Source organism: Arthrobacter gengyunqii (assembly GCF_023022985.1).
Classification (GTDB): Bacteria; Actinomycetota; Actinomycetes; order Actinomycetales; family Micrococcaceae; genus Arthrobacter_B; species Arthrobacter_B gengyunqii.
Genome location: NZ_CP095461.1, coordinates 2,736,012 through 2,793,682 on the forward strand (window position 1 = coordinate 2,736,012; position 57,671 = coordinate 2,793,682).

General features: G+C 64.6%; 48 protein-coding genes and 1 pseudogene (2 of these 49 cut by a window edge). 20 read left to right on the forward strand and 29 right to left on the reverse strand.

All coding sequences use genetic code 11. The features are described from left to right. Together MUG94_RS12510 and MUG94_RS12515 are read left to right on the forward strand one after the other, a co-directional pair. Nucleotides 1-1,257, forward strand: partial view of a GH25 family lysozyme gene (locus MUG94_RS12510; protein WP_227906374.1) — the 3' portion only. 744 nt of this gene lie to the left of the window's left edge; only the last 1,257 of its 2,001 coding nucleotides appear in the window; its start codon lies beyond the left edge, outside the window; the stop codon is at nt 1,255-1,257. Nucleotides 1,258-1,912: 655 nt separating this feature from the next. Beyond that, nucleotides 1,913-2,797 (forward strand): glycosyltransferase family 2 protein, encoded by an 885-nt coding sequence (locus MUG94_RS12515; protein WP_227906378.1) that lies wholly within the window; start codon nt 1,913-1,915, stop codon nt 2,795-2,797. Nucleotides 2,798-2,819: 22 nt separating this feature from the next. On the opposite strand, the gene MUG94_RS12520 is transcribed toward MUG94_RS12515, so the two are convergent. From MUG94_RS12520 to MUG94_RS12530, 3 genes are read right to left on the reverse strand one after another with little or no spacing between them, the layout of a single operon-like run. Next, nucleotides 2,820-3,842 (reverse strand): D-alanyl-D-alanine carboxypeptidase family protein, encoded by a 1,023-nt coding sequence (locus MUG94_RS12520; RefSeq protein WP_227906380.1) that lies wholly within the window; start codon nt 3,840-3,842, stop codon nt 2,820-2,822. A 7-nt stretch (nt 3,843-3,849) separates the two neighbouring features. Continuing rightward, the gene (locus MUG94_RS12525; RefSeq protein WP_227906382.1) at nt 3,850-4,293 is read right to left on the reverse strand and encodes a DUF2304 domain-containing protein; all 444 of its coding nucleotides are present in this window, start codon (nt 4,291-4,293) and stop codon (nt 3,850-3,852) included. Then, nucleotides 4,290-5,060: a glycosyltransferase family 2 protein gene (locus MUG94_RS12530; RefSeq protein WP_227906384.1), complete on the reverse strand. Its 771-nt coding sequence runs from the start codon at nt 5,058-5,060 to the stop codon at nt 4,290-4,292. Before MUG94_RS12530 ends, MUG94_RS12525 begins: the two co-directional genes overlap by 4 nt. A 256-nt stretch (nt 5,061-5,316) precedes the next feature. Between MUG94_RS12530 and MUG94_RS12535 the strand changes: the two genes are divergently transcribed. Continuing rightward, nucleotides 5,317-7,320, forward strand: a complete 2,004-nt coding sequence (locus MUG94_RS12535) for a DUF6541 family protein (RefSeq protein ID WP_227906385.1) — start codon at nt 5,317-5,319, stop codon at nt 7,318-7,320. A gap of 93 nt (nt 7,321-7,413) precedes the next feature. On the opposite strand, the gene MUG94_RS12540 is transcribed toward MUG94_RS12535, so the two are convergent. The 4 genes from MUG94_RS12540 to MUG94_RS12555 form a co-directional block, all read right to left on the reverse strand. After that, a complete protein-coding gene (locus MUG94_RS12540; protein ID WP_227906386.1) occupies nt 7,414-8,319 on the reverse strand; it encodes a glycosyltransferase family 2 protein in 906 nt (301 codons plus the stop codon). Then, nucleotides 8,316-9,743, reverse strand: a complete 1,428-nt coding sequence (locus tag MUG94_RS12545; RefSeq protein ID WP_227906387.1) for a sugar nucleotide-binding protein — start codon at nt 9,741-9,743, stop codon at nt 8,316-8,318. Before MUG94_RS12545 ends, MUG94_RS12540 begins: the two co-directional genes overlap by 4 nt. 4 nt (nt 9,744-9,747) lie before the next feature. Continuing rightward, nucleotides 9,748-10,746, reverse strand: coding sequence for a dTDP-glucose 4,6-dehydratase (rfbB, locus tag MUG94_RS12550; RefSeq protein WP_227906389.1), 999 nt, complete (start codon nt 10,744-10,746; stop codon nt 9,748-9,750). Nucleotides 10,747-10,812: 66 nt separating this feature from the next. After that, nucleotides 10,813-12,099, reverse strand: a complete 1,287-nt coding sequence (locus MUG94_RS12555; protein WP_227906391.1) for a polysaccharide biosynthesis protein — start codon at nt 12,097-12,099, stop codon at nt 10,813-10,815. A gap of 282 nt (nt 12,100-12,381) precedes the next feature. Here MUG94_RS12555 and rfbA point away from each other — a divergent pair, with 282 nt between their 5' ends. Continuing rightward, on the forward strand, nt 12,382-13,254 hold the full coding sequence (rfbA, locus tag MUG94_RS12560) for a glucose-1-phosphate thymidylyltransferase RfbA (RefSeq protein WP_227906393.1): 873 nt from the start codon (nt 12,382-12,384) through the stop codon (nt 13,252-13,254). 70 nt (nt 13,255-13,324) lie between these two features. On the opposite strand, the gene MUG94_RS12565 is transcribed toward rfbA, so the two are convergent. From MUG94_RS12565 to MUG94_RS12590, 6 genes and pseudogenes are all read right to left on the reverse strand, one after another. After that, a complete protein-coding gene (locus tag MUG94_RS12565) occupies nt 13,325-14,056 on the reverse strand; it encodes an ABC transporter ATP-binding protein (RefSeq protein ID WP_227906394.1) in 732 nt (243 codons plus the stop codon). Nucleotides 14,057-14,059: 3 nt separating this feature from the next. After that, on the reverse strand, nt 14,060-14,932 hold the full coding sequence (locus tag MUG94_RS12570; protein ID WP_231704801.1) for an ABC transporter permease: 873 nt from the start codon (nt 14,930-14,932) through the stop codon (nt 14,060-14,062). A 2-nt stretch (nt 14,933-14,934) separates the two neighbouring features. Next, nucleotides 14,935-16,851, reverse strand: coding sequence for a glycosyltransferase (locus MUG94_RS12575; RefSeq protein WP_227906568.1), 1,917 nt, complete (start codon nt 16,849-16,851; stop codon nt 14,935-14,937). 92 nt (nt 16,852-16,943) lie between these two features. Further along, nucleotides 16,944-18,143 (reverse strand): annotated as a pseudogene (gene glf, locus MUG94_RS12580) (UDP-galactopyranose mutase); the annotation flags it as partial. A 94-nt stretch (nt 18,144-18,237) separates the two neighbouring features. After that, complete coding sequence (locus tag MUG94_RS12585) at nt 18,238-20,286, reverse strand: acyltransferase family protein (protein WP_227906398.1); 2,049 nt, start codon at nt 20,284-20,286, stop codon at nt 18,238-18,240. A gap of 177 nt (nt 20,287-20,463) precedes the next feature. Then, entirely contained in the window at nt 20,464-20,901 is a 438-nt protein-coding gene (locus tag MUG94_RS12590; RefSeq protein ID WP_227892101.1) for a hypothetical protein, read from the reverse strand. Between the two features lie 248 nt (nt 20,902-21,149). Here MUG94_RS12590 and MUG94_RS12595 point away from each other — a divergent pair, with 248 nt between their 5' ends. After that, the gene (locus MUG94_RS12595; protein WP_104052537.1) at nt 21,150-21,398 is read left to right on the forward strand and encodes a WhiB family transcriptional regulator; all 249 of its coding nucleotides are present in this window, start codon (nt 21,150-21,152) and stop codon (nt 21,396-21,398) included. A gap of 122 nt (nt 21,399-21,520) precedes the next feature. Here the strand turns inward: MUG94_RS12595 and MUG94_RS12600 are convergent, their stop codons facing one another. The 4 genes from MUG94_RS12600 to MUG94_RS12615 form a co-directional block, all read right to left on the reverse strand. Continuing rightward, nucleotides 21,521-23,002 carry a sensor histidine kinase gene (locus MUG94_RS12600; protein ID WP_227892105.1) on the reverse strand — a complete coding sequence of 494 codons (1,482 nt, stop codon included), beginning with the start codon at nt 23,000-23,002 and terminating at the stop codon, nt 21,521-21,523. 21 nt (nt 23,003-23,023) lie between these two features. Beyond that, entirely contained in the window at nt 23,024-27,871 is a 4,848-nt protein-coding gene (locus MUG94_RS12605) for an NAD-glutamate dehydrogenase (protein ID WP_227906399.1), read from the reverse strand. Nucleotides 27,872-27,956: 85 nt separating this feature from the next. Then, a complete protein-coding gene (locus MUG94_RS12610; protein WP_227906401.1) occupies nt 27,957-29,336 on the reverse strand; it encodes a CpaE/TadZ family protein in 1,380 nt (459 codons plus the stop codon). Further along, the gene (locus tag MUG94_RS12615) at nt 29,333-29,980 is read right to left on the reverse strand and encodes a CpaB family protein (RefSeq protein WP_227906403.1); all 648 of its coding nucleotides are present in this window, start codon (nt 29,978-29,980) and stop codon (nt 29,333-29,335) included. Before MUG94_RS12615 ends, MUG94_RS12610 begins: the two co-directional genes overlap by 4 nt. Before the next feature lie 209 nt (nt 29,981-30,189). Between MUG94_RS12615 and MUG94_RS12620 the strand changes: the two genes are divergently transcribed. Beyond that, nucleotides 30,190-30,420, forward strand: coding sequence for a helix-turn-helix domain-containing protein (locus tag MUG94_RS12620; protein WP_227906404.1), 231 nt, complete (start codon nt 30,190-30,192; stop codon nt 30,418-30,420). A 21-nt stretch (nt 30,421-30,441) separates the two neighbouring features. Here the strand turns inward: MUG94_RS12620 and MUG94_RS12625 are convergent, their stop codons facing one another. Then, nucleotides 30,442-30,993 (reverse strand): hypothetical protein, encoded by a 552-nt coding sequence (locus MUG94_RS12625; RefSeq protein WP_227906407.1) that lies wholly within the window; start codon nt 30,991-30,993, stop codon nt 30,442-30,444. Between the two features lie 198 nt (nt 30,994-31,191). On the opposite strand from MUG94_RS12625, the gene MUG94_RS12630 reads away from it, so the two are divergent. Next, a complete protein-coding gene (locus MUG94_RS12630) occupies nt 31,192-32,049 on the forward strand; it encodes a LysM peptidoglycan-binding domain-containing protein (RefSeq protein ID WP_227906409.1) in 858 nt (285 codons plus the stop codon). Nucleotides 32,050-32,136: 87 nt separating this feature from the next. After that, on the forward strand, nt 32,137-32,742 hold the full coding sequence (locus MUG94_RS12635) for an Rv3235 family protein (protein WP_247098816.1): 606 nt from the start codon (nt 32,137-32,139) through the stop codon (nt 32,740-32,742). Between the two features lie 24 nt (nt 32,743-32,766). Here the strand turns inward: MUG94_RS12635 and secA are convergent, their stop codons facing one another. The 7 genes from secA to mtrA form a co-directional block, all read right to left on the reverse strand. Beyond that, nucleotides 32,767-35,517, reverse strand: a complete 2,751-nt coding sequence (gene secA / locus MUG94_RS12640) for a preprotein translocase subunit SecA (RefSeq protein WP_227906411.1) — start codon at nt 35,515-35,517, stop codon at nt 32,767-32,769. Between the two features lie 91 nt (nt 35,518-35,608). Beyond that, a complete protein-coding gene (locus tag MUG94_RS12645) occupies nt 35,609-36,817 on the reverse strand; it encodes a winged helix-turn-helix domain-containing protein (RefSeq protein ID WP_227906413.1) in 1,209 nt (402 codons plus the stop codon). Nucleotides 36,818-36,957: 140 nt separating this feature from the next. Beyond that, nucleotides 36,958-37,689, reverse strand: coding sequence for a ribosome hibernation-promoting factor, HPF/YfiA family (gene hpf / locus MUG94_RS12650; RefSeq protein ID WP_227892116.1), 732 nt, complete (start codon nt 37,687-37,689; stop codon nt 36,958-36,960). Between the two features lie 160 nt (nt 37,690-37,849). Beyond that, nucleotides 37,850-38,782: a ComF family protein gene (locus MUG94_RS12655; protein WP_227906414.1), complete on the reverse strand. Its 933-nt coding sequence runs from the start codon at nt 38,780-38,782 to the stop codon at nt 37,850-37,852. A 93-nt stretch (nt 38,783-38,875) separates the two neighbouring features. Continuing rightward, entirely contained in the window at nt 38,876-40,636 is a 1,761-nt protein-coding gene (locus MUG94_RS12660) for an LpqB family beta-propeller domain-containing protein (RefSeq protein WP_227906416.1), read from the reverse strand. Then, on the reverse strand, nt 40,626-42,287 hold the full coding sequence (mtrB, locus tag MUG94_RS12665) for an MtrAB system histidine kinase MtrB (protein WP_227892376.1): 1,662 nt from the start codon (nt 42,285-42,287) through the stop codon (nt 40,626-40,628). The genes MUG94_RS12660 and mtrB overlap by 11 nt, the downstream gene beginning before the upstream one ends. 46 nt (nt 42,288-42,333) lie before the next feature. Further along, entirely contained in the window at nt 42,334-43,011 is a 678-nt protein-coding gene (gene mtrA / locus MUG94_RS12670) for an MtrAB system response regulator MtrA (protein WP_227892119.1), read from the reverse strand. Between the two features lie 263 nt (nt 43,012-43,274). Here mtrA and MUG94_RS12675 point away from each other — a divergent pair, with 263 nt between their 5' ends. The 6 genes from MUG94_RS12675 to MUG94_RS12700 all read left to right on the forward strand — a co-directional run bounded on the left by MUG94_RS12675 (nt 43,275) and on the right by MUG94_RS12700 (nt 49,603). After that, a complete protein-coding gene (locus MUG94_RS12675) occupies nt 43,275-44,573 on the forward strand; it encodes a DUF7847 domain-containing protein (RefSeq protein WP_227906419.1) in 1,299 nt (432 codons plus the stop codon). Beyond that, complete coding sequence (locus MUG94_RS12680) at nt 44,570-45,256, forward strand: DUF4129 domain-containing protein (protein ID WP_227906423.1); 687 nt, start codon at nt 44,570-44,572, stop codon at nt 45,254-45,256. The genes MUG94_RS12675 and MUG94_RS12680 overlap by 4 nt, the downstream gene beginning before the upstream one ends. After that, a complete protein-coding gene (locus MUG94_RS12685; protein WP_227906424.1) occupies nt 45,253-46,503 on the forward strand; it encodes a DUF4350 domain-containing protein in 1,251 nt (416 codons plus the stop codon). The genes MUG94_RS12680 and MUG94_RS12685 overlap by 4 nt, the downstream gene beginning before the upstream one ends. 125 nt (nt 46,504-46,628) lie before the next feature. Continuing rightward, a complete protein-coding gene (locus MUG94_RS12690; protein WP_227906569.1) occupies nt 46,629-47,588 on the forward strand; it encodes an AAA family ATPase in 960 nt (319 codons plus the stop codon). 14 nt (nt 47,589-47,602) lie between these two features. Beyond that, nucleotides 47,603-48,895, forward strand: a complete 1,293-nt coding sequence (locus tag MUG94_RS12695) for a DUF58 domain-containing protein (protein ID WP_227906425.1) — start codon at nt 47,603-47,605, stop codon at nt 48,893-48,895. A gap of 3 nt (nt 48,896-48,898) precedes the next feature. Next, nucleotides 48,899-49,603 (forward strand): DUF4166 domain-containing protein, encoded by a 705-nt coding sequence (locus MUG94_RS12700; RefSeq protein ID WP_227906426.1) that lies wholly within the window; start codon nt 48,899-48,901, stop codon nt 49,601-49,603. 21 nt (nt 49,604-49,624) lie between these two features. Here the strand turns inward: MUG94_RS12700 and MUG94_RS12705 are convergent, their stop codons facing one another. The 4 genes from MUG94_RS12705 to MUG94_RS12720 are packed head-to-tail and all read right to left on the reverse strand — an operon-like array spanning nt 49,625 to nt 53,560. Then, entirely contained in the window at nt 49,625-50,734 is a 1,110-nt protein-coding gene (locus MUG94_RS12705; protein WP_227906427.1) for a uroporphyrinogen decarboxylase/cobalamine-independent methonine synthase family protein, read from the reverse strand. Then, nucleotides 50,718-51,098 (reverse strand): chorismate mutase, encoded by a 381-nt coding sequence (locus MUG94_RS12710; protein ID WP_227892128.1) that lies wholly within the window; start codon nt 51,096-51,098, stop codon nt 50,718-50,720. Before MUG94_RS12710 ends, MUG94_RS12705 begins: the two co-directional genes overlap by 17 nt. Nucleotides 51,099-51,158: 60 nt before the next feature. Then, entirely contained in the window at nt 51,159-52,313 is a 1,155-nt protein-coding gene (gene mnmA / locus MUG94_RS12715) for a tRNA 2-thiouridine(34) synthase MnmA (RefSeq protein ID WP_227892129.1), read from the reverse strand. Beyond that, a complete protein-coding gene (locus MUG94_RS12720; RefSeq protein WP_227906428.1) occupies nt 52,310-53,560 on the reverse strand; it encodes a cysteine desulfurase family protein in 1,251 nt (416 codons plus the stop codon). Before MUG94_RS12720 ends, mnmA begins: the two co-directional genes overlap by 4 nt. A 144-nt stretch (nt 53,561-53,704) precedes the next feature. On the opposite strand from MUG94_RS12720, the gene MUG94_RS12725 reads away from it, so the two are divergent. The 6 genes from MUG94_RS12725 to MUG94_RS12750 form a co-directional block, all read left to right on the forward strand. Then, nucleotides 53,705-54,361, forward strand: coding sequence for a nucleoside/nucleotide kinase family protein (locus MUG94_RS12725; protein ID WP_227906429.1), 657 nt, complete (start codon nt 53,705-53,707; stop codon nt 54,359-54,361). Between the two features lie 152 nt (nt 54,362-54,513). Next, on the forward strand, nt 54,514-55,488 hold the full coding sequence (locus tag MUG94_RS12730; protein WP_227892132.1) for a J domain-containing protein: 975 nt from the start codon (nt 54,514-54,516) through the stop codon (nt 55,486-55,488). Between the two features lie 22 nt (nt 55,489-55,510). Further along, nucleotides 55,511-55,978 (forward strand): tRNA (cytidine(34)-2'-O)-methyltransferase, encoded by a 468-nt coding sequence (locus MUG94_RS12735; RefSeq protein ID WP_227892133.1) that lies wholly within the window; start codon nt 55,511-55,513, stop codon nt 55,976-55,978. Nucleotides 55,979-55,986: 8 nt separating this feature from the next. After that, entirely contained in the window at nt 55,987-56,787 is an 801-nt protein-coding gene (locus MUG94_RS12740) for a class I SAM-dependent methyltransferase (protein WP_227906430.1), read from the forward strand. 135 nt (nt 56,788-56,922) lie between these two features. Beyond that, nucleotides 56,923-57,573 (forward strand): ECF RNA polymerase sigma factor SigK, encoded by a 651-nt coding sequence (gene sigK, locus MUG94_RS12745; protein ID WP_227892135.1) that lies wholly within the window; start codon nt 56,923-56,925, stop codon nt 57,571-57,573. Next, nucleotides 57,566-57,671, forward strand: partial view of an anti-sigma factor gene (locus tag MUG94_RS12750; RefSeq protein ID WP_227892136.1) — the beginning only. The gene runs 689 nt beyond the window's last position; 106 of the gene's 795 nt are visible here — the first part of the coding sequence; its start codon is at nt 57,566-57,568; its stop codon lies off the right edge, out of view. Before sigK ends, MUG94_RS12750 begins: the two co-directional genes overlap by 8 nt.

Sequence of the window (57,671 nt, forward strand, 5' to 3'; positions counted from 1 at the left end):
CAGGGCGCGCGCTTCGCCTACGTCAAGGCCACTGAGGCCACCTCCTACAAGAACCCGCTGTTCTCCAGCCAGTACAACGGCGCCTCCTCCGTCGGCATGCTGCGGGGCGCCTACCACTTCGCCATCCCCAATGTTTCCAGCGGTGCAACCCAGGCCAATTACTTCGTAAACAACGGCGGCGGATGGTCCGCTGACGGCAACACGCTCCCCCCGCTGCTGGACATCGAATACAACCCCTACCCCTCCCTCGGGAACACCTGCTACAACATGACCGCCGGCCAGATGGTGTCCTGGATCAGGGACTTCTCGCAGACAGTCGCAGCCCGCACGGGGCGCCTGCCGATGATCTACACCACCACCGACTGGTGGCGCACCTGCACGGGCAACTCCAGTGCCTTCGCCGGGCAGCCCCTGCACATCGCTGCCTACAACGCCACCGGCCCCGGCGCCCTGCCCAACGGCTGGTCCCGGTACACGCTGTGGCAGTACAGCAGCACGGGGCCGTTCGAAGGTGATTCAAACGTCTACCAGGGCTCGGTCGCCCAGCTGCGCAGCTTCGCGCGCCAGTCCTCGGTGGGACGTCCGGGACAGCTGTACTACCGCAGCAGCCCGGTGAAGAGCCTTGAATACGGAAACGCCAGCGACCAGTACCTCACTTGCGACTGGAACGGGGACGGCATTGCCACTCCAGCAGCCTTCCGCAACGGCACCTGGTACATCCGCGAGACCCTGACCGGAGCGGCAGCCGTGCGGGAGGCGCGGTACGGCGATCCCGGAGACCAGCCGATCTGCGGTGACTGGGACGGAAACGGCCGGGACACGATCGGTGTCTTCCGCAACGGGATGGTCTACCTGAAGAACTCCAATACCAGCGGCGCAGCGGACGGCGTCTTCGCGTTCGGCGACGTCGGCGACACCGCCATTGTTGGAGACTGGGACGGCGACGGCTACGACACCCTCGGAGTTGCCCGCTCGGAGGGGTCGGCTCAGCGCTTCTATCTCACCAACAGCAACATCCGCCCCGGTGTTGCCGGAGCCTTCCTGTTCGGCAACGCTGGAGACATCCCGGTCTCCGGGGACTGGAACAGTGACCGGTTCAGCACCGTGGGCGTGAAACGCGGCAGCTACTGGTACCTCGCCAACAGCAATATCCGGCCCACGGCCAGCACCAGCTTTCAGTTCGGCAACCCCGGGGACCGCCCGCTGACCGGGCGGTGGGACCGGGGCGCCGGAACCAGCGTTGGCGTAGCGCGTTAAACAGCAGCGGACCCTCCTTCGGGTCTGTCCGCTGTTGTTACGGGATGCTGTTGTTACGGGATACAGGTTGGAAAGCTCAGGCAGTCTCCAGGCGGCGCCAGTGGCGGGGAGTCTCGTTGTCCTCGTGCAGCCGGCGGAACAGCACCGGCTCGCCCAGGTGCGTCATTTCACCGGCCAGGTTGCCGGGGGCTAGAGATCGTGCGACGGCCTTGTAGTGCTTGGTACAGTATCCGCGCACTATTGAGGACGCCGATATTGGATTACGTGGCTGACTGCGGCAAGGCGGTGAAGGCGCAGACCTCCCGCAAAGCTCCTAGTTGCGCTTATGCTTTGACGTTATGCAGACGGATCAGTTCCCGAACCTCATCCTCCACAATTGCAATGGCGTCCACCAGTTCTCCCCGAGCTAAGCACGGAAAGGACGATTGTTGCCATCCTGGCCGTAAGACTGATGCAGCCTGTTTGCGGCCACGGGGGTCTGATTGGGAGGCTGCCCCCCCGCCCAGATACGAGAGTGTTTTCGGAACTGTGGATAAGCAGGTAGTTCGTACCCGCGACCCGTTCCGGAGGCCGGAGCGTTGTCCACCTAGAAGCCCGCTTCTAGCCTTGAAACAGCCCGAGCGGACCCTGACGCCGGGAAGGAGGCATCACTGACATGCCTGCCATCGATATTCTGTTGCCCTATTACGGCGACGTAGGGCTCATGAAGGAAGCGGTGGGCAGCGTGTTTGCGCAGACCCGCGAGGACTGGCTCCTGACAGTTCTGGACGACGCCTACCCGGACCCGGAGCCGCAGCGCTGGTTCGCGTCGCTGGAGGATCCGCGCGTCACCTATCTGCGCAACGAAACCAATCTCGGCGCCAATGGAAACTACCGGAAGGCCCTGGAAATGGCCCAGGCCCCCGTGGTTGTCATCATGGGGGCCGACGACGTTATGCTGCCGTCTTATCTGGAGCACGTTATAGCTCTCCTGGACGAGCATCCGGAAGCCTCAGTGGTACAGCCGGGCGTGGAGATCATCAACGGAACGGGACATCGGGCGAAGACTCTTGCCGACTCGGTGAAGTCCTTGACCGCCCCCTCCGGTCCGTACCCGGCAGTGGTTGGCGGTGAGCAAATGGCTGCCAGCCTCCTAAGAGCCGGCTGGCACTATTTCCCTGCCCTGGCCTGGCGCCGGGAAGCCATTGCCCACTTTGGTTTCCGCCCCGAGTTTGACGTTGTTCAGGACCTGGCATTGCTGATGGACATCGCCGCCGCCGGCGGATCCATAGTGGTGGACGGCCCGGTTTCCTTCCAGTACCGACGCCATGCATCGTCGGATTCTTCCGTGCGGGCAGCAGACGGGCGACGCTTCGACGAAGAGCGCCGGTACTTTCGGGAACAAACCAACCGATTCCGGGACCTGGGCTGGCCTCGTGCGGAACGGGCGGCCCGCTTTCACTGGACTTCAAGACTGAACGCCCTGACGGTGCTTCTGGCGTCCCTGCGGCATCCCTCCGTGCGCACGGCACAGAACATGGCCCGTCACATCGTGGGATGACGAAGGCGGCTTGAAGGTGGCACTACCGGGGCGGGTAGCCGGGAGCTGCAGGAAGGCGGAAGTATTCCTCGAGCGTGCTGATACCTGATGAGTGAACGGCGCTGGCCAAGTCGACACCCACGAAACGCAGGTGCCATGGCTCATAGGCATAGCCGGTCACGGCAGAGGCTCCGGCAGGGTACCGGACGATAAACCCAAACCGATGGGCATTTTCTGCCGCCCACGCCCCGGCTTGGGTGTCTGCAAAGCAGGCCTGCAAAGAGCAGGCGCCGTCCGCGGCGGCAATGTCCACGGCCAGTCCGGTCTGGTGCTCGCTGTGGCCCGGCCGGGCGGAGATGGTATCCGCCTGGTCCTCCCCGTACTGCGAGGTGTAGCCGCTGTACAGCTCGAACTGTGTCTCGAAGGGACGGTAACCGCTGATTGCCCGGACCGTCACTCCGTCAGCGGCCGCTGCCTGTTGCAGGTGTCTCAGTGCTTCCGCCGGTTCAGCGCGCAGAAGTTGTCCGTCCACGCTCGTGAGATCCTCCGGAGCATAATCTTCCGGCGCCAGCGGGCGTTCTTTATTGACGACGACGGCGGTGTTCTCCGGGTTGTCGATATCCAGGTCCACTGTGGCCGGCTCGGCCGGATGCCACAAAATGGTGCCGCGCTGGAAGTTTTGTGAACAGGTGCCGTCACTGCAGGCGGGGCCGGCGACCGGATAGCCCAGCGGACCATTCTCGTAGGAGTACTTGGACCAGGCCTCGCGGATGGCTCCCCACGAGGGCTGCGCCCCCGTGCCCGGGGACCATACAATGCCGCCGTGTTCATAGTTGCGGTAACAACCGCCGTCACGCAGGCCGCAGGTCTCTGCCCCCGTAGGTTTGCCGAGCCCGCTGTTCGCTCCGCCCAACCGCTCATATGCCTGGTCGATGGCTGTTTCTGCCCGGCCGGCGGCTGTTTGTGATGCCGGTGAAGCGACGGCGGCAGGGGCTCCGCCCAGAATCAGGGCCAGGGCACAGACCGCTGCGGACAGGACCGAGAACCTCGGTCCGGGGGCAGTCACTGGTGCCTTAGCCGTGGCGCGGTCCCTGCAGCCCGTCACCGTGATGAGGCGCCGGTGAACTTCCGTCCGCATTCCCATCCTGGTCAGAAGGCAGAGACAGTGCTTCGACGCGGGCGGTGAGCTTGTCCAAAGCGGCTCGAAGGATGGCTGCCTCTTCGGCCAACGCCCTCGTTTCGTCCTCGACAACCGAAATCTCCAGAGACAGGTGCAGGCACACGCCCAGGACCAGGAAGATCGCCAATGTAAAGAGGAGGTTGGCCGGAATGGCGAACCCGGCCAGATCGGATGCCCAGCCCAGGAGTTGCGGAAAGCCTGCCAGGACGATGATCAGCAGGCCGACAATGACCCAAAGGACAGCGTATTTTTCTTTGAGCTTGCGCTGGCGCAGAAGCAGGACCACCCAGCAGACCACCGCGAGGGCGAGGAGGAATGGTAAGAGGGTGGTGGTCATTTCGCTGCGCTCCGGTCGGTTCCGACGCTGGTTTTCTTGCGTGATATGGCAATCAGCAGGGCGAAGCCGCTGCGTGCCAGGTAGATGGCCGCCTTGGCCGGGTTGTGACTGGGCTGGCCGCCCTGGCGGGGCCGCATTTCCACCGGCACCTGGGTAACGGTCAGTCCGGACCGGACGGCGACAACCAATGAATCAATCGTGTCCCCCAAGTACTCGGCCGGATAATGCTCACAGTACTGTTCGATGGCGCGCGCGTTGCCTGCGCGGAATCCGGACGTGACGTCGGTGAGGCGGGTTTTGGCGATCTTGGAGATGGACCACCCGAGAAATGACATGGCCCATTTCCGCGGGCCGCGCACTTCGTAGCTGCCCTTGTCCGCAAACCGCGCGCCGATGGAGATGTCCGCGTGCTGCAGCCCGTCTACAACGTTGATCAGGTCCTTGGGATCATGCTGGCCGTCTGCATCGACCTGGATGACCCGTTCGTAACCGTGTCTCTTGGCATATTTGAAGCCGGCCCGCATGGCTCCGCCCACGCCGAGGTTGAACGGCAGGCGCAGCACGGTGGCACCGGCAGCTTCTGCTATGTCGGCTGTGCCGTCGGAGGACCCGTCATCGACGACGAGGACGTCGGCGTTGGGGACGGCTCCCAGGACTTCCGTCACTGTGTTGCCGACGGACTCCGACTCGTTCCACGCCGGCATGATGACCAGAATACGGTCTTCAACGATAGGGAGCCCGAGCCCGCCCAAGGCTGTCTCGTGCATATTGTGCCCGCTCAGTGGTTCCAACTCCTACGTAGTGCTGAAAGTGTGGCGCTTCCCCGCTGTGTTCCGGGAAAATATCGGCGTCCTTACTAAAGTATCTCAGGCCCGCTGCATCGTGCAGATCGGGCATCACCGGAATGTGTTGCATCGATCGAACCGGAACCTGCTGCTCAACTGCCTGGAGGCGGGCAACCGGTGCCGCTGACCCGTAATACCGGGATTCACCGCGCCAAAGGCTAGAATTGGTCGCGGCCCTATGGCCCACCGTCAACGCCCCGGAGGCTCCTACATGGACTGGCTTAGCGCCGCACCCGCCCTGATGATCGCCCTGCTCATCCTGATTATCCCCGGATTCGCTGTCGGGCTGGTGCTTCGCATCCGGACCTTCGACGCGATTGCGCTGGCGCCACTGATTACGGTTACCCTCATCAGCCTCTCGGCCATTGTAGCGTCCATTATTGGACTTCCCTGGAACATCGGCGTCGTTGCTGCAGCCACCGTTGTGGCCCTGCTGATCGCCTTCGTTTTCCGGCTGGCAGAAGGCCGGTTGCGGCCGGCGCCGCGCACCCGGCAGGAAACTCCGTTTTCCCGTGAACTGCTGTATGCCGGCGCTGCCCTGATAGCCTTCCTGCTCATTGGCTGGCAGGTTGCCCGCGTCATCGGCGTGCCGGAAAACTTCTCCCAGACCTTTGACAACAATTTCCATTTGAACGCAGTGCGCTACGTGCTGGAAACTGCCGACGCGTCCTCGCTCACCCTAAATTCCATGACTTCCGGTGATCAGCCTGCAACGTTCTACCCCGCTGCCTGGCACGGGCTGACTGCGCTGGTGATCCAGCTGTCAGGTGCACAGCTCACTGTGGGAGTCAGCGCCGTGAGCATTGCCATAGCCGCTGCCGTCTGGCCACTCAGCCTCCTCTTCGCAGTCCGTCAGCTCGCCCGGCTGGTCCCCGCTGCCGTCCTGGGCGCCGGTATCCTTGCCGGCAGCTTCGCCGCGTTCCCCCTTCTGCTGCTGGACTTCGGCGTCCTTTATCCCAACCTCCTGTCATTGGCGATGGTCCCGGCGGGTCTTGCCCTGGGTGCCATCGTGCTGAAGCAGGCCCCGGCAGCAGTGCTGGATGCGCCGCGCGCCTGGCTGCTGGCTGCGCTGACCCTGCCCGGCATTGCGGTGTCCCACCCCAACGGCATCATGACGCTGATCGCCCTGGCATTGCCGGTCCTTGTCTCAGCCTACGTTTTCCATCTCCGGGATCTGGCCACGTCCAAGGCCACACCAGCCCGCTACGTCCTTCCGACGGTTCTGTTTGCCGCCGCCTGGGGCATCGTTATCGTGTTGTGGAACGTCGTCCGTCCCGCCCCCGAGGACGCTTTCTGGGGCAACGTACAAACGGTTCCCCGCGCCGTGGGTGAGGCCCTCCTGCTGGGCCCCCTCGGCGCGCCGGCTGCCTGGACGGTTAGCATCCTCGTGATCGTGGGTATCGTGGCCTGCTTCCGACAGCCGCGCCTGCTGTGGGTGGCCGGCTCGTTTGCGGTTGCCGTTGCCCTCTTTGCGGTGTCCTCCGGTACTCCCATCTCGGACACCCGCATGTTCCTGACCGGCGTCTGGTACAACGACTCCCAGCGGCTCGCTGCTGTCCTCCCGCTCGCCGCCGCTCCGCTGGCCGTGCTGGGACTGAACCTTATTCTCAAGCCGCTCACTGTATTCGCCGGGACTGCCATCGGCCGCAGCCGGATGAGCGGCACTGCCGCGGCAGCAACGTCGGCAGTCCTTGCCGTCGTTCCCGCGCTGATGCTGTTCCCTCTGACCCAGGGCAACAGCATGGACACTGAAATTGCCAGGGCGCGCGTCAATTACATCCCTACCGACACGGCTTCCCTGCTCACCAATGATGAGCTGGAAATGATTGACGAGCTGGACGAACTCACTCCCGAGGACGCGGTCATCGCCGTCAACCCCTGGACCGGCGGAGCACTGGCGTACGCCCTTGGCGACCGTGAAACCACCCACAAGCACATTTTCTCCACCAGCACCCCGGAGCTGGAGATCATCGACGCCAGCCTCAAGGACGCTGGAGATACCCCGGGCGTCTGCGAAGCAGTCGAAGCAACCGGCGTTGGGTATGTCCTGGACTTCGGTGACCAGGAGGTCCACGGCGGCGACCACCCCTACCCCGGACTGGATGAGCTTGAAACCGACGATGACTTCAAGCTGATCAGCAGCGTCGGTGACGTCCGGCTCTACGAATTCGTCGGCTGCTGACTCTGCCCGCACGCGCTGACACCTGCAGAACGACGACGGCGGCCGTCCCCATTGGGGCGGCCGCCGTCGTTTCAGGTATTCGGACCGGGCGGATCAGCTGCCGAAGGCGTGCCGCAGAAGAACCGGCACCGCACTGAAGTTTTTCGAACGCAGAGCGCCCGGAACCAGGACCAGCGCATGTGCACGGGAGGTCACGTGCAGTTTTGCCGCCCTACGGGTGCGCCCCCATCCCTTCCCGCCAGCGAGAGTGGCCGCGAGGCGGAAAAAGCGGCGCTCGCCCTCGAACCGGCTCCCGTCCACCAATTCCAGGGAAGACGCACTGGAACTGTGCCGGCGGTAGCAAAAGACGGTCTCCGACAGGACCAGCAGGTCCTCGCCGTCCAGGATCAGGTCCAGAATCAGGGCAAGGTCCTGAATCACGGAAAAGTCGTCACGGAAATCATGGGTTTGGATAGCGTCCCGCCGGAAGGCAAGGGACGGCCAGTACAGCCAGTTTCCATGCATCAGGCCCGCCATCAGGCGGTCTCCGTCGAGCGTACGGATGGGCGGAGTCCGCGGGCGAAGCATCTTCTGCTTAACGCTGTCCGTCAGCGTGACTGACGGTTTACCGTGCTCATCCACCACCTGGACCCCGGGCTGGATGATCCCCACACGGGGAGCCGTGCGATGGGCCGCCATCACCGTCTCGACATAGCCGGGCAGCATGAAGTCGTCGCAGCCCATAATGGTCAGCCGCGGCTCGGTGGCCATCTGCACACACCGACGGAAATTCTCGGTGATGCCGCAGTTTTCCGGATTACGGATGTATCGGATCCGCGGTTCCCCGGTCAGTCCGGCAAAGTACTCGTCAACGGCACGGTCCGGATAAGCATCGTTGATAACTGTCAGGCGCCAATGGGGGCTCGTCTGGCTGCGGACGCTTTCCACCGCGGTCCGCAAATAGCCAAGATCCCCCCAGAACGGAATGTAAATGCCCAGCACTTCCGGCTCTGCTGTCATGATTTTTCTCCCAAATCTCGCACATAGCTCTCCAAGCTCTTGGCCGCGCTCTCGGGCACAAAGCCGGCCGCCTCAAGCTTGCCCAGGTCCAGGGTGGAGCGCAGCGGCCGCGGAGCCACGCCCTCCTTGCCCGCGAAGTACTCCGCCGTGGACACGCCCGTGACGGACTCCGGCGAAGCGCCGCAGAGGCGGAACACGTCGCGGGCGATCTCAGCCCACGAAGCCTCGGGCCCGGTGTTCGTGAGGTTGTACGTGCCGTACGGGGCACCGGATTCCAGCAGATACCGGATACCCGCTGCCAGGTCCTCGGTGAAGGTCAGCCGGCCGATCTGGTCATCCACCACCGACGGGGCGATCCCCCGGGCGGCCAGTGAGGCCATGGTCTTCACGAAGTTGCTGCCGTCCCCGATCACCCAGGATGTGCGCACGATGTAGTGCGCCGGCACGGCCCCCACCACGGTGTCGCCGGCAGCCTTGGACTGCCCGTACACGCCCAGCGGGGAAAACGGCTCCTGTTCATCGTGCAGCGGTGCGGTGCCGTCAAAAACATAGTCCGAGGAAACCTGCACCAGGGTGAACCGGTGCTCCGCCGCAACCCGGGCCAGCCGGGCCACGGCGGTTGCGTTGATGGCCCAGGCCGCCGCCCTGCCCTCGGCTGTTTCAGCGGTGTCCACGGCCGTGTACGCGGCCGCGTTGATGACGGCTGAGTAGTTCTTCCAGTTCCGTGACGCGAAGGACGCGGGATCGGTGAGGTCAAAGTCGGTGCGGGCAGCGAACTCAACGTTCCCGGCGCCGTCGTACTCAGCGCGCAGGGCACGGCCCAGCTGCCCGTCAGCGCCCAGGACCAGGATCTTCTTCGGCGGCATCGGCACCACATCGGCCAGCCGCGGATGGGCCTTGTCCTTGTCCGAGAGCTCCGCCTTTTCCAGCGGGATCGGCCACTGGATGGCCGCGGTCTCGTCAGCGAGGTTCAAGAACGTGTACTGCCCCTGGGCATCGGCGCTCCAGTGGTCATTGACCAGGTACGTGTAGGCGGTGTTGTCCTCCAGGGTCTGGAAGGCGTTGCCCACCCCGCGCGGGATGAAGATGGCCGTGTCCGGGCCCATCTCGGCGGTGAAGACCGTGCCGAAGGACGGGCCCTCGCGCAGGTCCACCCACGCGCCGAAGATCCGGCCCGTGGCCACGGAAATGTACTTGTCCCAGGGCTCGGCGTGGATGCCGCGGGTGGTGCCGGCCTTTTCGTTGAAGGAAATGTTGTTCTGCACCGGCCCGAAGTCCCGCAGTCCCAGCGCAAGCATCTTTTCCCGCTGCCAGTTTTCCTTGAACCAGCCGCGGTTGTCGCCGTGGACCGGAAGGTCATACAGGACGACGCCGGGAATGGGCGTGGGGCGGGCAGCCAGGGGCTTGGAGAATTCTACGGTCATGGCGTTACTGGCCCTGGACCTTGTATTTGGCTTCGGTGGCGTCCTTCTGGGGCCGCCACCATTCCTCATGTTCCCGGTACCAGGCGATGGTATCGGCCAGTCCCTGCTCGAAGTTGGAGAACTGCGGAGCCCAGCCCAGCTCGGAGCGCAGCTTGGAGGAATCAATGGCGTAGCGCAGGTCGTGGCCGGGACGGTCGATGACCTGGTCGTAGGCGTCCGCGGGCAGCCCCATGTGCGTCAGGATCAGTTCCACAACTTCCTTGTTGTTCTTCTCCCCGTCAGCACCGATCAGGTAGGTCTGGCCGATCTCGCCCTTTTCAATGATGGTCAGCACGGCCGAGGAATGGTCGTTGGCGTGGATCCAGTCCCGCACGTTCTCCCCGGCACCATAGAGCTTGGGCCGCACGCCGTCGATCACGTTGGTGATCTGGCGGGGAATGAACTTTTCCACATGCTGGTACGGGCCGTAGTTGTTGGAGCAGTTGCTGATGGTGGCCTGCAGCCCGAAGGACCGCACCCAGGCGCGCACCAAAAGGTCCGAACCGGCCTTCGTGGAGGAATACGGGCTGGAGGGGTTGTACGGGGTGGCTTCGGTGAACCGTGCCGGGTCATCCAGTTCCAGGTCGCCGTAGACCTCGTCCGTGGAGATGTGGTGGAACCGGGTGCCGTGCTTGCGTGCCGCTTCGATCAGCGTGTAGGTGCCGATGATGTTGGTGTCCAGGAACGGGCGCGGGTCATGCAGCGAATTGTCGTTGTGGGACTCAGCGGCGTAGTGCACCACGACGTCGGCCTCAGCCACCAGCGGATCCACCAGAGCGGCGTCGCAGATATCGCCCACGACCAAGGTGAACCGTGCCGGGTCCAGGCCCTGCAGGGAGGCACGGTTGCCGGCATAGGTGAGCTTGTCCAGCACCGTAACCTGCGCATCGGTGTGCTCCAGGACGTAATGGACAAAGTTAGACCCAATAAAACCGGCTCCGCCGGTCACCAGAAGTTTTTGCATGATTTTAACCCTACCTGTCCGTCAGGGCACCATTGTCCGAGTCCCTACCGGCCGGCAGTCCTTCGCTCAGGGGGCTGCAATGCTGCGCTTGGTGCCGCCGGCGGCACCGGATGCGGGCGATGAGCGAAGGATGACCCACAGGTGCACCGCGATGCCGCAGAGCGGACCTGCGGCAAGGCTGATAATCGTCCGTGTCTCGATGTCCAGCGGCAGCCACAGCAGGGCAAAGGACACCACGCAGGCTGTAACCCAGCCCAGCGAGTAGGCACGGTGCCGGTTACTGGCGATGGTCAGCGCACCGGTCAGGGTGAGCAGCGCCAGGAATCCGGCGTCGAACGTCAGTGCGGCCAGGACCGCCGGGGACATGTCATAGTGTTCGCCGAAGAAGGCCACCATGAGCCAGGGGCCAAGAAGCCACGCCGCAGCAGCACCCACCACGGCGACTCCAATCAGTAAACCGAAAATGGGAGCCACTGCTTTCAGTCCCTCCGATCGCCGGGACATGAAATGGGTGATGGCGACGCCTTGGTAGGCCTGCAGCGGGATCATGAGCGGTGCACGAGTCAGCGACAGCGCCATCAGGAGGGCAGCAGATTCCAGGTACACGGAATCCGTGGTGGTCAGGCGCAGCAGCACGGGAAAGCCAACCACCAGTGACGCACTGGCCGCCGCGGCCATGCAGGCATGCCACACGGTCCGCAGGTAGGGCCGCAGGCTCGTATCGGACCGATGCAAGAAGGCTCTGCGGCTTTGGGGTGAGAGGAGCATAAACAGCAGCCAGGCAGCGGTGCCCGCGGCGGTTGCCCAGGCCAGTCCCGCTACTGTCGCCCCGATCAGCACCATTACAACCAGGACGGCGAGACGGACCGCAGACTCGGAGGCGATCATTCTCGAGTAGGTCCCCCAGCGTCCCAGGCCACCGAGCTGCCCCATCATCACCGCATGACCGGAGTAGAAGACAGCGGTCACACAGACCACAGGGACGAGTGCGGTGGCGTAGGTGCCAAAGATCGGCGGTGCCCACAGGGGGGACGCTCCGGCGATGACAAGGCCTGTCCCCAGACCCACTGCCAGAGCAGCCGGGCCCATGCGGGGCCGGCGCCGCTCATCAGGCGTTTGCACCGACGCGGATCCGGAAACCTCCAGGCTGCGTGCGGTCTTGGCGGCACGGGTAGTCTCGACGGCGATGCCGCCCAGCACCCCGATGACAAGGAACACCACAGACCAAAAGGTCAGGAAGGCGGCGTTGTCCTGCTTGTCCAGCGTGCGGGCCGCTACCACGATCACGACGTAACCCACGGCTGCGGAGGCCAGCGAGGCGGCTCCCACGCCGGCGGCCGAAGCCTGGCCCATGCCCTTTTCAGGGGTTTGAGCCCCCTTAGCTTTACCCAACTTGAATCTGATTGCTTTTCACCTCGTGTCAGCCACTCCTTCCGGCCGGCAGCGGGACGGAGAGGATTATGCGGAGGATGCCGGGCAGGGATGCCGCCCCGGAGACAAAACTCCCACTGATCAACCCTACCGGAGCTTCACCCCGGGTACATTGCGTCCAGTGCCCGCTCTGCGCTCGACATACCGAAGAGCGTCCGCGGTCTGTGATTTTGCCGGTGCCACGGGCTGGGAGAAGATGATTCCATGCGCGGAATAATACTGGCCGGCGGCACGGGATCCCGGCTGCACCCCATCACCCATGGCATCAGCAAACAGCTTGTACCTGTCTATGACAAGCCAATGATCTACTACCCACTCTCCACGCTTATCCTCAGCGGCATCCGCGACATCCTCATCATTACTACCCCGTACGATGCGGATCAGTTTGAGCGGCTGCTCGGAGACGGCAGCCAGTTCGGGATCAGCATCACGTATGCCCAGCAGGCCTCCCCCGACGGCCTCGCCCAGGCTTTCGTCCTTGGCGAAGAACACATCGGCGGAGAATCCGTGGCCCTGATCCTTGGAGACAACATCTTCTATGGCCACGGTATGGGAACCCAGCTGCGCCGGTTTGAAAACGTGGACGGCGGAGCCATCTTCGGCTACTGGGTCCAGGACCCCAGCGCCTACGGCGTGGTGGAGTTCGACGCCGCCGGCAAGGCACTGTCCCTGGAAGAGAAGCCCGCACATCCCAAGAGCAACTACGCAGTCCCGGGTCTGTACTTCTACGACAACGACGTGGTGGAGATTGCCAAATCGCTCAAGCCTTCTCCCCGCGGGGAACTGGAAATCACTGACGTGAACCGGGTCTATCTGGAACGCGGGAAGCTGCGTGTGGACATCCTCCCCCGCGGCACCGCCTGGCTGGACACCGGCACGTTCGATTCGCTCAATGACGCTTCCAATTTCATCCGCACGGTGGAGAGCCGGCAGGGGCTCAAAATCGGTTCTCCAGAGGAAGTTGCCTGGCGGCTGGGGTTCCTCTCAGACGATGAGCTGCGCAAACGGGCGGAGCCGCTGGTAAAAAGCGGCTATGGAGACTACCTGCTCTCCCTGCTCGAGTCTGGTATGAGGTAGGGCGCTTCCACCGGGGCAGTGAAAAGGGCGGACCCAGCGGGTCCGCCCTTTTCACTGTCTGCCGGTTTCCCTAGCCCTGGCCACGCAGGCGGGCGACGACGTCGATTACCGGGCCGTCCATGACCACCTGCCCGTGCTCGAGCAGCACACCGCGCTCACAAATCTTCGCCACCAGATCCAGATCATGGCTGACAACAACCAGGGTCTTGCCTTCGTCGGCAAGCTCACGGATTTTTGCGATGCACTTCTTCTGGAACGGCTCATCGCCCACGGCCAGGATCTCATCCACGAGGAACACCTCGGGATTGGTGTGGACAGCCACGGAGAATGCCAGCCTCAGGTACATGCCCGAGGAGTAGAACTTCACCTCGGTATCGATGAACTGGCCAATCTCCGAAAACTCAACGATGGAGTCAAACTTCTCGTCGATCTCCTGCTCGGTCATGCCCAGGATGGCACCGTTCAGGTACACGTTGTCCCTGCCGCTGAGGTCGTGGTGGAATCCTGCACCCACTTCGATCAGACCGGCCACCCGCCCCCTGGTTCCCACGGTTCCGGTGTCGGGGCGCATGACGCCCGAGATGTGCTTCAGGAGCGTGGACTTGCCTGACCCGTTCAGGCCCAGAAGCGCAACCGTCTCCCCCTGCTCGATATCCAGGGAGACACCTTTGAGGGCGTGGAACTTTTCCGAGAGGTCACCCTTGCGGCCCTTCACCAGCCAGACAAACGCCTCCTTCATGGAGCGCGTATGCCGAAGGACAAACTGCTTGTTGATATTGCGTACTTCAATGGCATTTGCCACGGTTCACAGCTCCTGCGCGAAACGGCCTTCAAGGCGACGGAAGACGAGCTGGCCAATCAGCAGCACAGCTGCGGATATGGCCAAGGCGACGGGAATCCAAAGGGACAGCAGGTTCGGCGGAATTGCCTCGGCGCCGTCCGTTGTGGGGAGCCAAAACGCAAAGTGGAACGTTTCCACGGCCACGGTAATCGGATTGAGCTGGTAAAGGGTGAAGAAGGTCTCCCCCAGCTTTTCCTGCACCATGTCCCATGAATACAGCACCGGGGAGGCCCAAGTGGCAATCATGAGCAGCATGTCCACAAGGTTCTCCGCGTCCCGGAAGTAGACGTTCACTGCCCCAAAGAGCAGGCCCAGTCCCGTAGCCAGCAGGGCAACGATGATGAACCCCGCCACCGCTGCCGCCAGCTGGAGCAGCGAAGGGCGCCATCCGTTGAACAGACAGGCCACCAGAAGGATGATCATCTGCGGAACAAAATGCACCGCGGACACCCACACCGAGGCCACTGGGAAAAGCTGTCGCGGCAGGTAGATTTTCTTGATGAGGCCGCCGTTGCCCACGATGGAGCGGGACGCGTTCCCGAGCGCTTCAGTGAAGAAGTTGATCAGGACAATGCCGGAGAACAGATAGATCGCGTAATTCGGCAGCCCGCTGGGATTGCGGTCACTCTGCTCCAGGTTCAGGAAGATGCCGAGGGCAATGTAGAAGACCACGAACTGAACGCCGGGCTTTACATAGGACCACAGGAGCCCAAGTACCGACCCGCGGTAACGGACCTTGAGTTCCTTGGAAACGAGCAGCTTGAGCAGGAAGCGGGACCGGAAGATATCCGCCAGTCCTGCTCCCCGCCCCGGGGTTTCGAGCGCGCCGGTGGACAAGCTTATTTACTCTCTTCCGAGTGCTTTTCGAAGGTCGCTTTCCAGGCCTCCATGGACGTGATTTCCGGAAGCGCCTTGCGGTACTTCTGGCTCAGCTTGTGCCAGTCCCTCAGGATTTCTGCGTTCAAGCGCGCTCCCTCGGCCAGCAGTTTCCGCAGCTTCTTTGGATCCCGCTGGTACCACGAGGCTGCCGTGCCGTCTGCGTTCGTGACCACCGCGCTGTCATACTGCGACATGCGCCACCACCGGTTGTCGATGTGGGCAACCCGGGCCTGGGGCCGTTCGATGCTGGACTTCGCCACCGGCTTGGTCAGCTGCCGGACAATGGTCTTGGCTGCCCAGGGCACGAGCGTGACGTAGGACGGTGCTTTGAAGCCCTGTCCGTGGCGCGGCGGTTTGACCATGCCCGGGCGGGGGAACGCCTCGGGGTCGGCTTCGAACTGTGCTTCGGAATATTCCTTGCGCATCGCCTGAATGGCAGGGAGCCGGCTGGGCAGGATGTCGTGGAGCTGCTCCGGACCGGCGATCAGGTCCTTCAGCGCCATCACGCGTCCCTGTGCCGTGAAGTACTGCATGGAGATCAGGTGCTTGATATCAATGAAGCTGCCCTCACGCACCACCCGTCCGCCTCGCGGATAGGGGCTGTGCAGCAGGGCGGTGATGATGCGGTTCCGGCTGTGGAAGTAGGCCTGCCAGTCCACGGCATCGTCTTTGTCAGCCCAGGTGATGTGCCAGACGGCGGCACCGGGCAGCGAGACGGTGTTGTAACCGGCGGCCTTGGCGCGGAGCCCGTATTCGGCGTCGTCCCATTTGATGAACACGGGCAGGGAAAGCCCAATGTTGCGGATAACCTCGGTGGGGATCATGCACATCCACCAGCCGTTGTAGTCCACGTCCACGCGGCGGTGCATCCACGAGGTGGTGCGCAGGTTGGTGCGCGCGAAGTCGTGGCCGAGGACCTGTTCCTTGAACGGATGGTCCGGCTGGAACCGGAAAACGTTGACCGTCTCGCCGAAGGTGTGCAGGACGGAGCGGTTGTACAGGTCGAACATGTGCGCACCGACGATGGTGGGCGTCTTGCAGTGGTCCGCGAAGGTGAGCATCCGGGTGATGCTCTCCGGTTCCATGACGATGTCATCATCGAGCAACAGCGCATAGTCGCTGCCGTTTTCCACGGCTTCATACATGCCGCGGGCAAAACCGCCGGAACCGCCCAGGTTGCCCTGGTGGATCATCCGGAGCTTGCCGCCAAGTGCGGCTTCGGCTTCCGCGAAGCCTTCGGCGTCAACCAGCTTCTTGGTCCCCTGATCAACGATCAGCACCTCGGCAACGTTTTCCAGTGCCTCGGGATTGTCCGCCAGAATCTTGAGGTTGTTCAGGCAGAACTCGTTCTTGTTCAGCGTGGTGATTTCCAGCGTGATTGAACCGGGTTTCTGTGCCTCGCCTTCGGCCATCCAGTTGGCTTCAACAAGGGCCATGGGCTCGGCGCCCGCCACCAGGTCAAACCAGTACCAGCCGCCGTCGCCAAAGGGCTTCAGCGTGAGGTCAAAGTCGGAAACCGTGTCACCGTCAACCCGCCGGGTCAACACATGCTGCAGGGAGCCGCGAGCGTTGGACTTGTAGACGCTGACGGCGCCGGCGCCCTTGGTTTCCACATGCAGGCGGACACTTTCAACGTCGGTCCAGCGGCGCCAGTAGCTCGCCGGGAAGGCGTTGAAATAAGTGCCGAAGGACAGACGCTGCCCGGGGCGGGCAATGGTGCCGGTGCGGGAGAGGAAGTCCTCCACATGCACTTCACCGCCGGACGCGGCGGCCTCGGTGCTCTGCGTCTTCGTGGACTTCATCATGGAGCCGTCCATGGTGTTGAACTGCGCACCCATGGCAGAGCCGCTGTCGACGTACAGCAGTGCCGTGTCCATTTGGCTCTGGTCCGGGAAAATGATGCGCTGCAGTGTATGCCACTGCTCCGATTCCCCGATGGTGCCCTGCTTTTCTTCAGTCTTCAGCTGGCTCACGCGTCAACTCCTCCGCTTTCGAGCTTTGCCCCGCCGGTGAAGTGGGGCTTAATCTTATTGTCGTACATCGACAATGCCGATCCGATCGCCATGTGCATGTCCAGATACTTGTAGGTGCCCAGGCGTCCGCCGAAGAGGACTTCCTTTTCGCCCTTGGCAAGGTCGCGGTAGGCCAGGAGCTTGGCCCGGTCCTCCGCCGTGTTGACGGGGTAGTACGGCTCGTCACCCTTCTCCGCGAACCGGGAGAATTCGCGCATGATGACCGTGGCGTCCTTGGTGTAGTCGCGCTCAGGGTGGAAGTGACGGAACTCATGGATCCGGGTGTAGGGAACGTCCTCATCCGGGTAGTTCATGACCGAGGTGCCCTGGAAGTCCTCCATCGCCAGGACCTCTTCTTCGAGGTCGATGGTGCGCCAGGAGAGGTTCCCCTCGGCATAGTCAAAGTAGCGGTCCACGGCACCGGTGTAGATGACCGGCACCTGGCCCCGGGTGGCGTCGCGGGAGAACTCATGTCCGGCGTCAAAGAAATCGGTGTTCAGGTGCACCTGGATGTTGGGGTGGTCCGCCATCCGCTCGATCCAGGCCGTGTAGCCGTCAACGGGCAGGCCCTCGTACTTGTCGTTGAAGTACCGGTTGTCATAGTTGTACCTGACCGGCAGGCGGCTGATGATTTCGGCCGGCAGGTCCTTGGGATCGGTCTGCCACTGCTTGCCGGTGTAGTGCTTGATGAACGCCTCGTACAGCGGGCGGCCGATCAGCTGGATGCCCTTGTCATTGAGGTTGGCCGGATCAGTTCCGGCAAGTTCGCCGGCCTGCTCCTGGATCAGGGCCTTCGCCTCGGCGGGGCCCATGGAGGAACGGAAGAACTGGTTGATCGTGCCCAGGTTGATGGGCATGGAGTACACCTCGCCCTTGTGGCTGGTGTAGACCTTGTGAACGTAGTTGGTGAACTCGGTGAACCGGTTGACGTACTCCCAGACGCGTTCATTGGACGTGTGGAAGAGGTGCGCTCCGTAGCGGTGCACCTCAATGCCCGTCTGAGTTTCCTTTTCGCTGTAGGCGTTGCCGCCAATGTGGTGGCGGCGGTCCAGGACAGCGACCTTAAGGCCCAGTTCCTTTGCAGCGCGCTCGGCTACGGTCAGACCGAAAAATCCCGATCCAACGACGACGAGGTCAACGTTCACTTGCTTCTCCTGTTTGTTTCGGTACTGCCCATGCGGGCACGGACCCGACGGTCTAGGTTATCCGAGAATCGGCACACCGGCACTTTTTGGCAACACGACTCAGGCTCTACCAGTTCACAGCTGCACGGAATCGGCTCTCGAATGCGTCAATCATTGAGGCGGTGTAGGTGGTTGTGAGGTGATTGTCGTCCAGATAGACGTAGACGTTGCCCACCGTTGGGACGCAGGTGCCGTAGGGGCAGATCAGGTCCGTCATGTCCATCAGTTCTACCCCCGGCAGCGATGCGAAGAAGGACGCAATGGAGACGGGATCTGAGAGTTTCTCACTCACATCGGTGCTGCATTCTTCGGAGTACGGGCCATTGGCCTCGGCGCATCGGAGCATATCGAAGCTATACCGAGGATTGTCACGGACGCCCACCATTGGAATCCCGGCCTGCCGCAGCACCTCGGATGCTTCCGGCAGCCCGTCGACGGGCGGATCGGCAGCCTCCACCGGGCGAGCGGCCGTCGCCACGGTGAAGACGGCGTCGGGATTCAGTTCCAGTGCGTAGTCCAGCGCTGCAGCGTTGAAGTCATTGCATCCAGGGCTCCGCCCCTCGGAGGGCTCCCCGAATGAGCAGGCACCCATCAGCAGAGAGATCAGCTGGTAGTTGAGCTTCTTCGCCATCGGCTCCAGTGCCCCAAGCCACTGCTCGGCATGGGAATCCCCGATGACAAGAACAGTTTTCTCTGCCTCGCCCTCCGTCACCGATGCCATGCACGAGTCCAACAGCACGGGATCAGAAGGCCGTGTATCTAGGTCCGAACAGTCGGTTTCCAGGACACCCCATTCTTTGCCCAGCGAGCTCAGCAACGGAATGGGTTGGGCATCCGGAGTACTCATGTCTGCCAGCAACACACGCGCCCCGGGATTGTTCTGGAGCGCCTCGGCTTCAAGCCGCTCGGCCTGGACTTTGAGCCCGTACTGCCAGCCCGCTATCGGGGCCGCCGCTACGGCAACGCACAGGCCAATCACCACGGCGGCCCGCACCGAGTTTCGATTGACCCAGGCCGAGGAACGAAGCGGGCGTTCAACCAGCTTGGTAGTCAGGTAGGCCAGGACAAGGGAGAACATGATGATCGCAGCTCCGCCTACCAGTCCCACTTCCTGGCGGTCCCGCCAAATCAGGTAGATCACCAGCACGGGCCAGTGCCACAGATACAAGGCGTAGGACATGTCGCCAAGACGCATCAACGGCTTCCAGGACAGGAACCGGTCTGCGCCAATGCGGCTGCCTGTCTGCCCGGCCACGATCACCAGCGATGCCGCCACCAGCGGTACAAGCGCCACATAACCGGGGAACTGTCCCTGAACATCCAACAGAAAGCCCACGCTGAGCATAATGGCAAGCCCCAGCCAGCCCATCCCGACCCGCATCCAGCGCGGCGGCTTCAGATAGGGCAATGCCAGTGCAAGCAGGGTTCCCAGGGCGAATTCCCAGAGCCTGGTTCGGGTATCGAAGTAGGCGTGGGCCTGGTTCCCATAGGTCTCCGCAATGGAGAAGCTGAGGGAGGCAACGAAGACTGCCCCAAATACGGCCAGGACCACTAGGCGGAAGCGAACCCGAAGCATGCGGGCCAGAAGGGCGGATGCAGCCAGCAGCAGCGGCCAGAGAATGAAGACCTGTCCTTGGATGGAGAGGGACCAGAAGTGCTGCAGCGGGCTCGCTGTGCTGTGGTCTGCAGCGTAATAGTCCACTGACTCACCGGCCAGCACCCAGTTCTGGAAATACAGCAGCGAAGCCCAGCTCTGCGAGAGAATCTCAGACCAGCGGCTCCGGGGAACGAACAGCGCCGTTGCTGTCAGCGTTCCCAGCAGCACCACCGCAACCGGAGGCAACAACCGTTTGAACTGGCGCAGCCAATAACGGCCAAGCTTCAGCGGAACCCCGGCTTCAACTTTCCGCACGAAAGAGAGCGTCAGGAGAAAAGCGGAGATAAGCAGGAAGATGTCCACTCCGCCGGAAACACGCCCAAACCAGATGTGATACGTGACAACCATGAGCACCGCCAGCGCCCGCAGACCCTGAACCTCAGGTCGGTGAGCGGTTTTTTCGGCAAGAGGGGCACCGCCCACGGCGGCCCTGGGGGCTTCCGATTGTAGCTGCGACACATAAACCTCTCATTGGAACGGGCAATCCAGCCATAGACTTTACCCCCACAACCTTGGGCAGGACCTTCGGGCGGCTGCAGCGAGGACGTCCTCGGACCCCCCGGTTCCAATTTTACGTACCGAACTTATCTGCTCTTCGCGGTGGATGCAGCCCACCCCGCCCCGCTGGATCAGTCTTTAGAAAGCCTTCGGCTCGCCCGAAATCCTGCTGGTGTGTTCGAGCACGGGGCGGGTGAACAGCAGCAGCAGCACGGCTGCGGCAGGCAGCAGCAGGAGCAACCCAATCAGGACAATCCCGCCCTGAAGCGTGGGAACCGCAAGGACGATGGCGAACAGCTGGAAGACCAGCGCTCCGGCACGGGTCCAGCGGAACCCGCGGAAGAAGAAGTGGCCGAGGATCAGCAGCCATACGCCAGCAGCAGCAAGCAGGACTGCGGTAAACACTGCCCCGCCAAGCGACGCGGCCGTTGCAGTGAAGAGGTTGTAGACAAACCAGCCTGCCAGCACCAGCAGGGCTGCTGCTTCCAGGACGAGGACTGCGGAAATAACTTTGACAGCCGCCGGAACGGATGCCGGACGTCCGGCTTGGGGCTGCGGTTCTTGAGGTCTTGACACACTGGCACACTACCGGACATAGTCGGAGAGCGTCCGGCCCATGGGTTCCGGACAGCGGATGTTGTGATGCATCCCTCACCACTTTGGCCACATTCGTGACCACTTAACCCTTGTCTGAGTTTCCGTAACGTGGAATCCTAGTAGTTGGGGAAATCAGGGGCCGGAGCCGGCCCCTTTCGTTTGAAGTTGCTCGTGAATGTTTTCACAAACACGTGGGAGACAACTATTTAGAGGAGATTGTGATTAGCATGGATTGGCGGAGCCGCGCAGCGTGTCTGGACAAGGATCCGGAGCTGTTCTTCCCTGTGGGCAACACCGGCCCGGCTCTTCTTCAGATTGAAGAAGCCAAGAGTGTGTGCCGGCGATGCCCGGTTATGGATACCTGCCTCCAGTGGGCCATCGAAACCGGCCAGGACGCAGGCGTCTGGGGCGGCATGAGCGAAGACGAGCGCCGCGCGCTGAAGCGCCGTGCCGCACGCGCACGACGCGCTTCGTAGTTCAGACCGGACACTTGTGATCCAACGGATCTCACTCCGTCCTCCAGACTTCAGAAGGGCCGCTGCCACGGGCAGCGGCCCTTCTTGTCTATCTTTCGCGCCCATTTCCGCGTAAAGCCGGGTCAGCTCCTGCGGGATTCATTGTCCAGTCCCATTTCAATCCGGACTTCAGTGCCTCCGCCCGGACGCGCAGACCATTCAATGGTGCCGTCCAGCTCGCTCTGGACCAGAGTGCGCACAATTTGAAGCCCCAGCCCCTCCCGCCGCGGTTCAGGCGGCAGCCCGGCGCCGTCGTCGGCCACTGTGACCGTAAGGATTTCCTCGGCGTAGGCTCCCCTTTGCCGAGCGGCGCTGAGCCATACCGTGCCCTTGCGGTCCGAGAGTCCGTGCTCGACGGCGTTGGTTACCAGTTCATTGATCACCAGCGCCAGCGGCGTGGCAAAATCACTGGGCAGCTCTCCGAATGATCCTTCCTTTTCGGTGCTCACCTCCTGGGTTGGCGAAGCGACTTCTGCGGCGAGCCGGAACTGCCGGTCGATGAGCTCGTCAAAGTTCACGTTCTGCGTCAGTCCCTGGGACAGCGTTTCGTGAACCAGCGCAATGGTGGCCACCCGCCGCATGGCCTGTGCCAGCCCCTGCTTCCCCTCTTCGCTTTCCATCCGCCGCGACTGCATCCGCAGCAGGGCCGCCACGGTTTGCAGGTTGTTCTTGACGCGGTGGTGAATCTCACGGATGGTGGCGTCCTTGGACACCAGTTCCATTTCCCGGCGGCGCAGCTCGGACACATCCCGGCACAGCACCAAGGCACCGAAACGTTCCTTCTCGTCACGCAGCGGGATGGCCCGCAGGGAGAGGCTTACTCCACGCGACTCAATCTCGGTGCGCCACGGCATGCGGCCGGTCACCACCAGCGGCAGGGTCTCGTCCACCATGCGGCGGTCCTTGAGCAATGCGGTGGTGATTTCGGCCAGGGCACGGCCTTCCAGGCTCTCCATCTCCCCCAGCCGGCGGAAGGCAGAGACGCCATTGGGTGAGGCATACTGCACAATGCCGTCGGCATCCATCCGGATCAGTCCGTCCCCGACGCGCGGGGCGCCGCGGCGTGAGCCGGTGGGGGTGGCGAAATCCGGCCAGAGCCCCAGGGTGCCCATCCGCAGCAGGTCATAGGCACACTGCCGATAAGTCAGTTCCAGGCGCGAAGGCATCCGGGAGGAGGACAAATCCATGTGGCTGGTGACCACGGCAAGGGTTCTGCCGTTGCGGACAAACGGAATGGCCTCCACCCGCATGGCTGTCTCGGCCGTCCAGTTTGTTTCGGGTGAACGTTCGATGACCTGGCTGGTCCAGGCCTTGTCCACCAGTGGCTGCAGATCGGCACGGATCCGCTCCCCGACGAAGTCACTGTGGAAGACAGTGTGCGACGTCGAGGGGCGGGCGTGCGCCAAAGCCACGTAGCTGCCGTCTGGAACTGGAAACCAGAGCGCCAAATCGGAGAACGCCAGGTCGGCGACCAGTTGCCAGTCGCCGACCAGGAGGTGCAGCCATTCCGCGTCCCCCGGCCCAAAGTCGGCATGGTCCTTGATGGGGTCGGTGAAAATCGCCACGGTCTCGTCTTCTTTTCGTATCTAGCGTCGAACGATGGAGCGCAGCAGTCGCAGGGCAACCGAGAGGGATGCCATGTCTTCGTGCTCGAGCTTGTTCACATCTTCGAACATGGCACGGGCACGTTCCAAATTGTCGGCATTCTGCTCTTCCCACAATTCGACACGCTTCAGCGGGCTCTCGCCCGCCTGTGCGCCTGTCGCCGTCAGCGCTGCCACCGTCATGTCAGCCACTGTCGAGTAAAGGTCATCGCGCAGCGCAGCCCGGGCCAGCGCCTGCCAGCGGTCCCCGCGCGGCAGCTTGGTGATCCGTTCCAGCAGGTCATCAATGCCGAACCGCTCGTAGAGGGCGAAGTACACGCCCGCAACGTTAGCGGCGGGTTCGTCCACCCGCTTGGCGGCCAGCAGTGCGACGTCCAGCAGGCCGAAGCTCTCGAACAGTTCGGCCCAGTAGGTGCCCAGCCCTTCCGGAAGCTGCCACTCGCGGGAGCGTTCAAGGGCAGCTTGGAACCGGTCCCGGTCAGCGCCCTTGAGGTAGTCGAGCAGGTCGGCGCGAAGCGGGCCAATAACCGGCTTGAACGCTTCGATGTCCTCGTCAATGGAGCTTCCGCGTCCCACATGGTTGACGAACCAGCGCACGGCCCGGTCCAGCAGCCGCCGCATGTCCAAGTGGATGGTGGTCCAGTTTTCCGTGGGGAAGCTGGCCGGCAGATGGTTCAGCTGGTCCACGACGCCGTCGATCTCGTAGATCTCCCGCAGTGCCGTGAACGCCCGCGCCACCATGGACTCGGTCGCCGAGGTCTCTTCAATGACGCGGAAGGCAAAGGTAATCCCGCCGATGTTGATGATGTCGTTGGCCACCATGGTGGAGATGATTTCCCGGCGCAGCGGATGGGTATCCAGCTGGTCGTCGAACCGCTCCACAAGCTGCTTCGGGAAGTACCGGCGCAGCGTGCCGCGGAAGTAGGGGTCATCGGCAAGGTCGGACTTGGTCAGGGCCTTGGTCAGCTCGATTTTGGCATAGGCCGCCAGCACAGACAGTTCCGGCGAGGTCAGGCCCTCGCCTGCCGCCACCCGGGCACGCAGCTCCTCATTGGTGGGCAGCGCCTCCAACTCGCGGTTCAGGTCCGCATGCTTCTCCAGCCAGTCCATCAGCCGCTCGAAGCTGGGGCTCCATTCGATGACGTGCTGCCGGTCATTGAGCAGAAGCATGTTCTGGTCCTTGTTGTCCTGCAGGACCAAGTGCCCAACTTCGTCCGTCATGGAATGCAGGAATTCAGCGCGTTCCGCCGGGTCCAGCCGTCCGGCTGCAACCATCCGGTCCACGAAGATCTTGATGTTGACCTCGTGGTCCGAGCAGTCGACGCCTGCGGAGTTGTCGATCGCGTCGGTGTTGAGGATGACTCCGGCACGGGCGGCTTCAATCCGGCCGCGCTGGGTCATGCCCAGGTTTCCGCCTTCGCCGACCACCTTGACCCGCAGGTCGCGGCCGTCAACGCGGATTGCGTCGTTGGCCTTGTCCCCCACCTCGGTGTTGGTCTCCGTGGAGGCCTTCACATAGGTGCCGATGCCGCCGTTGTAGAGCAGGTCGGCCGGAGCCTTGAGGATGGCCCGCAGCAGGTCCGGCGGGCTCATTTTGGTGACGGTGTCCGCCAGTCCCAGCACCTCGCGGATCTGGGGGCTCAGAGCAATGCTCTTGGACTGACGCGGGAAGACTCCGCCGCCCTCGCTGATCAGCGATGTGTCGTAGTCCGCCCAGGACGAACGGGGCAGTTCAAAGAGCCTGCGGCGTTCCGCGTGGGACGCAGCCGGGTCCGGATTCGGATCTAGGAAAATGTGGCGGTGGTCAAAGGCCGCCACCAGTTTGGTCTGCTCGGACAGCAGCATGCCGTTGCCGAAGACGTCGCCGCTCATGTCTCCCACGCCGACGGCGGTGAAAGGCTCGGTCTGGGTGTCCACGCCCAGCTCGCTGAAGTGCCGTTTGACGGATTCCCAGGCGCCGCGGGCCGTGATGCCCATGGCCTTGTGGTCATAGCCCACAGAGCCGCCGGAGGCGAAAGCGTCTCCCAGCCAGAAACCGTATTCGGCGGAAAGTGCGTTGGCGATGTCGGAGAAGGAGGCAGTGCCCTTGTCTGCGGCCACCACGAGGTAGCTGTCGTCGCCGTCATGACGGACGACGCGCTGCGGCGGAACCACCTGTTCTTCGCCGTCGTCGGACACCACCAGATTGTCGGTGATATCCAGCAGGGCACGGATGAAGGTGCGGTAGCTTTCCTTGCCCTCTTCCATCCACGCAGCACGGTCAACGGCCGGATCCGGCAGCTGCTTGGCGTAGAAGCCTCCCTTGGCGCCGGTTGGCACGATCACGGCATTCTTCACCGTCTGCGCCTTGACCAGGCCGAGGATTTCGGTGCGGAAGTCTTCGCGCCGGTCAGACCAGCGCAGGCCGCCGCGGGCAACCTCGCCGAAGCGCAGGTGCACGCCTTCCACCCGCGGGGAGTAAACCCAGACCTCATACTTCGGGCGCGGGAACGGAGCGCCTTCGATGGCAGCCGTGTTCAGCTTGAAACTGACGTACGGCTTGTCCTGGTAGAAGTTGGTGCGCAGGGTGGAGTTGATCAGGTTGGCGATCGTGCGCAGGACCCGGTCCGCGTCCAGCGTGGGAACCTGTTCCAGCCCTGCATCCAGTGCTGCACGGGCAGCTTCTTCGGCGGCGGTCCTTTCGTCCTCGGTCAGGTCCGGATCAAAGCGTGCCTCAAAGAGCGCAACCAGGGCGCGTGCCACGTCCGGATTGCGGCGCAGCGTGCCGGCCACGAATCCGTAGGAATTGGTGTTGCCCAGCTGGCGCATGTACTTGGCGTAGCTGCGCAGGATGACCACCTGACGCCAGGACAGGCCCTGTTCGAGGATGAGCCGGTCGAAGTAGTCCGACTCGCTGGCCCCGGACATGCCGGCGCGGAAGGCCTCGGCCAGCAGCGAGCCGGTCTTCACCGGGTCCATTCCGGCGGGGTACTTTAGCCCCAGGTCGTACAGGAACAGCGAGGTCCCGTCTCCCCTGCGGATTTCGTAGGGACGTTCGTCGAGCACTTCCAGTCCCAAATTGTGCAGGGTCGGCAGCAGCTGGGTCAGGGAACGCGGCTCAAGAAGGTACAGCTTGAGCCGTGCATTTTCGCCTCCGGTGACGCCTGTGCGCTCGGGGACGTACACAAACAGCTCAGGGGCTGAGGCGGGCGCCGCAAGGCGCGCTTCGAAGCGGGCAATGTCTTCCAGCGCGTCTTCGACTTCATAGCCCACCCGGTAGTTTTCGGGGAAGGCTTCAGCCCAGAGTCCTGCCAGCTTTTCGGCGTCGCGCCGGCCGTACTTTGCCCGGACCACTTCGCTGATGCCTTCACTCCAGGAGCGGGCAGCCTTGACCAGCCGCTGCTCCAGCGCAGCAGGGTCAATGTCTTTCATCTCGACGCCGCGCGGCAACCGGATGCGGAAGAAGAGGCGGGCCAGTGCGGACTCGGTCAGCCTTGCTTCGAAGTCAATGGATTCGGCGCTGAAGCTGGAGCGCAGTTCGTCCTGGATGCGCAGGCGAACCGAGGTGTTGTACCGGTCCCGCGGCAGGAAGACCAGCGCGGACATGAACCGGCCGTATACGTCAGGGCGGAGGAACAGCCGGGTACGGCGGCGTTCCTGCAGCCGGAGAATGCTCTGGGCGGTCTCCAGCAGGGTCTCCACATCGATCTGGAAGAGCTCATCCCGCGGGTAGGTCTCCAGGATGGAGAGCAGATCCTTGCCCGAATGCGAGTCGGCGGGAAAACCTGCCCGGCGCATGACTTCCCGGACCTTGTCCCGGACGATGGGCACGTTGCGCACCGAACCGGTGTAGGCGCCGGTGGAGAAGAGCCCAATGAACCTGCGCTCACCGTTGACGTTCCCCTGCGCATCGAAACGCTTGACGCCGATGTAGTCCAGGTATGCGGCACGGTGAACGGTGGAGCGCGAGTTGGCCTTGGTGATCACCAGTGCGCGCTTTTCCCGGGCTTTGGCCCGGCCCGCAGTGGTCAGGTGCTGGACGCGGCGGGCGCCGGGGGCGCGGCTCAGCAGCCCAAGGCCCTTGTCCTCGCTGACGCGCAGCAGGTCCTCGCCGTCCTCGGTGATGAGGTCATATTCGCGGTAGCCCAGGAAGGTGAAGTTGCCGTTGTCCAGCCAGGAGAGCAGCTCGCGGGCCTGCTGGAGATCGGGGATGCTGGCGGCGTTCGCGGCGTTTTCCAGGGAGCGGGATACCTCATGGACTTTCGCCCGCATGGCCGGCCAGTCAGTGACGGCAAGGCGTACGTCCTCCAGCACCTTCCGGAGTCCGTCCAAAAGCTCCGCGCGCTGGGCTTCGTCGGTGACGCGGCCAACTTCGATGGCAATCCAGGACTCGACCCGGGTGGTCTCGCCCGAGCTTCCGAGGAGGCTGGAAAGGTTGGGCAGCGCGGCGGTGTCCCCGCTGGAGACGCCGGCCGCGGAAGGAACCCGGTGCACGGACTGCAGCTCTCCGGTCTCCCGGTCACGGCTGGCCAGGAAAGTCGGATGGACCACGAGCCGGATGGCGGCGTTGCGGCGCACCACTTCGGCCGTCACGGAATCGACGAGGAACGGCATGTCGTCGGTGACGATGAGGATGATGCTGGCATCAGCCTGATCGAAAATGTCGACGGACGCATGGCCCTCGGGCCGCACCGCGCCCAGGGCACGGTGGCGTTCCGCCCGTTCATGCAGTGCCGACGGCGGATATCCGTCTGCGTCTTCCCCCGCCAGGTGTTCGTAGTAGTTCCCTATGAATTCATCCAGGGAATCGTCGGTACCTGGTAGATCCGGAATGCGGGATCCAGACGACATGTAATACGCCTCCGTTGTAGCCTTCTTTGCGACCCGCTTCTTTGCGGATGGCTTTACTCGAGCCTATCCCGCAAGAATGAAAAGGTCACTTTGCAGCAGTCTGCGCCCGCCTGACCCGCCGCCGGGTGGAGACCCGCACGTTGGCGAGCGCCGCTATCGCATGCCGCAGCGGCGATGCGGGTGCCGTTTCCAGCAGCGCGGACCCTGCCAGCAGAGCCGCATCAACTGTGGCGAATTCAGCCGGAAGGAAAGCTGTCACTGGCGTTCCAGGGCCAAAGCGTTCCCAGGCATCACGCAGTTGCCGCTCCGGGGAGCGCCCGACGGACGAGCTCCGGACCTTGTTCAGCACGACCTTCGGCGCCGACCCGGGAACAGCGGATTCCAGTTCGCCAAGGGCACGGACGAGGCGGGGAACCCCCACTGAGTCTGCTGAGCCCACGGCAAACACCGTGTCAGCCAGTTCAAGGGCCCGCAGCGTGGCGCCGTTCCTCCGCGGGGCCATGGTGTCGAAGCTGAGCTCCTCATCTGCCTCCAGGCTGAACCCGCAGTCGATAATGATCAGATCCGCCGCCTTCCGCGCCTGCTCCACCACCAGTCCCAGGGCTGTGGGGCGCAACTCGATCCAGCGGTCTGAGCGTGTGATTCCCGTGAGCACCAGCAGGCGCTCCCCTTTGATCGACACGCTGAGGGTGCTGCGCAGCAGGGAATCCGTGTCCAGGAGTCCCTGATCCGCGAGCCGGCACGCTTGGGCCACGCCTGCGGATTCGTCAAGCAGACCGAGATGTGCGGCCACGGAGGATCCATAGGTGTCCGCGTCGATCAGGAGCACGGTTTTTCCTGCCGCCGCGGCTTCCGCTGCAAAGTTGACGGCAAGCATCGTCCGGCCCGGAGCCCCTGCCGGGCCCCAGACTGCAATGACGGAGCCGTCCGTACGGCTGCCGCCCGAGCCGGTTTCCGACCCGTTTTCCGCCCCACGTCCCGATACGCGCTGCACCGCTGGCCGTTCCCCCGGTGCACCGCCGGCTTCCCCCAGGCGGCGAAATCCGCCGTCCGCTTCCATTGCCCAACCGTCCAGAGCTGCTGCCGGATCTGCAGTGGAAGCGGATACGGGGCCGGTCTTCATCCGGTCCACCGCATCGGAGACAAGGTCCGAAAGGACCTCGGGCGCCGAACCCCGCGGAGCGTGGACGATGTTCAATGCGTCAAGGCGGCGCAGGACACCCTCCTCGTCAGCCAGCACCAGCAGCGCCACGCCCGAAGCGGCCAACCGTTCTGCCAGTGCCGCGGTGACCTCACCGGCGTCGTCGGCCACTATGGCTGCGCGCGCTATGCCGCTCTGACACGCGGCAATGAGCTCGGGCATCTCCGCGCACCGGCGCACCACAGTGACCGGCCCATGCAGCCGTTCCAAATCCTGGACGAGGTTCCCGACGCCGCTGCCGACGGTCACTACCGGGATATTCATGCGCCTGCGGCCGGGTTCAGGACCACCGCAATCTTGGCGCCGTTGGACTGGGCATTGAGCAGCGTGGCCAGGTCCCCGTCCTCCACCAGGACCATGAGTTGCGTGGCCCGGTTGGCTCCCAGCACGGATTCGTCGATCGTCAGCTCGGATATCTCGGCTGCCGTCAGGATCTGCTTCGGTTCTTTGAATCCATTGCGCTCATCCGGCATGGACATCCACACATCAACCCGCGAGCCGGCCTCGGTTTCGGCCGGCAGCGGATCATCGACGCGAAGGCCAACCGGCTTCCTGTCCAGCTCATCCGCCTTTCCCAGGTCCGCCCGGGAAAGCAGTTCGCCTTTCCTCAGCAGGGACGAAGCCACTGCGTTTTCGGGAATGCCCTCCGACGCCGGCAGGTAGGTCTCAGAAACATCGCCGAGGCGCACCTGCACCACGGCGAAGTCCTCGGCTGCGACCAGCGTTCCCAGCGGAATTGCCTCGTCGACAGCGAAAACCTCGGTGGTTTGGTCCGCTGAACCGACGAGCGCGACGACCCCTGCGGTGGAGGCGAGCACCAACAGAATTCCCAGCAGGAGACGAGGGTCCTTCCACGACGGTTTTTTTAGACGCGGCGCGGACGCCTGCATGCTTGTTGCGAGACTCATTCTTCCCCCTGGTGGCACCGGAATCCGGAACTGCAGGGCTCCGGATTGGCAATCGCTGTCATTGTTGACTACAAATCCGTGGAAGGAAACGGTGTTTTTTCAAAAACTTCAAAGTGTGGATAACCCGCCCGGCACAGCGCTTGAAATGGGAGACTGATTGCGACAGTCTGGCTGATGGGTACGCGCCCAAGTGATACAGAGGTGGAAACGTGGAAAAGAGGTTCCTGACTCTGGCTGATGTCGGTGAGGTGCTAAACATATCCTCGTCACAGACGTACGCCTTGGTGCGTTCCGGGGAGCTGCCGGCCATCCAGATCGGAGGCCGCGGCCAGTGGCGGGTGGAAGCCCGCATATTGGAGGAGTTCATAGCCGACGCATACCGCCGCTCGGCCTCCGGCCTGCGTGAGGAAGCATCTCCGGATGAGGTTGCCAAGCACTAGCCGGGCGAAATCGTTCGCTTCCTACAGCACCGAGCAGATCGCCGCGACCGACTGCAGCGGCAGCACATAAACGCCGCGTACGTTCCCCTGCCTGCGAGGTTCACCTCGGGGTATCAGTGTCAGTTCAAAGAAGTCCTTGCCGACCCGGTCCACGCTGCCGTCCAGCGCAGCAGCTGCCTGCTGCCCTGCCGGATACACCCGCACGGCCGCTCGGTCGCGGGAAAGCCCCCGCAGCGCTGATGCAAGGCCCAGCCTCGCGGCGGGTGCTCCGGCTGCGGAGAAACGGTCCATCCCGGCGATGAACACTGCATGGTCAAGGGCAATGACGGATGAGCGTCCACCGCTTTCCAGGACTATCCAGCCCCGGCCCACATGCGTCAGCACCCCTTCGAAGGATCCGGGCAATCCCAGATCAACTTTCAGCAGCCTGCCCGCCTGGCTGTGCAGCCGCCCGGCCAGCTCCATCCCGGCAAAGTCCGTCCGGAGCCGTTCTGAGACCTCCGATTCCTGCACCGATTCACGGGCGGCGGCCAGTTGGGCCTCCATGTCGGCAAAAAGAGCATCCCATCGCATGTGCACAGGCTAATGGGTGCCATCGGCGTCAGGTAGTACCGACCGAGACAAACAATCTCAAAATCACCCTAGACACATCCATGACCGGCATGTAGACAAGTCCCACCAAACGAAGTTACTGGGTTCAAACCGCATCAAATGACACCAAATGACACCAAACGCTACTAAATGCACGTTCGTCCGGGAGGAGGCAGGACCATGAAGCATCTTGGAAAGGACCTGCTGACCTTGGCGGCCGGCGTTGCTGCGGCAGCGGTACTGCTGTGGGCTGGATTGGCGACCCGACCGGACCCGGCAACGATGTTCCGGGGGTCCGTCTCGTCCCTCCAGGACGCGGCCGGATTTGCCGCCGCCGCAGTCGGACTGGCCATCGCCTTGTGGTGGAGCATCGGAATGACCCTGGCGGTTTTGTCCGCCGCCCTGCACAAAGCAGGGCATGCTGCAGCCTCTGCGGCGGCGGGCGCTTTTGCTCCCGTCTTCATGAAGCGCATTGCTGCTGCAGCCATCGGTTTGAACCTTGTCTCCGGCATGGGAGCAGCCCAGGCAGCAGAGTCGCTCTCCCCCGAAAGCCCTCCCCAGAGTATTTCCGCGCTGCAGCGGCCGGCGGATGCCGCCGTTCATCCGCAGTGGGAACCAACCGCTGATCTGAGGACAGGAACAGACCAGCAGCAGAATCACCGTTTGGCGGCTGCAGCAGATGAAGACCGGGACAGCGGGCCGCCGTCTCCCCATTGGAAGCCACGGACGTCGCCATCCGCTGAAAATGTCTTCATCCGTCCCGGCCGGTCGGATGCGGCGGCTCAGACGGTGGTCCGTGCAGGCGACACGTTGTGGGGCCTGGCCGCCGCACAGCTCGGCCCGCAGGCCACTGACGCCGAAGTCGCTGCCCATTGGCCCCGTTGGTACGAACGGAACCGGACGGTGATCGGCGAACAGCCGCACCTGATCCTCCCCGGCCAGATCCTTGAAGTCCCCCCTGTGCCTCACGTTCCCGGGGCACCTCAAGTTCCCGGGGCACCTCAAGTTCCCGGGGCCCCTGAAGTTCCCGGGCCGTGACCCGGTAAGCACGGTTTGTTCCATCACTTGACGAATATCCAATAACTGCCGCTCCTTCGGAGCCGCCTGCAGGAAAGGACAGTCACCATGACCACCGTGATCACGTTTCCCGTTCAAGAGGACGCGGATGAACTGGCCGCCGCTTCGGGGGCTCCTCGTCCGCTGACCGTGCACCGGATCCCCGTTACCGGCTATGCACCGCTCGGGGCGCCGCCGGTCAAGCTCCGTCCGCGTCCATCCCCCCAGCCTGCCGACTCCGAGGCAGCGGCCGCACCGGGGGCTTCGGAGCAGCTCCACTGGCACAGCGACCCCGGAGACGATGCCCGGGTGGACGCCATCGCCAGATCCGTCACCCAGGCAGCACTGGAAGTACTGGGCGGGACCCGGCCCCTGCAGCAAATGGTGCGGTGGCTGGATCCCGTGAGCTTCGAACGGCTGCAACTGCGGGCGAACCTGGTGCGCAGCAGGAACGCAGCACAGAACGGCGGGCGCGTACCGGGAGGAACCCCGGCTCCCGCGCCGCTTCTGCTCCACCGGCAGGTTGTTATCCGCTGCTGCCGGATATGCCCCGTTTCGGAAGGCGTCTACGAAGCCTCGGTTGCAGCAGCTGAACACAACAGAGTCCGCGCCGCAGCTCTGCGAATTGAGCTGCGGCGCGGACTCTGGAAAATCACTGCCCTGGAGATCGCCTAAGCGCCACCACGGCGGTCCTTTTGCCTACTTGCGGCGTTTGGTTTTTTTCGGAGCGGAGTTCGCGCCCTTCCGCTGCTGGCTGGGCTTCGCCGGCTTGTCCGAGGTGGCCCGTTCCACCCGGGTTTCCACTCCACCCTCGCTGTTGGGCGCGGAGAACTGCAGGCTGGCAGGCCGCTGCGGCGCTTCCAGGCCGGCGGCGGTGATGGTGGGCTGCCCGACGACGCCGCGCCCGTCCTTGAGTCCGGCCAGCGCCGCCGGAACATCTGTTGCCGGCTGGTTGACCTTCACCTCGGCGTTGAACAGGTACCCAATGCTCTCCTCACGGATCGCCTCGGTCATCGTCTGGAACATGACGAAACCTTCACGCTGGTATTCCACCAGGGGATCGCGCTGGGCCATTGCGCGCAGGCCGATGCCTTCCTTCAGGTAGTCCATCTCGTAGAGATGCTCCTGCCACTTGCGGCCAATCACTGACAGCACCACGCGGCGCTCGAGTTCACGCATCGCGGGTGACCCAAGAGCTTCCTCACGTGCCTGGTACGCGAGTCGGGCGTCGGAGAGAATCTCTTCCTGCAGGAATTCCCGGGTGACCTTGGAGCGTCCCCCGGCTTCCTCGATAACCTCGTCAATCGTCAGGCCCACCGGGTAAAGGGTCTTGAGGTTGGTCCACATCTGCTCGTAGTCCCAGTCGTCCCCGTGGCCTTCGGCTGTGCCTTCGTTGACGATGGAGGTGACGACGTCTTCGAGGAAGAACCCAATCTTTTCCTGCAGGTCGTCGCCCTCCAGGATCCGGCGGCGGTCGCCGTAGATGGCTTCGCGCTGGCGGTTCAGGACGTCGTCGTACTTCAGGACGTTCTTGCGCTGCTCTGCGTTGCGCCCCTCGACCTGTCCCTGTGCGTTCTGGATAGCCTTGGAGACCAGCTTCGATTCGAGCGCGACGTCGTCCGGCATGGTGGAGCTGTTCATGATTCGCTCAGCGGCACCGGAGTTGAAGAGGCGCATCAGATCGTCGGTGAGCGACAGGTAGAAGCGTGACTCCCCCGGGTCGCCCTGGCGGCCGGAACGTCCGCGCAGCTGGTTGTCGATACGGCGGGACTCGTGCCGCTCGGTGCCCAGCACGTAGAGGCCACCGAGTTCGATGACTTCCTGCTGCTCGGCGGCAACGGCTTCGCGTGCCTTCTCGAGGGCATCCGGCCAGGCGGCCTCGTACTCGTCCGGGTTCTCGTTCGGATCCAGGCCGCGCCGCTCCAGCTCCGCGATGGCGTTGAACTCGGCGTTTCCGCCGAGCATGATGTCGGTGCCTCGTCCGGCCATGTTGGTGGCCACGGTCACGGCGCCCTTGCGTCCGGCCTGGGCCACAATGGCAGCTTCCCGCGCATGGTTCTTGGCGTTGAGGACCTCATGGCGGATGCCGGCCTTGGCCAGCTGCTTGGAGAGGTACTCGCTCTTCTCCACGCTGGTGGTGCCCACCAGGATCGGCTGTCCCGCGGCGTGGCGCTCGGCGATGTCCTGGACCACGGCGTCGAACTTGGCAATTTCGTTCTTGTAGATCAGGTCGGACTGGTCGATGCGCGCCATCGGCTTGTTCGTGGGAATGGGCACCACGCCAAGCTTGTAGGTGCTCATGAATTCCGCGGCTTCGGTTTCGGCGGTACCGGTCATGCCGGCGAGCTTCTCGTAAAGGCGGAAGTAGTTCTGCAGCGTCACCGTCGCCAGCGTCTGGTTCTCAGCCTTGATGGTCACGCCCTCTTTGGCTTCAATCGCCTGGTGCATGCCTTCGTTGTAGCGCCGGCCGGCGAGAATTCGCCCGGTGTGCTCGTCAACGATCATGACCTCGCCGTTGAGGACCACGTAGTCCTTGTCGCGCTTGAACAGTTCCTTGGCCTTGATGGCGTTGTTCAGGAAACCGATCAGGGGGGTGTTGGCGGACTCGTAGAGATTGGAGATGCCGAGGTAGTCCTCCACCTTCTCGATCCCGGATTCCAGCACGCCGACGGTGCGCTTCTTCTCATCCACCTCGTAGTCGGTGTCCAGCTTCAAGCGCTGCACCACCTTGGAGAACTCGGTGTACCAGCGGTTGACGTCGCCGCTGGCGGCACCGGAAATGATCAGCGGCGTGCGCGCTTCGTCAATGAGGATGGAGTCGACCTCATCCACGATGGCGAAGTGGTGTCCGCGCTGGACCAGTTCGGCAGCGCTCCAGGCCATGTTGTCCCGCAGGTAATCGAACCCAAACTCGTTGTTGGTGCCGTAGGTGATATCCGCGTTGTACTGCTCGCGGCGCGTGGCCGGATCCTGGTTGGACAGGATGCAGCCGCTGGTCATACCCAGGAAGCGGAACACTCGGCCCATCAGGTCCGACTGGTATTCCGCCAAATAGTCATTAACCGTCACAATGTGCACGCCGCGTCCGGTCAGTGCGTTGAGATAAGCCGGAGCGGTCGCGACGAGGGTTTTACCCTCACCGGTCTTCATCTCGGCGATGTTCCCCAGATGCAGGGCAGCGCCGCCCATCATCTGAACATCGAAGTGGCGCATGCCCAGTGTGCGGCCCGCGGCTTCGCGCACTGCGGCAAAAGCTTCGGGCAGGAGGTCGTCCAGGCTCTCGCCGTCGGCATACCGCTCCTTGAAGCGTTCCGTCTCCCCCCGGAGCTCGGCGTCCGACATGCCGCGGTACTCGTCCTCGAGCACGTTGATCGCATCGGCGTAGTTGCGCAGCGTCTTCAGCGTCTTCTTATCGCCTGTGCGAAGAACCCGTTCGAGTAGTGATGCCACTGATTTGCTCCCAATCTAGTGTTGCCTAATTCTGGCGTCCCCAGTCTACGTGAGAGACGTTCGGCTAAGTGCCGGTGTTCCCGCTGCGGGGCTATTCCCGGCATACTGCCAGTTTCAGCGCCTCCGCCAGATTCCCCGACGGTTTCACCATAACGTCCCCCAGCCCCAGCCAATCTGCCATCATACGTAGTTCCGCGGCAAGCTCAACGGCCGTGTGCGCCGGAGCGTCTGCTTCCCCGTGGGCAGCCTGCACCAGCAGGACCCTTCTCTCCCGGTCCGCTTTCAGATCCACCCGGGCCGCGATTTGCTCTCCCAGCAGGAACGGCAGCACGTAGTAGCCGTACCGGCGCTTGGGCAGCGGGGTGTAGATCTCCAACCGGTAGCGGAAGCCAAAGAGCGCCTCGAGCCGTTTCCGTTCAAACACCAGGGAATCGAAGGGACTCAGGAGGGCACGGGCTGCGGAGCGGCGCGGAATGACAGTGTCCGCATGCAGGTAGGCCGGCGTGTTCCAGCCCGCCACCTGCACCGGGCGCAGCGTCCCGGAACGCACAAGGTCAGCGACGGCGGTGGCGGTGTCGCGCTGCGGAAGCCGGAAATAATCGGCGAAACAGCGCACGGAGCCCACGCCGTGCGCCCGGGCCGCCAGCTCGGTCAGACGCAGCACCGCTTCCTGCGGATCGGAGGCTTCCAGCGCAGCTTCTCCTGCGGGATGCACTGAGGCCGTGGGAGCGTACTGCCGCTCGAACTGCTGCGTACGCCCGGCAGAGCTGATGGTTCCGGCCGCGAAAAGGTCCTCCAGCACCCGCTTGGACGCGCTCCAGTTCCAGCCCCAGTTGCCGGAGTCCTTGGCTTTCCCTCCGTCGAGCCGGAGGGCAATCTCCCTGGAGGTCAGCGGCGGACCGCCGTTCAGGACCGCCATAATTTCTTCGCTGAGCCTGTGCCGCACCTCGGTCGGAAGGGAGTGCGCCGTCATCCAAACGCGCCACTGGAGCGCCCGCAGATCCGCGAAAAGTTCGGGGCGGATATAGCTGGCCTCGTGGGCCCAATACTCCACCATCCGTCGCGGCGCCCTGGAGGCCAGTCTGTCCGGAATGGCGGTGTCATAGGCCCCAAGCCGTGAGAAAAGGGGCAGGTAGTGGCTTCGGGAAAGTACGTTCACGGAATCGATCTGCAGCAGCTGCAGCCGCTGCAGCGTCCGGGCCACGGATCTGCTGCTCGGGCTTTCCGGCCGCCCCCTCACCAGCCCCTGCGCCCCGAGCGCTGTCAGCCGGGCCTGCCTGAGGGTGAGCGTCGTTTTCATACGCCCATCCTAGGTCCGTGGCAGGAAGAGACTGCCGGCAGCAAAAGGCCTCCGGGCGGGTGGACCATCAAATGATGCTCCATCTGCTCCGGAGGCCTTCCTGGGTTAGGGCTTGGTGCGCCGGTCAGGCGCCGGCCGCATCATGCGGTTTTTGCGGCAGAGCCTTCGGACGCCCGGTAGGGCCGGGTTTCCTCCTTGATGTCCTCAGTCCCCTCGGCGCACCGGGAATCGAGGGTGATCACGCCGTAGGTCCAGCCCCGGCGCCGATACACCACGGACGGTGCTCCGGTTGCGGAATCCACAAAGAGATAAAAATCGTGGCCGACCAGCTCCATGTTGTCCACGGCATCGTCAAGGCTCATGGGGGCACCCGGGAAAACCTTGCGACGGATCAGGACCGGGCAGTCCTCCGCAGCTTCTGCGGCGTCGATCTCTTCATTGCCGGTATCGGTCGAAGCCTCGGTTTCAGCGGCAGTTTTCTCCAGCTGGACGTGGAGGGGTTCGCTGGTGCTGACCGTGTCCAGGTCCGCAGTGGCAATCCGCACCGCTACCGGGGTGTGGCGGCCATGGTGGACCTTGCGGCGGTCGCTGGCCCTGCGCAGGCGTTCGATGAGCTTGGCGTAGGCAAGGTCGAAGGCTGCGAACTTGTCCCCTGAAGTGGCTTCGGCCCGCACCACGGGTCCCCGGCCTACAACGGTCAATTCAACGGTAAGAGAGCTGTCGGCCTCACGGACGTTGGGCTGCTTGGTAACACGCGCGTCAACACGCTGGACCTTGTTCGCCAGGTTCTCCACCTTGGCGATGCGTTCTTCGGCATATTCCCGGAACCTGTCGGATACTGCAACGTTGCGTCCGCTGATCATGAATTCCATGGTGCCCTCCAATAGATTTCGTTGACACAGCAACGGCCGCTGCCAAAACCCTTGCGACCGCTGCCGCAGGAAAGCTCCGCTTCTTGAAGCTGTCCATACCAACACGTTAGATCACTGCCCGGCGTTATTCACCTCCGGACATTCCGATTATCCAAGACACTCAAAGTGGATTAGGATTCGCGTCCCTGTTAGATGCGTCACACGCAGGAGCTGCAGTTGCGGCCATCACGGCGGCTCCCTCGACCCGCGCCCCTGCCGCCCTCAGGGCGCGCGTGGCCTCGGCTATGGTGGCCCCGGTGGTCAGGACATCGTCAACCACCAGACACCGGATTCCGGCAAGCGTCCCCGGCTCCCCGGCTGTCATAGTTCCGTAAACATTCCTGCGGCGCCCGCTGCGTCCCAAACTTTTCTGGCTTCGCCCGCCGGTAACCGCTGCAAGCAGGGCGACTGGATGCAGGACCTCCCGCCCGCTGCGCCTCGCCGGCCTGATCAGCGGTTCCAGCACCGTCCCGGCGGGCAGCAGGCTGCCGGATTGAAGGGCTGAAAGAAGCAGGCCCAGGGGGTGGTAGCCGCGCCGGCGGCGTGCACGTCCAGTTCCGGGCACGGGAACCAGAACGAGGGCGGGGACGCCCGGGCCGTTGCCATGCCCGCCGCCTTCAACGTCGTCAACGGCCTGCTGCAGTGCGCCGGCCAGCACCGGCCGCAGCACGGAGGCAAGGTCAGTATGTCCGTGGTTCTTGTAGGCAAGCAGCACCCTCGCCAGGCTGCCGGCATAGCGGCCTGCCGAGAGCACGCGCAGGGGCAGCTCTTCTCCCTCCGTGCCGTTACCGCGGCCACCCGCATCTTCGCTGCGGGGCAGCAGCTCCGCCGTTTCCTGCGCATAGAAGGGGCGGGTTCCACTGCGGCGGACCCGGCTCCGGCAACCCGGGCACAGGGAAACGTCCGCAGCTCCACAGACCACGCACGACGTCGGAAGGAGGACCGCCAGCAGGTCGGCCCATGCGGCGCCGGCGGCGGCGGCCCAGGGATGGAGCCGCCACCGGTCGGCGCTGCGGGCCAGCGGGGAAAGGAAGGGCGAGGGAAGCAACCACATGCGCCCAGCTTCCGGCAGGATCTGCCGGACGTCCTGCGGTCCCGCCCCGGACGGGGACAAAGTGCCGCGGCCGTCAGGGTGTGCAGGACGGTCCTACCCGGGGAACGCCGGGTCGAGCAGCCCCTTGCCCACCTCGTACCAGCTGTTGCCCATCCGCTTGTACATGGCCGACGGGGTCTGGGCATAGATCTCCTGCTCGCCCTTGCCGACGCTCAGACCCGTGATTGCGGTCAGGCCGGCCAACGGCTCCGGGTCCGCTCCCAGCCGAAGAATCACCGGAGTCACTTGGTCTTCGGCTGAGGTCTGCAGGACGGCAACCGCATCCTCGGAGACCCACTTGGCGCGGTTCACGGGAACCGTCTCCGGAATTCCCGATCCCGAGTCGGTGGTGACGGCGAGTTCCAGCGGCGTTGTCAGGGTCTTGGGGATCCCGTTCGCGTCCCGGACGACTCCGGCGACCAGCACGTGGCTGCGTCCGCCCGAGTTGGTGATCAGCAGCGCACGTGCACCGTCGCGTGAAATCCGGAGCTCGGAAATGCTGGCCTCGTTCAGCCAGGGAACCGGCAGCGAGAGGACCTGCTCCGCCTCGCCGCCCGGCGGCAGGGCCAGGATTTGAGCACCCGCTCCGGAGTTCGACGCAGTCCAGGTCCACTTTTCGGGATCAATGCTGGGTGCAGTCAGTGATGCACCGTCCACCGCTTTCCGGACCTCTTGATTGGGCCCGGTCAAAAACAGCGACGTCCGGTCCCCGTTGAGGAACGCGATGGTGGCAAGGTCCAGCGACAGGGCCGGATCACGGGGACCGTACTCCGCAACGCTCGGGATGCCCTCAATCGCCTGCGGCTCCACTCCCTTGAAGTAGGCCAGCTCGTTTTGGTAGACGGCAATCTGTGTACTGCCCACTTCGGGGTCGGCAACGGCGTCGACGAGGGCGTTGCTTTCCTTGCCCAAATCAACTTCACGCTGGTTGACGGTCATACTGACCGAGTTCACGTTGTTCAGATGCGTCAGGTTTTGCCGCAGCTGCAGCGCCATTTGTTGCCGGTTCAGGTCGCTGGAATCCTGCAGGACTTCCGCTGACAGGTCCACTGTTGCCACGCCGGAAACCACCGGGACAGCATCCCGGGCAAGGGCGGTGCCGGCGGGGAATGCGCTGCTCACTGCACCTTGCAGGTAGGGGGCCGGGCCCTCGAGCATTGCTTTGACCACGTTGGCGGCGATTCCGGATTTCTGCACGAACCAGCGCGTGTCCGGCACCCAGGACTCAAAAGTGCTCGAATAGAAGTACAGGTTGTGGGAAAGGAACAGCCAGGAAAAATTGACCTGGGAGATCATGATTCCGTTGGGAATCGCGCTGATCCGCCATTGCCCGTCCACCTGCTCCATGGAGGCGGACACCGTTTCCGTGGTTCCCGATGCCTTGTCGGTGCGGATTCCCCGGGTATCGAGGGCGCCAACCACTTCGAGCTGTATGGAGTAGGTGTTGCCGTCCGGCGCGGCCACGATGTTTGGGTCCGCGCCGTAGATCAGCACGCGTTCGGTGGGGGTCCAGGTGTAGGCGAGGCTGTCGGTGAGGAACTCGCGGGCAACACTGTAGTCGTCGGCGGCGCCCGTTCCCGCAGTGATGAAGCCCTGCAGGATTTCTTCCGGCGTTTCTCCTCCGTTTTGGCTGGGGCCGCGCGGAGCCACGGCGAAGGTGTCTACCAGCGAACTGCCGCCGCTGTCCGCAGAGGCCGTGCCCACCGGACCCGTGGTGGGAATGGATGAGCAGCCGGACAGCACTGCCAGCACCAGGGCAGCCATGAGGACCACCCGAGCGAACGGCCGCACGGGGGCCGGACTCTTACCGTTCATCACTCATCTCCTGTATTGGTGCTGCCGGCGCCGCCAGTGCCCTGGGACCGGGTGCGCCGTCGTACGGTGACAGCGGCACCGGAAAATCAGAGAACGGAACTCCGTGCCGCCGCGGCAGCGTCAGACGGAAGCAGGCTCCGTCGCCGGGCCGACCCCACGCCTGGAGCAGGCCGCCGTGCAGCAGGGCGTCCTCGACGGCGATGGAGAGACCGAGTCCGCTGCCGCCCGTAGTCCGTGCGCGGGCCGGATCGGCGCGCCAGAAACGGTCGAACACCCGGGAGGCTTCGTCGTCGGTCATGCCAATGCCGTGGTCACGCACCGCAACCGCAACCGCGTCGACGTTGGAACCGATGGCAATCTCGATGGGCTGCCCCTCCCCGTGTTCCAGGGCGTTGACCACCAGGTTGCGGATGATGCGCTCAATCCGCCGCGGATCCGCATCAACCATGCAGCTGACTTCCTTCGACACCACGGTGATTTCAGAACCGATATTCAGGGCCAGCGGTTCCGTGGCGTCAATGACATCGCGGACCACCGTGAAAATGTCAGTCGGTTCCAGATCCGGTGACGCGGCACCGGCGTCGAACCGGGAGATTTCCAGCAGGTCCGCCAGCAGGGCCTGGAAGCGTTCAACCTGATGGTAAAGCAGCTCCGTGGACCGTTTGCTGATCGGATCAAAGCCGTCCCGGGCGTCGTAAAGCACTTCAGCGGCCATCCGCACCGTCGTCAGCGGGGTGCGGAGCTCGTGGGAAACATCGGACACGAAGACCTGCTGCATGCGTGAGAGCTGTGCAAGCTGGGTGATCTGGTCCTGGAGGGTGGCGGCCATGCGGTTGAAGGACGCAGCCAAACGCGCCACGTCATCCTCACCCTTGACCACCATGCGTTCCTGAAGCTGGCCGGCAGCCAGCTTTTCGGACACTGCCGCGGCGTCACTGACGGCGCCCACACCGGCCTTGGTGACCAGCCAGGCGATGGTTCCGATGATGACCATGAGCAATCCCCCGGCAATCCACATGATGCGGTGGATGTCATCCAGTGTCTGCTGCATCGACGACAAATCGTAGATCAGGTAGAGCGCGTACTCGGCACTGTCCGGCGGCAGCGTGACTTTGGTGCCAAAGGCCAGTCCGGGCTCGCCGTGGGCCAGCGCAAGGGGGGACCAGTGGATGGTGTTCTGGTCCTCATTGACGCTGATGCTGCGCACTGATTCGCTCAGCACCAGCGGAATGCTCCCGGCGGTGATCCCCTCCCCCAGCGTCTGGGAGACGAACAGATCCTGCTCCTGATCCGGAATCGGCGTCAGCAGGTACAGGCGGCGAGCATCGGCACCCTGTCCCTCAAGCAGGGACAGGGTGTTGGAGACCAGCCGTTCGGTTCCTTCACGGTCGGTTGCCGCCGTGGTCCGGAAGTTTTCCTTGGCCGAAATGAGACCTGCGGTGGCTTCGGACTGGAATTGGCTTTGGCGCTCCTCGTAGAGCGCACCGGCAATCTGGTGGGACAGGAACGCGCCCACGACACCGCAGGCAAGGGTCACCAGCAGCAGCGTGGAGACCACGGTCTTGAACAGCAGCGAACGCCGCCAGAGACGGGCAATCCGATGAAAGGTCGCTTTGCGCAGGCCGTTGCGAAGCCGCCGGAGCGTCCGCATCACCGCCGGCAGGATGTCATTTTTAAGGACCGCAGTCCGCGAGCGCCTAGCTCTGACCGGCTTTGTAACCGACACCACGCACCGTCAGGACTATTTCGGGTGCTTCGGGGTCGCGTTCGATCTTGGAACGAAGCCGCTGCACATGGACGTTGACCAGCCGGGTGTCCGCTGCATGCCGGTAGCCCCACACCTGTTCCAGCAGCATTTCGCGCGTGAAAACCTGCCAGGGCTTCCGGGCCAGTGCCACCAGAAGGTCAAATTCCAGCGGGGTCAACGAAATGGTGTCCGCACCGCGCGTCACCACGTGTCCGGCGACGTCGATGGTAACTTCGCCGATGCTGAGCGTTTCAGGGGACTTGGCATCACCGGGACGCAGCCGGGCACGGACGCGGGCTACGAGCTCTGCCGGCTTGAACGGCTTGGGCACATAATCGTCCGCTCCCGATTCCAGGCCGCGCACGACGTCGGACGTGTCGGACTTCGCCGTCAGCATCACTATCGGAACGTCTGATTCACCGCGGATCTGCCGGCACACCTCGATGCCGTCAATTCCGGGCAGCATGAGGTCCAGCAGAACCAAATCAGGCTTGGAGCTGCGGAAGATCTCGAGTGCCTTCGAGCCGTCCGCACAGAAGACAGGCTCAAACCCGTCGTTGCGGAGCACAATGCCGATCATCTCGGCCAGTGCTTCGTCGTCGTCCACGACCAGTATGCGTGCCTTCATAACTCCCTGTCCCCGGTTGACTGCTCAGGCCGGTTCCTCGTTGCGGTGCCGGACGGATTTCCGGCTGCCCGGCTGTCTGAGCCGAGCATTCGACCCGCTGTCCGGAAATGGTGGCCTACCCGGTGTGTCCCGGGACACCGCGACAGCTGGCAATATCCCTATCATCCTAGAGGACTGAGAATCCGGCGATTTCTGCCGGGGCCGGCCGGGTTGCTCTGGAACTATGGTGGGATAAGGGCAAACAACTCTTTTGGGGGGACACCTTGGGTCAGGACAATCACAGCGGCGGGGACCCGCAGGAGCAGCAGTGGGGCTCCCCCGGACAGCAGCCTCCGCCGGCACCGCAGCCGTGGGGACAGCAGCCTCCCCAGCAGTGGGGTCAGCAACCGCAGAATCCGTGGAACCAGCCGGGTGGCCAGTGGAACCCCGGTGTTTCCCAGCCCGGACCGCCGCCCCAGCCGTGGGGTTTCCCCGGACAGCTGCCCCAGGGAGGCTGGACGCCTCCGCCCAAGCCGGGCATCATTCCGCTGCGGCCCCTGGGCCTTGGCGAACTGTTGGACGGCGCCTTCCAGGCGTGCAGGAAAAATCCCGCAGCCACCTTCGGAACGGCCCTGCTGATCCAGGCCGTCATCTCTTTGCTGACATTCCTGTTTGTCGGCAGCCTCGTGCCCTCAGCTTTGTTCAGCTCAGAGTTCGACGAGTCGGACTTCGAGTCCGTCGAGTCCAACGCAGGCTGGTCCCTGACCGGTTTGTCCCTTTTGGGCGTAATCTCCGTTGTGGGCGTTCTGCTGTTGCAGGGCGTGCTGGTGGTACCGATTGCGCGGTCCATCCTGAATCTCAAAACCGGCTTCGCGCAAACATGGAAGCTATGCCGTTCCCGGCTGCTGGCGCTGGCCGGGATGGGCCTCCTGCTGACGGTAACCTTCGTCGTTGGGCTCATACTTTTCGGTGTGCTGCTGGGACTGCTGGTCAGTGCCCTGGGCTCGGCGGGAATTCCGGTCCTCATCATCGGCATCCTGGGCCTGATCGCCGCGTTCGTCTGGGTGGGCGTGAAGCTTTCCCTCGCCCCCGCCGCGCTGGTCCTGGAACCGGCAGGGATCTTCCGGTCACTGCGCCGTTCCTGGCAACTGACCAACCGCAACTTCTGGCGTTGCTTCGGGATCCTCGCGCTGACGGCAATCCTCGTCTCCATCATTTCCTCAGTCATCAGCGTTCCCATTGTCCTCATCACCAGCCTTGTCACGGCCGTAGGAAGCGGCCCGGACCCCGCCGATGCCGGGGCAGCGGTGGCGCTCTTCGGCCTCAACGTTGCCATCACGACGTTCTTCACCGCCATCGGATATGCCTTTCAGGCCGCCGTGACGTCGCTGCTGTACGTGGATCTCCGCATTCGCCGTGAAGGTTTCGACCTCACGCTGATGAAGGAGCAGGAGACGGCCGCCGTCAACCCCGATCTGGTGCCGGGGCGGCGCAGCGCCCAGCCCGGACCTGACTTAGGCGGAGCAACACCCCCGGGACCGGCGCCCTACGGCGGACCTCCCGGACCGGGCTACGGCGGATGAAATTGTTGCCGGCAGCGGCTCCCGGGCGGGATGTTCCGGTCCTCCCAGACGCCGACCAAGCCCGGGAGTGGGCAGAACAGGAGCTGTCCAGGCCCGCGTACCAAGCAGCCGAACCCACCCTGCTGGAGCGTTTCTGGCAGTGGGTCGGAGACTTTTTTGCCGAGCTCCTCAACGGCATTGCCGGTTTTGATCCAACCATCGGCGTCGTGCTGTTGGCTGTCGGTGCGGCGGCCGTGCTCGCAGCAGCGCTATTCCTGGTCCGGCCCCGACTGAATGCGCGGCGCCGCAGGGACGTTTTCGACTCAGCGGAAACCCGGGTGGCGGTGGACCACCGCCGGCTTGCCGGGGAGGCCGCCGCACGCGGTGAATGGGACACGGCCGTGGCTGAGCGGCTGCGCGCCGTGATCCGCTCCGCCGAGGAGCGCGTGCTCCTCGAGCCCCGGTCCGGCCGCACCGCCGCAGAGGCCGGATCGAGCCTGGCGGCGACCTTTCCCGCGGCCGCGGATGAGATCATCTGGCTGGCGCGTCGGTTCGACGAGATCCGGTACGGCCATTTGCCGGCCACGTTCAGCGACGCCGAACGCGCCGCGGATTTGGATGTGCTGCTGGAACGCCTGTCTCCTTCGACGTCTCCCCTGTCGAATGAAACGCTGTCGAATGAAACGCTGGCGGTGCCGCGGTGAGCGCCCCGGACTCCGGCATCGCTGCCGCTGAAACCGTTCCGCTCCCGCCCGGACCTTTGGTCGGCCGCGCCCACCCGGACGGCGGCCCGTCAGCGCCGGCAGGTATTTGGACAACCGTACGGTCCCGGCTGCGGGCCTGGCGCCTGTGGATCATCTTGGCCCTGGTGCTGTGTTTCGTTGTCGTCCTGGGCATCCTGGGCAGCTCCGGCGATGACGACGCGGCGCTGTCCCCCGCAAACCCGGCCCCCGGCGGTGCCATGGCGGCGGCAACAATCCTGCGCGAACAGGGCGTGGACGTGCGGACTCCGGGTTCCTATGAGGAAGCCCTGGCGCTGCTGGAGGAGCGCGGAGACCAGTCAACCCTGTTCCTGCATGACCCCAGCGGCTTCCTGGGACCGGAACAGCTGGCGGACCTGTTCGGCCTCGCCGCGCGGCAGGTGCTGGTGGAACCCGACTTTGTCCAGCTCGCCGAGCTCGCTCCGGACATCCGCTCCGCCGGCGTGTTCCCGGAGCAGGACACCCCGCTGGACGCCAAATGCTCGTCACCCGATGCGGCGGCGGCAAAGAGCATCGACGCCGGAGGTTTCGCGTACCGGGCGCCGGTCATCTGCTTCCCGGCGTCCGACGGCGGCACAGCGGGCGGCGCGTACGCGGCGAACGGCGACGGCAGCGTCGTCGTCCTGGGCAATTCCGCGCTGCTGGCAAATGAGTCCCTCGCGAACCGGGGCAACGCGGCACTTGCCCTGCGCACCCTGGGCTCCACAGACACCCTCGTGTGGTACCTGCCCACTGTCTCGGATGTCCCGGCCGCGGAAGCTCCCGGGGACCCCCGCACGCTGCTGCCCGGTTGGGTGGATCCGCTGCTGCTGTGGCTGCTTGTCATCGCGGCGTTGGCAATGCTGTGGCGCGGGCGCCGGCTGGGCCCGCTGGCCGCGGACCCCCTGCCCGTGGTGGTACGGTCCGCAGAGACAGCAGAAGGCCGCGCCCGGCTGTACCAGGACGCCCATGCAACGGACCGTGCGGCCGCAACGCTTCGCGCCGCCGCTCTGGCCCGCCTGGCCGTCCGGCTGCGGCTGGGCCCCGGAAGCAGCACCGACATGGTGGTGCGGGCAGTCGCCCGGTCGACCGGACGGCCCGAGCACGAGGTCAACTCATTGTTGAACGGAACACTCCCGGACGGCGATGCCGCGCTCGTGCAGTGGTCCCAGGATTTGCAAGCCCTAGAGGAAGAGGTCACCGCATCATGAGCCAGCAGTACCAGCCGCAGCCCCACGGTTCCGCGCCGGCGCCCCCGGAACGTTTCAGCGCCGAAGAAGCACCGGCGGGCAGCACGCCGCAGCAGGCCGGCACCGGCGCCACGGGCACCCCTGGCATGCCCGGCACCGATCCGGTGCGCCAGGCGCTCCTTGATGTACGCAAAGAGGTATCCAAGGCCGTGGTGGGCCAGGACGCGGCCGTGACGGGTCTGATCATTGCACTGCTGGCACGAGGACACGTACTCCTGGAGGGAGTCCCCGGTGTCGCAAAAACGCTGCTGGTGCGGTCCCTTTCCGCTGCTTTGGACCTGGACACCAAGCGGGTGCAGTTCACCCCTGACCTCATGCCCGGAGACGTCACCGGCTCGCTGATCTATGACGGCCGCACCTCGGAGTTCTCCTTCCGGGAAGGACCTGTCTTTACCAACATCCTGCTGGCGGATGAAATCAACCGAACCCCGCCCAAGACCCAGGCTTCCCTGCTCGAAGCCATGGAGGAACGGCAGGTTTCCGTAGACGGACTGTCGCGCCCGCTGCCCGATCCGTTCATCGTGGCGGCCACCTCAAATCCGGTGGAGTACGAAGGGACATATTCCCTGCCGGAGGCCCAGCTGGACCGGTTCCTGCTCAAGCTGACCATGGATCTGCCCGGACGCAACGAGGAAATTGAGATCATTCGCCGGCACAGCGGCGGTTTCGACCCCCGGAACCTGGCTGCCGCCGGAGTCCGTCCCGTTGCCTCGGCTGCGGATCTGGAAAAGGCGAGGCTGGCCGTCGCCGAGGTGGAGGTGTCCCCCGAAGTCCTCGGCTACATCGTGGACCTGGTCCGGGCAACCCGGACGGCGCCGTCGTTCCAGCTTGGTGTCTCCCCGCGCGGCGCCACGGCACTGCTGAACACCTCCCGTGCCTGGGCCTGGCTCTCCGGGCGAAGCTTCGTCACCCCCGACGACGTCAAAGCGCTCACGCTGCCCGCGCTCCGGCACCGGGTTTCGCTGCGCCCCGAAGCACAGATGGACGGCGTCTTCGTGGATGATGTGCTGGGAAGCATCCTGGCCACCGTCCCGGTACCGCGCTAGGACGCCGGGATCTCATGGCAATTTCCGGCCGGCTGGTCATCCTTGCCGCAGCGGGTTGTGCGGCGGTCCTGCTCTTTCCCGGCAGCGCAGCGATCTGGCTGTGGCTGGCGTTCCTGTGCGTGGCCGCGGGACTTGACCTGCTGGCGGCCTCATCACCGCGTGCACTGATCCTGGAGCGCACCGTTCCCGGCAGCGTCCGGCTGACCGAGCCCACCGCCGCGGCCCTAACCATCCGGAATACCGGTGCCCGGACCCTTCGCGGGAGCTTCCGGGACGGCTGGCAGCCCTCGGCCGGGGCGCTCAACCCGGTCCAGTCCCTGCGGATCCCCGGGCACGAAGCCCGCCGGTTCGAGGTCCGGCTTCTCCCCGAACGCAGGGGTGATCTGCGCAGTGAATCCGTCACGGTGCGCAGCTTCGGTCCGCTGGGCCTCGCTGCCCGCCAGCGCACCCTGCCGTGTCCTGCCCTGCTGCGCGTGCTGCCGCCGTTCCACGCTAAACGGCACCTGCCGTCCAAGCTTCGGCGGCTGCGGGAACTGGACGGCAACACCACCGTGCAGATGCGGGGCGCGGGAACCGAATTCGATTCCCTGCGCGATTATGTGCGCGGGGATGACGTCAGGTCCATCGATTGGCGGGCCACTGCCCGGCGGCGGGACACCGTGGTGCGGACCTGGCGTCCGGAACGGGACCGGCGCGTGGTGCTGCTGCTGGACACCTCGCGCACCTCGGCCGCCCGGATCGCCGATGAACCCCGGCTGGACACCGGCATCGAGGCGGCACTGCTGCTGGCCATGCTGGCCTCCGGCGGCGCGGACCGCGTGGATTTCCTGGCCTTTGACCGGAGGATCCGGGCACGGGTGCAATCCACCGGAAAGGGCAACCTCCTGAACCGCCTTGTCACAGCAGTTGCCCCGCTGGACGCCGAGTTGATTGAGGCGGACTTTTCCCTGGTACCCGGCGCCGTCCAGTCCGTTTCCACCCGCCGGTCCCTGGTGGTGCTGATCACCGCACTGGATTCCGGTGCCCTCGAAGAAGGGCTGCTGCCGGTCCTGCCGCAGCTGCTGGACAAACATGTGGTGGTGGTTGCCTCCGTCCGGGACCCCGAACTCGAGGAACTGCGGCGTCAGCGGACCTCGGCCACGGACGTGTTCCGGGCAGCCGCTGCAGAGCGTGCGCTGCTGGACCGGGCTGCGGTCACGGCCCAGCTGAGGTCCATGGGTGCCGAAGTGGTTGACGAGACTCCGCACGAGCTCCCGCCCAAGCTCGCTGATCTGTATATTCGGCTCAAGGCTTCGGGAAGGCTGTAAGTGATGATGGACGCCACTGAACCGTCAGCTCCTCCCCTCTCCATCTACCGCCGGGTCCTCGGTACGGACTTCGAGCGCCTGCAGCCCGCGCTGCAGGCATACTTTTCCGCAGTCCCGGACGACGGCGTGTACGGCGAGGGCGAGGGGATCTTCGAGACTGCCGGGTGTCCTCGGCCCTGGCTTCGGCCGCTGCTGGGACTGGTTCCGGTCTCCAATGCGTTCTTCCCCGATTACGGCACCAACATCCCCTTCACCATCCGCAATTACACGCACCGGGATCCGCAGAACCGGCCGTCGCTGACCGCGGTGCGGACCTTCCGGTTTCCCGGCAGGAACCGGATCTTCGAGGACACCACCAGTCTGACCGGTCCCGGGCAGCTGACGGACTATCTGGGCCGCAAACGGAACCTCGCCACCGATTTGGTGCTGTCCGTGACCGGCGACGGCCATCTGCTCATGGATTCTCCCCGCAGCCGGCTGTTCCTGGGTCCGCTGCGGCTTCCGCTCCCGGGCTTTGCGGCTGCGGACGCCCACGTGGAGCAGTGGTACGACGACGACGCCGGTGTCTTCCGTATCCGCACGCGCGTGGTCCAGCGGCAAATAGGAACCATCTTCGTGTACGAGGGAAGCTTCACATACCGGCAGCAGCCCTGGAACGGACAGCTTCCGGCCGAGGTTGTGCCTGCCCGCTGGGAGCCGCGCGTCTAAGCGCGTCCAGCCGCCGGGAGCCTAGCTCTCCGCCGCCACCTGGGACAGGGCTTCAGCGGCCTGCGTCAGTCGACCCAGGACCTTGCGGGCGGACGACGGCGATGCCTCCGCCAGCTCGGCGGCCGGCGTCAGCCGCAGCGCCGGCAGGGCGTTGGCGGGCAGGCCGATCTTGGTCCACGGCCGCAGCACGTCCTGCACCAGTGCTTTCACCTGCCGCGGCTCTTCGTTCCCCACCGGCTCCGGCAGGATCCCCAGCCACAGGGTTTTTCCGTTTTCCACTGCTTCGGCGATCGCTTCCCAGTCCGCCCCGGTGAGTCCTGCTGCAGGCAGGGCGGCTCCGGAAGCGCCGGCACCGAGGGCCAGCGCGAACGGCGTTTGGGCTCCGGGCCTTAATGCTGCGGAACGTGCAGCCTCCGGCAGCCGCAGGATGACCTGTTCGGCACCGGCACCGGACAGCGCCTCGACGATCTGCGCCCAGGCGGATGACACTTCGGCGGCCGGAACCGAGCGCAGGGTGCGGTAGCCGCTGGCGGTGGGGATGGTCCCGCCGAGCACATCGGCAATGTCGGGCTCATCAAGCTGGACGATGATGCCGGCGTCCGGCGCCGCCGTCCGCGCGCGGGCCACGAAGTCCACCGCACCCGCGGTCAGGGACTGCAGCAGTTCGCGGCGGGCACCGGCGTCGGAAAGGGCCCGTTCGCCGTTGTGCAGATAGAGCCCAGCGGCCAGGGACAGCGGACCGCGCAGCGAAATCTTCAGCTGCTTTCCCGGGGACTCTTCCGCACCCACTACATCGGCGAGGGCGTTGAGGTCTTGGCCCAGCAGCGAAACCGCCCGCCGGTGGTCCTTTCCCGGCCGGGGAACCAGCCGCCAGCCGTGCGGCTGGAGATCCACGGCCAGGTCCACCAGCAGCGCCGCAGTCCGGCCCAGGGCATCGGCACCGGGGCCGCGGGCCGGGAGCTGGACCAGGAACGGAAGGTGCGGGTCTCCCAGCTCGCCGCGGATGATGCGGGTGGCCTCCACCGGATCACTGCCCGGCCAGGTGCCCAAAGCAGTGGCCGTGACGGTGCTGGTTTCGGACGGGTTGGATTCCGACTGATTGGAGTCCGTCTGCTTAGAGTCCTGCTGCATTGCTGTTGCCGCCGTTGTGGTTGTCGGAGATCGCCTGATGATGCCGGATGACCTCGCTGATAATGAAGTTCAGGAACTTTTCGGCAAATGCCGGGTCCAGATGGGCGTCCTCGGCTAGCCGTCGCAGCCGGGCGATCTGCGCGGCCTCACGCCCCGGGTCACCCGCCGGAAGCCTGTGCTCGGCCTTGAGGAACCCCACGCGCTGAGTTGCTTTGAACCGCTCAGCCAGCAGATAGACCAGCGTGGCATCAATGTTGTCGATGCTGCTGCGTACGGCCAGCAGCTCCTGCATCACGTCGTCGGAAACCTTCCCGGCGAGGGAACTGGCCGTGGGGTCGAACTCGTCTGTGGGTGTTTCAGTCATGGACCCAGTCTAGGGTCCGGCACCGCCCCGGCAGCGTACGTTACGCCTAATCAACAGGCCTCAGGACACCGCCGCGGGATCCCATTCCAGTGATCGCGCGGAATCGATGGTGGCCTGCCCCAGGACACGGGTGCCCTGGTAAACCACCATGGACTGGCCCGGAGCAACACCGCGCATCGGTTCGTTCAGGCGGACCACGAGCTCCTCGCGGGTGCCGCCGTCGGCCTCATCGGAGGCAACGTCCTCCATCCAGCCGCGGGCCGCCACGGGATCGCCGTGGGCCCGGACCTGGACCATGCAGTCAAACTGTGTGCGGGCCTCAATCTCGGGGATCGGCAGGCCGGCCCAGGAAATCTTGATGCCGCGCATCTGGTCGATGTTCAGCAGCTTCTCCGGCCCCACAACCACCTTGTTTTCCTTGGGCCGGATCTCCAACACGAAGCGGGGCTTGCCGTCGTCGGCCGGGCGGCCCAGCTTCAGGCCCTTGCGCTGGCCCACGGTGAAGGCGTTGGCTCCGGGATGGGTGCCGATCTTTTCGCCGGAGGAATCGACAATGTCGCCCTCCGTCATGTCGATGCGCTCTTCGAGCCAGCCGCGGGTGTCGCCGTCGGGGATGAAGCAGATGTCATGGCTGTCCGGCTTGTTGGCCACGGACAGTCCCCGGCGCTCGGCTTCGGCCCGGACCTCCGCCTTGGACGGGGTTTCGGCCAGCGGGAACATCGAGTGCTTGAGCTGTTCGTGGGTCAGCACGCCCAGCACGTAGGACTGGTCCTTGGCCCAGTCGGCCGCCCGGTGCAGCTCGGGGTTGCCGTCGGCGTCGGTGATGACCTTGGCGTAGTGGCCGGTGCAGACGGCGTCAAAGCCCAGGGCGAGTGCCTTTTCCAGCAGTGCGGCAAACTTGATCCGCTCATTGCAGCGCATGCACGGGTTGGGCGTGCGGCCGGCGGCGTACTCGGCGATGAAGTCATCCACCACGTCTTCCTTGAACCGCTCGGAAAAGTCCCAGACGTAGTACGGGATGCCCAGGATGTCGCACGCGCGCCAGGCATCGCGGGAGTCCTCGATGGTGCAGCAGCCGCGGCTGCCGGTGCGCAGTGTCCCGGGCATGCGCGAGAGCGCCAAGTGGACGCCGACGACGTCGTGCCCGGCTTCCACTGCCCGTGCTGCTGCTACCGCGGAGTCCACTCCGCCGCTCATTGCTGCCAATACCTTCATGAAGTAAAACCTGTTCCTGCTGTTTGGATGCTGCTGACGTGGGAGGCCATTCCGGCCTTTTTCGCCCGTTCATAGGCTTCGGGAAGTGCTCTCAACAAGGTGTCAACGTCTGCGGCAGTGGTTGTATGCCCGAGGCTGAAACGCTGGGCTCCCCGGGCCTCGGTTTCGGTGAGTCCCATGGCCAGCAGGACGTGGGAGGGCCGGGGAACTCCCGCCGTGCACGCCGACCCGGTGGAGGACTCCACTCCGGCGAGGTCCAGCAGGAACAGCAGCGAATCGCCTTCGCAGCCGGGGAAGGTGAAATGCGCATTGCCCGGCAACCGGCGGGCCGTCCCGTCCTGGACGCTGTGGCCCGGGACGCTCTCCTCCCGCACGCCGCGGAGCACCGCGTCCGGAATCAAGCGCTCGACGCCGGCGATCAGTGTGTCGCGCAGCTCCCGCAGGCGGGCCGATTCGGCCGGAAGATTCTCTGTGGCCTCACGGGCAGCTGCGGCGAAGGCGGCTATGCCGGGGGTGTCCAGGGTGCCGGAGCGGATGTCACGCTCCTGCCCGCCGCCGTGCATCACCGGCGTGAGTTTCACGGCCCGTCCGACGACCAGTGCCCCGATGCCCACCGGTCCGCCAATCTTGTGGCCGCTGATGGCCATGGTGTCCACGCCGGCGGCCCGGAAATCCACCGGCAGTGCGCCGAATGCCTGCACCGCGTCCGTGTGCACGGGCACTCCGTACTCGTGGGCAAGCGCGGTGAGGGCGGAGATGTCCTGGACCGTGCCCACCTCATTGTTGGCCCACATGACGGTCAACAGCGCGGTGGTGTCCGCGTGGGCAGCAAGCTCGGCACGGATGGCTTCCGCAGAGACCACGCCGTCGGCGTCCACCGGCAGCCACACCACGGTGGCGCCCTCGTGTTTTTCCAGCCACTGGACGGTGTCAAGCACTGCATGATGCTCGATCGGGGAACACAGAATGCGGGTGCGGGCCGGGTCCGCCTCGCGGCGGGACCAGTACAGTCCCTTGACGGCCAGATTGTCCGCCTCGGTTCCTCCGGAGGTAAAGATGATTTCCGAGGGGTGGCAGCCTGCGGCGGCGGCGAGCGCTTCGCGCGATTCCTCCACCACCATCCGGGCGCGCCGGCCGGAGCCGTGCAGCGAGGACGGATTGCCGCTGCGGCTGAGTTCTGACGTGAGTGCGGCGAGGGCCGAGGCCGAGATAGGCGTGGTCGCCGCGTGATCTAGGTACACGGGCACCTGATTATTCTAACGGGCATCGCAACCGGCGCAGTCGATGCTGGCAGAATGCCACCTGTGACCATGCCTCCTCCCCCGCCTGCGCTTCCTGCCTTTCCTGTGCCTGGCACCCGGGCTGCGCTGCTGCAGGAACTGGCGGTAAGCATGACCGGACTGTCCGCCGGCCGCCGGATGTTCGCGGCGATCGACGGTGTTGACGGCTCCGGCAAGACGACCTTTGCGGATGCCCTGGCCGCCGAGTTGGCCGGGGCGGCGGTCCCCCGGCCGGTGGTCCGGGTGTCCCTGGATGACTTTCATCACCGCCGCGACGTCCGGTATCGGCGCGGCCGCGGTTCGGCGGCAGGATTTCGCCATGATTCCTACAATGTGGAGCAGTTTCGCGCTTATGTCCTGAAACCGCTGAAACCCGGAGGCAGCGGAAGTTACCGGCCCACCGGGCACGACGTCCACACCGATGCAGTGCTGTCTCCGCCCGCGCTGCCCGTCCCCGCCAACGCCGTGGTGCTGGTGGACGGACTCTTCCTGCACCGCCGCGAGCTGGCCGCGGAATGGGATTTCTCGCTGTTCCTCGACGTCCCGTTTCCCGTGACCGCAGCCCGGATGGCTCTTCGCGACGGCACTCCAGCGGATCCGGATGATGCTGCCATGCACCGCTACGTGGGCGGCCAGCGGCTGTATTTCACTGATACGGATCCTGCCGCCCGGGCCACGCTCGTGGTGGACAACACTGATCCGGACCGCCCCCGAATCATCCCCGGCCGTGCCGCGAGCTACCGCGCCGGGTATCCGCCGGAAACATAGTTCACCGGTGCAGCGTTGTAGCTGGTGCAGGAACTTCCTGCCGGTTGGCGGCTGCAGCTGCAGACCTGCGAGAATGCAACCGCTGTACAACCCGCGGCGCCGAACGTGCGCTGCGCCTGCCGGGCCTCCGTGGCCCAATGAGAGGAACCGCTGTGAGCCCGTCGCCCAAGACGCTGTATGAGGTTTTGGGTCTTGCCCCCTCGGCCACGATGGACCAGATCAAAACGGCTTACCGGAAAGCCGCGCGGGCCACCCACCCGGATCAGGGGGGCAGTGCCGAAACGTTCCATGTCATCGCCGAGGCCTACGAGGTGCTCTCCAACCCGGCCCAAAAAGCAGCGTATGACCTGAGCCTGGGGCGCAACGCGGGACGGCCGGGAACCTCCTCCGCCCAGACGTCCTCCGCCCGCACCGGCTATGCGCGCACGGGATCAGCATCCGCGGGGTCCGCGTCCGCCGATGAGGTCCTGGGCAGGGCGCCCAACTTCATTCCCGACTTCTCCCCCGGTTCCCCGCCGGTGCTTCCGCTGACGCTGGCCGGCCAGCAGATCCATGGGGCCCCCCGCAAGCCCGGGTTCATGGCGCGCTTGGGCTCCGGCGCGGGCGCACGGTATGACGGAGAAAACCTCACCATTCATCTCTTGGAGCGCACCCTGCTGCCGGACTATCCCGCGGGGCGGCTGGTCAACGGACTGCACATGCCGGACCGCTCTCCGCGCGGCGGCAACCTCGACGTGGGCCATGTCCTGCTGGGCGGATACCGGATGGCTGTGCTGGAATCACAGGTGGCCTCGCCGGGCAACTACAGCTGGGACGGCCGGCACCTGCGCTACCGCGGCCGCGACGTGTCCATCGGCCGGCTTCCCGATGCCGTGCGGACGCTTCAGGACCGGTTCCCGGAATGCAACGTCAGCGGCTGGGTGGTGCTGCACAGCCCCAACGGCAATCCCTTTGAGCCGGTGATCGATTATCCGCCGTCCCTCAGCCGCAGCGCCCCGGCCATGATCCATGTTGCCAATGCCGGAACCGTCCAGCGCGAACTCAAGCGATTCTTCAGCGACGGACCGCAGCCCAATGCCGTCCAGCTTCCCGTGCTGGGCGGACTCCTTGATGCAACCGTCCGCTAGCTGCCGGGCTTAGGATGGGGTTGTGTTCCGCATTCTCTTCCACACCCCTGAAATTCCCGGCAATACCGGCAACGCGATTCGCCTTGCCGCCATCACCGGAGCCGAACTCCATCTCGTTGAGCCCCTGGGCTTTGAGCTGGAGGATTCCAAGCTGCGGCGCGCAGGTTTGGACTACCACGACCTCGCGGTCCTCCACGTGCACCCCACGCTCGAAGCTGCATGGAAGGCCCTCGCTCCGGAACGGGTCTACGCCTTTACCTCCGACGGTGATACGTCCTACACGGACATCGCGTACCAGCCCGGCGACGTGCTGATGTTCGGGCGCGAGTCCGTAGGCCTGTCCGAAGAAGTCAAGCAGGATCCGCACGTCACGGCGCGCGTCCGCCTGCCCATGCTGCCGTCCCTGCGTTCCCTGAATCTTGCCAACTCCGCCTCGATCGCCGTCTACGAAGCCTGGCGCCAGCACGGCTTCGCAGGTGCCCAGCTCTAAGGACTCCCATGCCCGAATCCAATATCGGCGCCGCGTTCGACGACGGCGCCGCCGACTTTGAGCGCTTGGCGCCTTCGCTGTGGAACCCGATGGGCAACGCCCTGGTGGCTGCTGCGGAAATTGAGGTTGGCGACACCATCCTGGATGCGGGCTGCGGCACCGGAGCCACCACCATCCCGGCGGCACAGTACGCCGGCCCCGGCGGCCGGGTGGACGGCGTGGACCTTTCAGCACAGATGCTGGCCCTGGCGCAGGCGAAAGCCAGCACCCTGTCCCTGGAGAACGTCGTCCTGCATGTCGATGACATCTCCGGGTGGAGCGGCGACGAGCCCTTCGACGTCGTGCTCTCCGCGTACTCAATCTTCTTCCTTCCGGACATGGACAAGGGAGCAGCGCACCTGATCTCGAACCTGCGCTCCGGCGGCCGGTTGGCCCTGAGCACGTGGGCTGACGGTGCCCTGAAGCATTTCACTGAGCTGCTGGTGCAGGAGTGCCGGCGCGAACGACCCGAACTGACAGGCCTGTTTTCCGGGGCACGGGACAACACCGAACGTTTGAACACGCCGGAGAAACTCACCGCTTGGCTCGAGGGTCTCGGACTTCAAGACATCAAGGTCCTCTCCACGCCGGCACAGGTCCAGCTCAGCCCGTCCCTGGCCTGGTCGCTGGTCATGGGCAGCGGACTGCGCTTCCTCCTGCCCGGAGATCCGGAAGCCGCAGACCGGGTCAAGGCAGCGTTCCTGGCGCAGTTGGGTGAGGAGCACAACCTGAATGCCGACACGCTGATCGCCTCCGCCCGCCGCCCCTAAGAGCCCCTCGGGGGCCGTCACGGGGCACGACCCCATCCATTTCGCCGCCGCTAACGAATAGGGGGCATGGAAACTCTGGACTTGCCACGCCCCGGTGCAGCCGCAGCCGCAGGTTTCCCCCTATGCTGGAAGCCTATGGACAAGCCGCACCAGGGACGGCCCTCCGCCGCGCAGGCCTCCATTCCGGAGAGCGCCGCCGACGCCGACCAGAACCACGGGCAACAGCCCGTTCCCCCTGCCTCGCTTCAGGCGCTTCTGGCGGGGATTGCCGGCGGCAGCCGTGATGATTTCGAGCAGTTCTACGCTCTGACCTCGCGCCGCGTGTACGGGCTGGCCCGCCGGGTGCTGATTGATGCCGAGCTCAGCCAGGACACCACCCAGGAGGTCTATCTGCAGGTGTGGACCAGCGCCTCGCGCTTTGATCCGGCCGTCGGTTCACCTCTGGCCTGGCTGCTGACGCTCGCCCACCGCCGCGCCGTTGACCGGGTCCGTTCCGAACAGAGTTCCGCCAACCGGGAGGCCCGCTTCGGCGCCGCCATGCAGGAACCGGACTATGACAATGTGGCGGACACCGTTGCCCAGCGGCTCGACGCCGAAGCCGTGGTGGAGTGTCTGGAGTCGCTGACCGACACCCAGCGGGAATCGGTTCGCCTCGCCTACTACGGCGGACTGACCTACCGCGAGGTCGCGGAAAAACTCAATGCCGCGGTGCCAACCATCAAGTCGCGGATCCGTGACGGATTGATCCGACTGAAGAATTGCCTGGGGGTGCCCGCAAATGCCTGAAAACAGCTTTGATGCCTCCTCGGATGCCCTCTACACGGACTTGGCCGACGGCCGGCTGCTGGAATGGGCTGAGGTGTATGCCCTGAACGCCCTTCCCG

Bases quoted from the DNA above. Each gene is read 5' to 3' on its own strand.
- MUG94_RS12515 (WP_227906378.1), top strand. From the start codon at position 1,913: ATGCCTGCCATCGATATTCTGTTGCCCTATTACGGCGACGTAGGGCTC.
- MUG94_RS12525 (WP_227906382.1), bottom strand. From the start codon at position 4,293: ATGACCACCACCCTCTTACCATTCCTCCTCGCCCTCGCGGTGGTCTGC.
- MUG94_RS12530 (WP_227906384.1), bottom strand. From the start codon at position 5,060: ATGCACGAGACAGCCTTGGGCGGGCTCGGGCTCCCTATCGTTGAAGAC.
- MUG94_RS12535 (WP_227906385.1), top strand. From the start codon at position 5,317: ATGGCCCACCGTCAACGCCCCGGAGGCTCCTACATGGACTGGCTTAGC.
- MUG94_RS12540 (WP_227906386.1), bottom strand. From the start codon at position 8,319: ATGACAGCAGAGCCGGAAGTGCTGGGCATTTACATTCCGTTCTGGGGG.
- MUG94_RS12545 (WP_227906387.1), bottom strand. From the start codon at position 9,743: ATGACCGTAGAATTCTCCAAGCCCCTGGCTGCCCGCCCCACGCCCATT.
- rfbB (WP_227906389.1), bottom strand. From the start codon at position 10,746: ATGCAAAAACTTCTGGTGACCGGCGGAGCCGGTTTTATTGGGTCTAAC.
- MUG94_RS12555 (WP_227906391.1), bottom strand. From the start codon at position 12,099: ATGGGCCAGGCTTCGGCCGCCGGCGTGGGAGCCGCCTCGCTGGCCTCC.
- rfbA (WP_227906393.1), top strand. From the start codon at position 12,382: ATGCGCGGAATAATACTGGCCGGCGGCACGGGATCCCGGCTGCACCCC.
- MUG94_RS12575 (WP_227906568.1), bottom strand. From the start codon at position 16,851: ATGGACACGGCACTGCTGTACGTCGACAGCGGCTCTGCCATGGGTGCG.
- MUG94_RS12595 (WP_104052537.1), top strand. From the start codon at position 21,150: ATGGATTGGCGGAGCCGCGCAGCGTGTCTGGACAAGGATCCGGAGCTG.
- MUG94_RS12605 (WP_227906399.1), bottom strand. From the start codon at position 27,871: ATGTCGTCTGGATCCCGCATTCCGGATCTACCAGGTACCGACGATTCC.
- MUG94_RS12610 (WP_227906401.1), bottom strand. From the start codon at position 29,336: ATGAATATCCCGGTAGTGACCGTCGGCAGCGGCGTCGGGAACCTCGTC.
- MUG94_RS12615 (WP_227906403.1), bottom strand. From the start codon at position 29,980: ATGAGTCTCGCAACAAGCATGCAGGCGTCCGCGCCGCGTCTAAAAAAA.
- MUG94_RS12625 (WP_227906407.1), bottom strand. From the start codon at position 30,993: ATGCGATGGGATGCTCTTTTTGCCGACATGGAGGCCCAACTGGCCGCC.
- MUG94_RS12630 (WP_227906409.1), top strand. From the start codon at position 31,192: ATGAAGCATCTTGGAAAGGACCTGCTGACCTTGGCGGCCGGCGTTGCT.
- MUG94_RS12635 (WP_247098816.1), top strand. From the start codon at position 32,137: ATGACCACCGTGATCACGTTTCCCGTTCAAGAGGACGCGGATGAACTG.
- MUG94_RS12645 (WP_227906413.1), bottom strand. From the start codon at position 36,817: ATGAAAACGACGCTCACCCTCAGGCAGGCCCGGCTGACAGCGCTCGGG.
- hpf (WP_227892116.1), bottom strand. From the start codon at position 37,689: ATGGAATTCATGATCAGCGGACGCAACGTTGCAGTATCCGACAGGTTC.
- MUG94_RS12655 (WP_227906414.1), bottom strand. From the start codon at position 38,782: ATGTGGTTGCTTCCCTCGCCCTTCCTTTCCCCGCTGGCCCGCAGCGCC.
- MUG94_RS12660 (WP_227906416.1), bottom strand. From the start codon at position 40,636: ATGAACGGTAAGAGTCCGGCCCCCGTGCGGCCGTTCGCTCGGGTGGTC.
- mtrB (WP_227892376.1), bottom strand. From the start codon at position 42,287: ATGCGGACGCTCCGGCGGCTTCGCAACGGCCTGCGCAAAGCGACCTTT.
- mtrA (WP_227892119.1), bottom strand. From the start codon at position 43,011: ATGAAGGCACGCATACTGGTCGTGGACGACGACGAAGCACTGGCCGAG.
- MUG94_RS12680 (WP_227906423.1), top strand. From the start codon at position 44,570: ATGAAATTGTTGCCGGCAGCGGCTCCCGGGCGGGATGTTCCGGTCCTC.
- MUG94_RS12690 (WP_227906569.1), top strand. From the start codon at position 46,629: ATGCCCGGCACCGATCCGGTGCGCCAGGCGCTCCTTGATGTACGCAAA.
- MUG94_RS12695 (WP_227906425.1), top strand. From the start codon at position 47,603: ATGGCAATTTCCGGCCGGCTGGTCATCCTTGCCGCAGCGGGTTGTGCG.
- MUG94_RS12700 (WP_227906426.1), top strand. From the start codon at position 48,899: ATGATGGACGCCACTGAACCGTCAGCTCCTCCCCTCTCCATCTACCGC.
- MUG94_RS12705 (WP_227906427.1), bottom strand. From the start codon at position 50,734: ATGCAGCAGGACTCTAAGCAGACGGACTCCAATCAGTCGGAATCCAAC.
- MUG94_RS12710 (WP_227892128.1), bottom strand. From the start codon at position 51,098: ATGACTGAAACACCCACAGACGAGTTCGACCCCACGGCCAGTTCCCTC.
- mnmA (WP_227892129.1), bottom strand. From the start codon at position 52,313: ATGAAGGTATTGGCAGCAATGAGCGGCGGAGTGGACTCCGCGGTAGCA.
- MUG94_RS12725 (WP_227906429.1), top strand. From the start codon at position 53,705: ATGACCGGACTGTCCGCCGGCCGCCGGATGTTCGCGGCGATCGACGGT.
- MUG94_RS12740 (WP_227906430.1), top strand. From the start codon at position 55,987: ATGCCCGAATCCAATATCGGCGCCGCGTTCGACGACGGCGCCGCCGAC.
- sigK (WP_227892135.1), top strand. From the start codon at position 56,923: ATGGACAAGCCGCACCAGGGACGGCCCTCCGCCGCGCAGGCCTCCATT.